Origin of the sequence: Streptomyces sp. NPDC048191 (assembly GCF_040652655.1) — a bacterium.
In the GTDB taxonomy this organism is placed as follows: Bacteria; Actinomycetota; Actinomycetes; order Streptomycetales; family Streptomycetaceae; genus Streptomyces.
This window is the reverse complement of record NZ_JBEZMO010000050.1, coordinates 1-40,832: the sequence shown is the minus strand read 5'-3', so window position 1 is coordinate 40,832 and position 40,832 is coordinate 1. Positions and strand designations below refer to the sequence as shown.

At 67.8% G+C, this 40,832-nt stretch carries 24 protein-coding genes and 6 pseudogenes; 15 read left to right on the top strand and 15 right to left on the bottom strand.

Annotation, left to right across the window (positions count from 1 at the left end; genetic code table 11):
- The 6 genes and pseudogenes from AB0D93_RS39835 to AB0D93_RS39810 all read left to right on the top strand — a co-directional run.
- Nucleotides 1-84: pseudogene (locus AB0D93_RS39835) on the top strand (IS5/IS1182 family transposase); the annotation flags it as partial.
- Complete coding sequence (locus AB0D93_RS39830) at nt 81-662, top strand: DUF692 family multinuclear iron-containing protein (protein ID WP_362131099.1); 582 nt, start codon at nt 81-83, stop codon at nt 660-662. The pseudogene AB0D93_RS39835 and the gene AB0D93_RS39830, both read left to right, overlap by 4 nt.
- The gene (locus AB0D93_RS39825; RefSeq protein WP_362131087.1) at nt 662-1,516 is read left to right on the top strand and encodes a hypothetical protein; all 855 of its coding nucleotides are present in this window, start codon (nt 662-664) and stop codon (nt 1,514-1,516) included. The genes AB0D93_RS39830 and AB0D93_RS39825 overlap by 1 nt, the downstream gene beginning before the upstream one ends.
- Nucleotides 1,517-1,684: 168 nt before the next feature.
- Nucleotides 1,685-1,954 carry a hypothetical protein gene (locus AB0D93_RS39820; protein WP_362131084.1) on the top strand — a complete coding sequence of 90 codons (270 nt, stop codon included), beginning with the start codon at nt 1,685-1,687 and terminating at the stop codon, nt 1,952-1,954.
- A 9-nt stretch (nt 1,955-1,963) separates the two neighbouring features.
- Nucleotides 1,964-2,224, top strand: a pseudogene (locus tag AB0D93_RS39815) (hypothetical protein); the annotation flags it as partial.
- Nucleotides 2,190-3,377 carry an aminotransferase class III-fold pyridoxal phosphate-dependent enzyme gene (locus tag AB0D93_RS39810; protein ID WP_362131081.1) on the top strand — a complete coding sequence of 396 codons (1,188 nt, stop codon included), beginning with the start codon at nt 2,190-2,192 and terminating at the stop codon, nt 3,375-3,377. The pseudogene AB0D93_RS39815 and the gene AB0D93_RS39810, both read left to right, overlap by 35 nt.
- A 61-nt stretch (nt 3,378-3,438) precedes the next feature.
- Here AB0D93_RS39810 and AB0D93_RS39805 read toward each other — a convergent pair whose 3' ends face one another.
- The 12 genes and pseudogenes from AB0D93_RS39805 to AB0D93_RS39750 all read right to left on the bottom strand — a co-directional run bounded on the left by AB0D93_RS39805 (nt 3,439) and on the right by AB0D93_RS39750 (nt 30,052).
- Nucleotides 3,439-3,705: a hypothetical protein gene (locus tag AB0D93_RS39805; RefSeq protein WP_362131078.1), complete on the bottom strand. Its 267-nt coding sequence runs from the start codon at nt 3,703-3,705 to the stop codon at nt 3,439-3,441.
- A gap of 78 nt (nt 3,706-3,783) precedes the next feature.
- Entirely contained in the window at nt 3,784-4,122 is a 339-nt protein-coding gene (locus AB0D93_RS39800) for a helix-turn-helix domain-containing protein (RefSeq protein ID WP_362131096.1), read from the bottom strand.
- A pseudogene (locus tag AB0D93_RS39795) lies at nt 4,111-4,479 on the bottom strand (transposase); the annotation flags it as partial. The pseudogene AB0D93_RS39795 and the gene AB0D93_RS39800, both read right to left, overlap by 12 nt.
- A gap of 188 nt (nt 4,480-4,667) precedes the next feature.
- A complete protein-coding gene (locus AB0D93_RS39790) occupies nt 4,668-5,906 on the bottom strand; it encodes a beta-ketoacyl-[acyl-carrier-protein] synthase family protein (protein ID WP_362131075.1) in 1,239 nt (412 codons plus the stop codon).
- Nucleotides 5,903-6,166: an acyl carrier protein gene (locus AB0D93_RS39785; RefSeq protein WP_362131072.1), complete on the bottom strand. Its 264-nt coding sequence runs from the start codon at nt 6,164-6,166 to the stop codon at nt 5,903-5,905. Before AB0D93_RS39785 ends, AB0D93_RS39790 begins: the two co-directional genes overlap by 4 nt.
- A 62-nt stretch (nt 6,167-6,228) precedes the next feature.
- Nucleotides 6,229-7,239, bottom strand: coding sequence for a beta-ketoacyl-ACP synthase III (locus AB0D93_RS39780; protein WP_362131069.1), 1,011 nt, complete (start codon nt 7,237-7,239; stop codon nt 6,229-6,231).
- 183 nt (nt 7,240-7,422) lie between these two features.
- Entirely contained in the window at nt 7,423-9,147 is a 1,725-nt protein-coding gene (locus AB0D93_RS39775) for a fatty acyl-AMP ligase (protein WP_362131093.1), read from the bottom strand.
- 283 nt (nt 9,148-9,430) lie between these two features.
- Nucleotides 9,431-10,567: an alpha/beta fold hydrolase gene (locus AB0D93_RS39770; protein ID WP_362131066.1), complete on the bottom strand. Its 1,137-nt coding sequence runs from the start codon at nt 10,565-10,567 to the stop codon at nt 9,431-9,433.
- Nucleotides 10,564-12,972, bottom strand: coding sequence for a thioester reductase domain-containing protein (locus tag AB0D93_RS39765; RefSeq protein ID WP_362131063.1), 2,409 nt, complete (start codon nt 12,970-12,972; stop codon nt 10,564-10,566). The genes AB0D93_RS39770 and AB0D93_RS39765 overlap by 4 nt, the downstream gene beginning before the upstream one ends.
- Nucleotides 12,973-13,044: 72 nt before the next feature.
- Nucleotides 13,045-27,048, bottom strand: a complete 14,004-nt coding sequence (locus AB0D93_RS39760) for an SDR family NAD(P)-dependent oxidoreductase (protein WP_362131060.1) — start codon at nt 27,046-27,048, stop codon at nt 13,045-13,047.
- A gap of 452 nt (nt 27,049-27,500) precedes the next feature.
- Nucleotides 27,501-28,709, bottom strand: a complete 1,209-nt coding sequence (locus AB0D93_RS39755; RefSeq protein ID WP_362131056.1) for a cytochrome P450 — start codon at nt 28,707-28,709, stop codon at nt 27,501-27,503.
- 1,154 nt (nt 28,710-29,863) lie between these two features.
- Entirely contained in the window at nt 29,864-30,052 is a 189-nt protein-coding gene (locus tag AB0D93_RS39750; protein ID WP_362131053.1) for a hypothetical protein, read from the bottom strand.
- A 256-nt stretch (nt 30,053-30,308) separates the two neighbouring features.
- Between AB0D93_RS39750 and AB0D93_RS39745 the strand changes: the two genes are divergently transcribed.
- From AB0D93_RS39745 to AB0D93_RS39715, 7 genes and pseudogenes are all read left to right on the top strand, one after another.
- The gene (locus AB0D93_RS39745) at nt 30,309-31,505 is read left to right on the top strand and encodes an IS110 family transposase (RefSeq protein WP_362131090.1); all 1,197 of its coding nucleotides are present in this window, start codon (nt 30,309-30,311) and stop codon (nt 31,503-31,505) included.
- 82 nt (nt 31,506-31,587) lie between these two features.
- The gene (locus tag AB0D93_RS39740; RefSeq protein ID WP_362131050.1) at nt 31,588-32,127 is read left to right on the top strand and encodes a winged helix-turn-helix domain-containing protein; all 540 of its coding nucleotides are present in this window, start codon (nt 31,588-31,590) and stop codon (nt 32,125-32,127) included.
- Nucleotides 32,124-32,606: pseudogene (locus tag AB0D93_RS39735) on the top strand (transposase); the annotation flags it as partial. The gene AB0D93_RS39740 and the pseudogene AB0D93_RS39735, both read left to right, overlap by 4 nt.
- 76 nt (nt 32,607-32,682) lie before the next feature.
- Entirely contained in the window at nt 32,683-33,306 is a 624-nt protein-coding gene (locus AB0D93_RS39730) for a transposase (RefSeq protein WP_362131047.1), read from the top strand.
- 214 nt (nt 33,307-33,520) lie between these two features.
- The gene (locus tag AB0D93_RS39725; protein ID WP_362131044.1) at nt 33,521-33,898 is read left to right on the top strand and encodes a helix-turn-helix domain-containing protein; all 378 of its coding nucleotides are present in this window, start codon (nt 33,521-33,523) and stop codon (nt 33,896-33,898) included.
- A gap of 273 nt (nt 33,899-34,171) precedes the next feature.
- Nucleotides 34,172-34,342 carry a hypothetical protein gene (locus AB0D93_RS39720; protein WP_362131041.1) on the top strand — a complete coding sequence of 57 codons (171 nt, stop codon included), beginning with the start codon at nt 34,172-34,174 and terminating at the stop codon, nt 34,340-34,342.
- Between the two features lie 218 nt (nt 34,343-34,560).
- Nucleotides 34,561-35,955 (top strand): cytochrome P450, encoded by a 1,395-nt coding sequence (locus tag AB0D93_RS39715; RefSeq protein WP_362131038.1) that lies wholly within the window; start codon nt 34,561-34,563, stop codon nt 35,953-35,955.
- A gap of 310 nt (nt 35,956-36,265) precedes the next feature.
- On the opposite strand, the gene AB0D93_RS39710 is transcribed toward AB0D93_RS39715, so the two are convergent.
- The gene (locus tag AB0D93_RS39710) at nt 36,266-36,601 is read right to left on the bottom strand and encodes a hypothetical protein (protein WP_362131035.1); all 336 of its coding nucleotides are present in this window, start codon (nt 36,599-36,601) and stop codon (nt 36,266-36,268) included.
- Nucleotides 36,598-36,966: a hypothetical protein gene (locus tag AB0D93_RS39705; protein ID WP_362131101.1), complete on the bottom strand. Its 369-nt coding sequence runs from the start codon at nt 36,964-36,966 to the stop codon at nt 36,598-36,600. The genes AB0D93_RS39710 and AB0D93_RS39705 overlap by 4 nt, the downstream gene beginning before the upstream one ends.
- Here AB0D93_RS39705 and AB0D93_RS39700 point away from each other — a divergent pair.
- Both AB0D93_RS39700 and AB0D93_RS39695 read left to right on the top strand, forming a co-directional pair.
- Nucleotides 36,884-37,209: pseudogene (locus AB0D93_RS39700) on the top strand (integrase core domain-containing protein); the annotation flags it as partial. The gene AB0D93_RS39705 and the pseudogene AB0D93_RS39700 sit on opposite strands and share 83 nt — an antisense overlap.
- A gap of 144 nt (nt 37,210-37,353) precedes the next feature.
- Nucleotides 37,354-37,641, top strand: a pseudogene (locus tag AB0D93_RS39695) (hypothetical protein); the annotation flags it as partial.
- A gap of 304 nt (nt 37,642-37,945) precedes the next feature.
- On the opposite strand, the gene AB0D93_RS39690 reads toward AB0D93_RS39695, so the two are convergent.
- Nucleotides 37,946-39,277 carry a PAS domain-containing protein gene (locus AB0D93_RS39690; RefSeq protein WP_362131032.1) on the bottom strand — a complete coding sequence of 444 codons (1,332 nt, stop codon included), beginning with the start codon at nt 39,275-39,277 and terminating at the stop codon, nt 37,946-37,948.
- Nucleotides 39,278-40,832 lie beyond the last annotated feature (1,555 nt).

Below are 40,832 nucleotides of genomic sequence, written 5' to 3'. Positions count from 1 at the left end.
CGCGTCTTCCGCAGAGCCCGCTGCAGCCCTAACCGCATGACGGTCATCGCCGCTGCCGTCCTCACCCTGGAGCGTCAACGCTGAAAAGGCTCAGTGACCACTTGTCCTTCACCCGCGCCGGTGACGTGGCCCTCGGAACACTCGTTCCTCTGCCACGCGCGCGGGAGGTGGCCCGTGAGGTGGGCCGCCGTGCTCAGAGTACGCAAGCAGCAGTCGGTGTCCCGCTCCTGCTGGAGAACATCACCTATTACATGGACCTGCCCGCTCCCTTGACGGAAGCGCAGTTCATCACAGAGGTGATGGAACATTGCGAGTGCGGCCTGCTGCTCGACTTGACCAATTTGGACATCAACGCACGCAATCACCGCTACAGCCCCGAGGAGTTCCTGGATTCCATCCCGCTGGAACGCGTGGTCCAGATTCATCTGGCCGGCGGACAGGACGGCGTAGGAGACGCAATGGCGCTGGACACCCATGCGGCATCCGTGCCTGAGCGAGTGTGGACGTTGCTGCGTGAGCTGGTGGGGCGGGCTCCTGTTCGCACGACGCTGCTGGAGCGGGACGCTCTCTACCCCGAGGACTTCACCGAACTGCAGGCCGACCTCGACCGCGCCCGCGCAACGTTGCTCGAGGCCCCCACCCCCGGCAAGGAGATGGTGTGATGGGTGTCCGGGAAGCCCTCGCCGAGATTCTGACCACGCCGGCCATCGTGCTGGCCCAATGGCGAGAGCATCCGCAATCGCTGCGGGACCGTCACCAACTCTCCCAGGCGGAAGCTGACATGCTGCTCACTGCCGCCACCCACGCCGGATGCCAGGTGACCGCCGATCAGGTACGTTTCAAGCTGCGCACTGCGCTGGAGTGTGCCCTGCCGCGCACCGTCGCAGAAGCAGACGCCCGCCATGGCCCCGTTGTCGAGGAGTTCGTGCGCAACACCGTGCGCCGGCCGTTCCTCGACAAGGAGACTGCGTTGTTCGCACTGGGCGACACATTCCTGGCCTGGATCGCCGGACAGGTGCCGGACGGACTCATTGATTTCGGGCAGTTCGAACTCGTGCGTAACCGGCTGGTCCATGACCCGGTAGCCGCCGAGGCTGCGAGAACATGGGCGCACACCGATCACGGGACGAGCCCGGCAGCCGGCCGAGAACAGGTCGCCCGCAGCCGGCTCACCCTGTCGGCAACGGTACGCCTGGCCGCGTACGACCACGACGTCACCGCTGTGCAGGCACCACGAAACCTGCCCCGACAGCCCGTCCACGTGATGCTCCACCGCAGATGGAAACAGCCCCCGCGCATCTACCGGGCCGGCATGGGAACGACACTCCTGCTGAGCTTGTGCGACGGGACCAGAACCGGCTCTGACATAGCAGGCATCTCCGGCATCGAAGCCGGTGCCGCGATGGACACACTGCAACGGCTTGCCAAGGCCGGCGTGGTGACCCCGAACCTTCCCATACCCAACCCAGCGTCGCCCGGAGCCACCAGTACCGGCGGAAACACACATCCCGGATGACGCCACCAACCCTCCACCGCAACATCCCCAGCCCACCCGCCCCCCAATTTCGTGTCTCGTGTACGGGCATCACCATCCAACACACGGACACGACACCCAGCCCGAAAACGAGCCGGCCCCTCGTGACACCGCACCAGCGGCATCACCATCCCCAAAAAGGAGAACACCATGCCCACCGCAACCCTCACCCGGACGACAGCTCCGGAGGAACTCCTCCAGTTCGAGACCGTCCCCCACCTCTCCGACGACAATGGCATCCAACAGCGCGCCGAAATCTGCGATGTTGTCACCTGCGGTATTGTCATGTGCGGTATTGGCAATTGGCAGGCGCACGGGTTCGAAACCGTCCCCGACCTCTCCGCAGACGACGGCATCCAACGGCGCGCCGAGGTTTGCAGGTGCAGTTGCCACCGTTGTGGGACTTCCTCGCGCACATAGGCGCTGAACATGGGGTCGGCCGCCGGTTGCATGCGTACGGCGGCCGGCCTACGCCCGGCATCGCACCCTTCCATGAGCCCTCACACCCGCCGCCACGCTCACTCCGGTGCACCGGCTGGCCCCCACAGCGTCGCCCGTGACACCTCATCGCTGCTGCTGCCGAACACCGTGGTCGGCGGCCCCAACAGCCCTCGGTGCATCGTCGGCGGACGGGGCGCACTGCTGTGGGACAGCGGTGGCCGTCACTACATCGACACCACTGCCGGGCTCAGCGCGTGCGCCGTCGGATACGGCCACCCACAGCTGGTCCAGGCCGCCACCCTCCAGATGCAGCGCCCGCCTCGCCTCCTTTCCCCTCCTCGCTGGATGCGTCAACGAACCGGCCATAAGCCTTGCCGACCGTCTGAGGTCCATCGCGCCAGCCGGACTGTCGAAGGCTTTCTACACCAGCGGCGGAAGCGAAGGGGTGGAAATGGCGCTCAGATTCGCCCACCTCGCTCACTTCAACACCGGCGAGTCCGAGCGCACGCTGATCCTCACCCTCAAGGGGGCCTACCACGGGGCAACTGCCGGGGCACTGGGTGTCACGGAAATCGACGCCCTTCACCACGGGCTGAAGGACTCACGGCCGCTGAGCATCCCGCTGTCTCTCCCTCACGCCAGGCCGCTGGGCCCCGACGCCACGGACATTCTGATCAACGAACTGGAGCAGACAATCGCGGTAGTTGGCGGTGAGCGCATCGCCGCGTTCACCGGCGAGCCCGTTCTCGGCATGGCCGGCATGATCCCTGCACCCCACGGCTACTGGCCGCGCCTGCAGCAGATTCTCAAGCAGCACCGGATCCTACTGATCGCTGACGAAGTCGCTACCGGCTACGGCCGCACGGGAGATTGGTTCGCCTGCCCACATCAGGGAATCGAGCCCGACATCACGGTGACTGCCAAAGCACTAACGAGCGGCTACATCCCCATGGGCGCCGTCCTGGTCAGCGATCACGTCATCGACATGCTCCACGGAACCCAGCTGACCCACGGTTTCACCTTCGGCGGCCACGCCGCCGCAGCCGCAGTAGCGCTCGCCAACCTGAACATCATCGAACAAGAGCACCTCACCGCCCGCGCCGCCAAACTGGGTACACAAATACTCCAGCAGCTCAAGCCACTGGAAGAACTCCCATGGGTCGAAGAGGTACGCGGCACCGGACTGATGCTGGCCGTCGAACTCACGCCCCGCGCAACCGCCGCCGCTCGCGATCTCCCCGCCCGCGCAGCCGCAGCAGGCGTCCTCCTGCGCAACTCCCCCCGCCAGATCTGTCTGACACCCCCCCTAGTTATCACCGACGGACAGGCACAACACATCATTGACGTCATCACTACAGAAATCCGCGCTCTGGGAGCAAGCACGCTCCACCCGGCGGACTGAACCGTTCCGGGTTGATCGAGACTCCGGGAGGTGTCAGCGACTTTGTATAAATCCTTGGGGTTCACATGGCGTTGAGCCTGTCCTCGAAGAAGAGTGAGAACTGGCCGTGGCTGACATGGATGTTCAGGCCCAGACCGAGCTCCGCGTGGGCCCGGCGGGTGCCGTAGGTGCCGCGGGAGGCGGTGTGGATGCCCACGATGGCCTCGGTCAGCCAGGCGTGCTTGACCAGGCGGTTCGACGGCGGCCGGTCACGCCAGGCGTAGTATCCGGGCTCTGCGACATGCAGCACCCGGCAGGCAAGCTGCATCGGCAGTTGCTCACGGGCCATCACGCGGATGGCTTCGAACCGCCTTTTGGGGACGTCACCTCGCCCAACAGTTCGGCAGCCCGCCGGTGGATGGCCAACTCAGCCTCCAGCTCGGCGATACGCTTGCGGACCGCAGTGAGCTCGGACTGGTCGCTGCTGGTCGTACTGGGGCAACTGCCCCGTATCGATGAGGTGCTGGCGACGCCAGACATAGATCGTCTGGTCACTGATGCCGAGAAGTCGGGCGACCTCGGCTACCTTCCTGCCGGATGCGACAAGATCGAGAACCTGACGGCGCGCGCGAGTCTGCCGGGGGAAAACGCCGCCTGGCCGGTGACCTGGCGGCGCACGACGCGTAGTGAGCGGGTGAAGGAGATCCGGTTGGGGTCCTGATCGGCTTGTCGTGCGACCTGGTGCATCACCGGCGAAGACGCCGATCTGGCAGTTCTCGGTGCGGCCGGCAGTTCCGGAGTACTGACGTTGAACCCCCGTGGAGGTGATGCCCTTCTTGATGAACCCGGTGTCGTCGATGATGAGAACGCCGTCGCTCTCGCCGAGCTTGTCGGCGACGTATTGCTGCAGGTCGTCGCGGATGTCGTCGGGATTCCACTTCGCTCCGGCGAGCAGGTGCTGCAGGCCGTCAGGGGTGGAGTGACCTGCCTGCTCGGCCAGTTGCCAGCTGTACTTTCGGGCCACCGGGGCGAGCAAGCCGCGTACGTAGTCGCGCATGCGGCGGCGTAGTTCCACCCGGCCGAAGCGATGGCCGGTGGTCACGAAGAGATCGTCCAGTTCCAGGTCCCACTGCTCGGCAACACGCTCGGTGATCACGTGACGAGACTGCCCAGCACCCTGTCACTACCTGCGGCGCTGTCGCACGATCGAGGGGCGGCCTGCCGAAGGCCACCCCTGACCACTCCGCGGCCCACCACACTCCAGCCGCCCAGCGAAAACCGCAGGTCAGACAGCGAAATCCTGCTGGAGCACTAGGCAGGCAGGTCGGAGGTGAACGCCAGAACGACGTTGTGGCCTCCGAACCCGAACGAGTTGCTGATCGCTGCAGCCACCCGTTGCGGCCGGGCTTTGTCCGTGACGTGGTTGAGGGTGCCTTCCGCTGCCGCCCCGTCGAGGTTCGCGGTTGGGGGGACCAGCTGGTGCTCGATGGTGAGGACTGTGAGAGCGGCCTCGATGGCTCCTGCTGCACCCAGTGCGTGCCCCAGGACGCCTTTTGGCGCCGTCACCGTCGGTCCATGGGGCAAGGCCCGACTGATCATGGCGGCCTCCGCCGCGTCGCCCAAGGGCGTCGATGTGGCATGGGCGTTGACATGATCGATGTCGGCAGGGGCGAGCCCGGCGTCGCGGAGCGCCTGGCACAAGGCGATCTCCGATCCTGCTCCCTGTGGGTGCGGCGAGGTGGGATGGTAGGCATCCGTGCTGGCTCCGCAGCCCGCAAGGTAGGCGCGGGGGCGTCGCCCGCGGGCGGCTGCGTCCCGGGTTCGCTCCAGCACGAGGATTGCGGCCCCTTCGGACATGACGAACCCGTCTCGCTCAGGTGAGAAGGGACGGGAGGCACCGGATATGTCATGACTGCGGGTGGACAGTGCTCCCATGCGATGGAATGCGGCCATTGTCAGCGGGTCGACAGCCATCTCGGCTCCGCCTGCCAGTACGATGTCGCACAGTCCCGACGTCAGTAACCCGCGGGCCGTCATCAGGGCGCTTGCTCCCGATGCGCAGGCCGTCGCGGTCGCCAGACTGGGCCCGTGGATCCCCAGGCTCAAGGCTACTTCTCCGGCAGGCATATTCGGCAGCGCCATCGGCATCGTCAACGGAGACACACTGATGGGGCCTTTGTCGACGAGCCTCAGTGCCTGGATGCGCCACTGAGTAAGATCTCCGATGCCGCAGCCGACGACCACTCCGACCCGAGTGGCGTCCCACGAGGCCGTATCCAGTCCCGCGTCCACGACGGCATCATGGCTTGCCGACACCGCCGCCTTCACGACCGGGCTCATCCGCCACGACGAACGTGCTGGCGCCCCGCGCCCGAGTGCAGTCGCTTCCTGCAGGCTGCAGGAGAAGTCCACGGGAAGCCCGCTCAGCCGTGGATCGGCGGCCGCGGCCGGTCTGCCCCGACACACCTCTTCCCAGGTAGGGCGGGTGCCGTCACCAGCCGGGGTGATCAATCCGAGGCCCGTGACGGCAACCGCAGGAGCCCCCGTCATCCGGCGTGCCGTTCCGCGTTGGCCGCGACCGTGACGAGTTCGGCGAATTCCGCCAGGCTATTCGCGGAAGTTACGCCGTCCTCGGTCACAGTGACACCCAGTTCCTCGCTGAGAACAACGGCCAGCTCAGCCAGAGCGAGAGAGTCCAGCTCGAGGTCACCGATCGTCCTGCCCGGCTCGATGTCGTCGGCTGGGACGGCGAACTTGCTGATGAGCGCGCGGCGAAGAGCACTGTAAACGACGTCGCTTGTTGGGGACATGCGGAGATTCCTTAGGTTGTGGATGGGTGGTGCTTCTGTCACGGTCGGCCGGCGAGGTCCACTCACGGGTGGGGCGCCGGGCTCTGAGGTAGATCCGGCCAGATCAACGCGGCGGAGCCCCAGGTCAGCCCACCTCCGAAACCGGCAAGCACAATCCGTTCGCCCGCTTGGAGGACGCCGTCCCTGTCGGCGTGGGCCAGTGCCAGTGGAATGGAGGCTGCCCCTGTGTTGCCGACGACAGCGAGGTTGCCGACGTTCTTATGCTTCGGGAGTGCAATCCGTTCGCAGACGGACGACAGGATTCGGGCGTTCGCCTGGTGACCGACGAATCGGTCAATGTCCTGTACCTGCCATCCGAGGCGGTCGAGTAGGGCGTTCACCGAGTCGCTCATACGTACCACGGCGTGCTTGTAGACCTCGGGCCCGCGCATCCGGAAGTAGTGGTCTCCGCCCGCCGCCGGCTGCCCGGTGGACCGGTGCCGGGACCCGCCCGCGGGCACGGTGATGAGGTCCGCCTGCGTGCCGTCGGTTCCGAGATCGAAACCGAGCAGAGCGCCGTGCTCGCCGGCCACGCCTCGGTGCAGGAGCACGGCGCCTGCACCGTCGCCGAACACGACGCCTGCTGATCGGTCCTCAGGGTCCAAAAGCGTGGAGTACACATCAGCGGCTACCAGAAGGAGCCGTTCGGACACTCCGGCCGCGACGAGTCCCGCTGCAGTAGCGAGCGCATAGATGAACCCGCTGCAAACCGCCGCGACGTCGAAGGCCGCAACCGGCCCGAGTCCGAGGCGGGCCGCCAGGGCCGGCGCGGTGGCGGGCAACGGGTGATCGGGGGTCGAGGTCGCCAGGATCAGCGTATCGACGCGTCGGTCTCCGGCAAGAACGCGTCTGGCTGCCTCGAAGGCAAGGTCCGAGGTGGCGGTCCCCGGGCCCGCACGGTGCCGGCTGGAGACTCCGGTGCGTGAACGGATCCAGGAATCAGTCGTCAGCCAGGCCTTTGGCAGTTCGTCGTTCGTCACCCTCCGCTCCGGCACCCAGCCGGCCACGCCTTTCAGTACGCATGCTGCTGTCATGGCGACACCCCCGGGGTGACGTTCCGGTCAGCCCTGAGCCCCAACGGCAGGCGGAGCCGGCTCCGAGACGCCCAGGCGGAGGCCGCTTCGATCTTTTGCAAGGGATGTCGGCGGTGCACCGGAGGCGTCTGTGACATCCCCGCGAGCTGTCCGACCAGCTTCGCTGTGGTGAAGACGATCCCCCTACCAGGCATGCAGTCCGCCCTCCTGCAAGAGACGCTTCGTCTGCTTCCGCTGCACCTTTCCGCTGGTGGTACGGGGCAGGGACCCCGGCTTTAGGAACACCACCTTGGCGACACCCACCTGGTGCGAGTCGGAGACCGCGCTCCGCACGGCCCGCGTGATCTCTTCCCTGGACACTTCACCGCGTTCGGGTCGGGTCCCGGCGTCAGTCACGATCCGGTGCGGCCGCGTCGTCTCGGCCACGACGCAGACCTTGGTCTCAGTACCGTCTCCCCACTCGAACACGGCCACGCGGTTGCGGGCCACGGCCGCATGGCTCTCCTCGACGCTCAATTCGATGTCCTGGGGATGGACATTGCGACCGTCGACGATGATCAGATCATCCGTTCTCCCGGTCACGAACAGCTGGCCGTCGTCGAGGAAGCCGAGATCATGCGTCCGCAGGTAGGGTCCCTCGTCCGAATCCGCTAGCCGACCACCGAAAGTCGCGGCAGTCGCATCGGGATTGCCCCAGTAGCCCCGGGCCACGTTGGCACCCGCCAGCCAGATCTCACCAACATGCCCTGCCGCACACGGGCGCCGGGTCTCGGGGTCGACGATCCGTGCCCGAAGGTTGGCGGGAAGCCTGCCAACGCCCACCAGCGGTCGGCTCGGTTCATCGTCTCCGGCGGAAAGCACGCGCCCCTTGCTCTCCAGGGCACACGTCCGCGCGTGGATCACTCTTGCGTCACCGGGCCGACGGCTGCCGCTCACGTAGACGTTGGCTTCGGCGAGCCCGTAGCTGGGCATGAAGGCCGACATCCGAAATCCGCTGTTGCTGAAATTGGCTGCGAAGCGGTCCAAGGTCACGGCCCGCACGGGCTCGGCTCCACTTAGCGCATACTTCCACCCGTGTAGATCGATGCTGTCGCGTTGCTCTGGTGTGATCCGTTCGGTGCACAGGTCGTAGGCGAAGTTCGGGGCGGCTGAGAACTGGGCCCCATAGCGGTCGATCGACTGCAGCCAGACCGACGGGTCCATGAGAAAGGTCATCGGGGTCATGACGACCGCGCGGCCGCCCAGGAAGGGGGGCAGCAACAGCGTGGCCAGCCCCATGTCGTGGAAGGGCGGGAGCCAGGTGACGCCGGTGAAGTCCGTGCTCTTGCCGGCCTCCTGTCCGATGCCGCCGGCGATCGCCGCGAGGTTCTCCGTGACGTTCCCCTGGGTCAGGATGACCCCCTTGGGCGCACTGGTGGAACCGGATGTGTACTGAAGCAGAGCCACACTGTCACTGCTGGATGTCGGATCCTCCAAGCCTGCGGCGAGTGCGACATCAACGTCGCGCGGCGCCAGCCGAGGGATGCGGGCGTCTCCCATGGGGGAGGCGGGTCCGCACCCGACGAGTTCCGGAGTGGTCAGCACGACACCGGGCGTGCAGTCGTCGACGATCCCCCGCAGCCGGTCCGTGTGACGCTGCACCCCGAAGGCACCGTTGGGGCTGGGTACCGGAACGGCAATGACTTCGGCGTAGGAGCAGGCGAAGAAGGCCGTGAGGAAGTCCAGTCCGGGCGGCAGTACGAGCAGGGCACGGGCTCCGGAGTCGACAAGGTCGCGCATAGCCGCGGCAACCGCCCGAGCCCTCGTGTCGAGCTCGCCGTAGGCGAGGGTCTCCTTCTCCGCCCCGTCCGAACCCAGAGTGATGCAGGCTGTCCTGTCCGGATACCTGTGTGCCGCCCAACGCAGCACGTCGGTCAAGGTGCTGCCCCCCGGATGCCGGCGCACGGGGACGTGCTGGCGTTCTCGTGCGTCCATGGAGCTGAGCCGGGGTGTTGCAGGCGCTTTTGCAGTCGCTTCGCGTGTAGTGGAGCGCGTGGACATGCGCTATGTACCTCTCGTTCGTTCATGACTTGTGCGGTCGGTCGAGAAGGCTCGTAGATCTATGAGCACGGTCGGCAGGTCCGGCTCGTGCCGCTGCGTAGAGCGGGTACGCCTCCGGCGCGGCTGGCCTCCTGTGCGCAGGAAGAGCACCTCATTGGTGCCCTTCGAAGAACTCGATGAGGTGCCCGAACACGTCCAGGGCGGCTCCCCGCCCCAGGAACGTGTCCAGGTGCCCGTAGCCGGGGATCTCGGTGTAGGTCACGTCCAACTGCGGCTGACGTCGCGCGAGTACCTGGTGGCAGAGTTTCTGGGAGTCCTGCCACAGGGCGTTCTCGCTCCCTGAAAGCAGCAGGACCGGCGCGTCGATGCGGTGGGCTGCGTCCAGGGCATTGGGCGGGAGTGCCTGGTAACGGTGGTCGGTGTCGTGCCAGCGCACGACGCTACGGGCCAGTGCAATGCGCTGCAGGTGGGGCAGTATCCACAGCGGGGCCGGGCCGAGCAGCTCGGCGAGCCGGTCATGCGTGACATCGGCTAGGTTGTGGTGGACGAATAGAGAGGCGCCGGTGCCCCATGCCGAATTGTGCAGGATCTGGCAGGTCGGGTCCGGACAGTCCGCCTTCCGGGAAGCCAGTGCGAACAGCGGGGTGTACTTCGATCGCAGGCCGACCGTGCGGAAGTCCACCGGGATGTGGTCGACCCGATTCTTGAGCAGCTCTCCCGCCAGAGCCATGCGCAACGACGTCCGGCCGGCCATCTTGGGCGTGAGGAAGACACCCTGCGAGACCACGCCGGCCAGGCCGGGGACCAGTCCGGCCGAGATGCTGAGGGAAAGGGCCAGCGAGCCGATGCAGTGGGCGACCACAAACAGCGGGCGCTCTCCGATTTGCTGACGGATGCGTGCCACCGCGTGCGGGATGTCGTAGAGCGCAACGTCGTCGTACGTATAGCGTGCGCCGTCACGGTTGTACGGAAGCCGGCAGCTGCCCCGCCAGTCCAGTAGCCAGGGCTCGTAGCCGTTGTCGAGGAGGACATCGACGAGGTTGCGGGTCTCCGGCAGCAGGAACATGTCAGCGGAGGCGGTGTGCCCGTGCAGCAACAGCACGGCCGGCCGCTCGGTCTCTCCGCCGGCTATCCGGGTGAGTCCGAGGAGAACGCCGTCGTCGGTGCGGAGCGCAACTTCCTCGACCTGCTCGGTGGGGAGACGGTGACGCAGGGGGCGCAGTACTACGCCCGCACGGCTCCGGCGCAGGGAAGTACGTGCGGTGGGGGAAGGCGTGCCGAAGATCATCGCTTGTCGTCCTTGAGGTTCGAGGTGCGGCGCAGGTCGAGCAGGTCGGTGACCGCCCGCGCGAACGGGCCGACCAGGCCACGCCCCATCTCCAGAGCGAACCAGGCGAGCCACGTCAGTTTGGCGGCCCGCTTCTCTTGGCTGGTCAGGCGCGGGTCCACCTTGATGCCGTCTATCTGGTCACGGACGTAGGAGTCGCCGGGCACGATGACCTCTCCCTGGAAACTCGCGGCCTCACCCTCGCGGCCGAGGCGCACTGTGAGCGCTCGCGTCTGGTGCCACAGGTCTCGGCGTGCCCGCGCGTACTTGAGGCCCTCCAGCCACCATCGGCTGCCTTCCGCGTCCCGCAGCGTCAGCTCGTAGCGCAGGAGTTGGTGGGTGAGGCCGTGCTGCTCCGGGATGCCTTGCTCGGGTCGTACCCAAACGTCGCCGCGTTCCACCTTCAACGGCGCGGGATGGACGGCCGGGCAGGCCAGTTGGCCTCTGACGTCGATCCGTCGTTCCCTCACGAGCTGGTACATGCCGGCGATCGACAGGGTCAATTCCATCGCACAGGGTGATTCGCCGCCTCCGCCGACCGGGCTCATGGTGCCTTTGGTGGTCTCGGCGAACCAGAGGTAGGGGGCATCGTCCTTGTGCGGCAGGCGTGCCAGGCCGTCGGCGGCAAGCTTTTCCACCGTCCTCAGCTGAGACTGAGCGTCGTAACGGCTGGCGAGCGGGAGCCCCAGGGCCGTGACCAACCCCTCGGTTCGGTGCGCGGTCGCCGCGGGTCCCTTCAGCGTGGCTTCGCACAGCTTGAGCGCTGATGGGGTCCTCAGCACCCTTGTCAAGAAGGCGAGTTCGGGCACCGGTTCGGCTTCCAGACGGGCCAAGGTGTCGATGCGCCACGCGTCCCAGTCCTGGACCCGTACGTGCATGCCTGCGAGAGCCATGTCCCGGACGACGTCGTCCAAGGTGTTGGGTACCCCGGTCAGGTTGTAGTCGCCTCCCCAGGCTGCTGGCTCGCAGACGGCTGCGACCGCGACCCGGCTGACCCAGTCGACCGGGGCGGCGTTCAGGTAGCGAAATGCCGGCACGGTCCGGAAGCGGCCGAAGGCGGAGATCAGGCCGCTGCTGAGATCCTGCGCGTTGTAGGCGCCGGTCTTGGTGTGTCCGCCGATACCGCCCGGGCGCAGCGCGGTGACGACGAGGCCGCGGTCGCGGGCGCGGCGCAGGGCCACCTCCGCGGCCCACTTCGACTGGTCGTATCCGGAGACGAGACGTTCGATGTGGGCGAGGGGGTCATCCTCGCCCATCGAGGTGATCCCGACCTGGTTGAACACCGCGATGGACGATACGTGGTGCAGCGGCTTGGGACGGCCCGCCGCCGCCAGTTCGGCGAGGGCGAGCGCGCCGAGGACGTTGCTCCGCCGCAGTGAGGGGTAGCCGCGCAGGAAGTCCACCGCGGCTGCCACGCCGACCACGCTGTCGAGTCGGCCTGCGAGGGTGTGCCACTGCTCGTCCGGGAGACCGAGTCGCGGACGTCGGATGTCACCGGGCAGTACGGTGACGCGGCGGCGTATCTCCGACGACCAGGGCAGCTCGTAGTGCCGCAGCCGGTTGCCGAGGCGTGCGGTTGCGCTTTCCTCGTCGTCTGCCCGGATCAGGCAGTACACGTGTGCATCGCTGTGCCGAAGCAGGTCAAGCAGCATGTGGCTGCCCAGGAACCCGGTTGCGCCGGTCAGCAAAATGTGTCGGGGAGGCGTCGGCTCGGGCGGGTCGACCAACGGCAGCCCGTCGGCGAGGGCCAGGTCGGAGAAGATCTGATCCAGATCTTCTCGACGGGCTCGGGAGTGCGCGTCGATCTCAGGCACCCGGCACACGGGGGGTGGTGCGTGCGGAGTCGGGGCGGGCGGCACGGCGTGAAACCGGATGGGTGTCAAAGGCACGGGGGCGACGGCCGGCGTCGTTACCACCGCGGCGGGGGCTGACTCTTGCGACGCGGCAAGTGTGGGTGTGTGCGGCTGGGCTGTCGTGGTGCTCGCGACAAGCGGCATCCACCGCCGGGCCAGGCTGGCTGGACGGGCATCCTGGAAGACCTCGTCGAGGCCGACCTCGATGCCGAGCTGCCGCTCCAGTTCGGCGACGAGCTCCACGGCTTGGACGGACGTGCCTCCCGCATCGAAGAAGTCGGCATCGGGAGCCAGACTGCCCGAGGGCAGGTGACGCCCGGCCGCGCCGGCGATGACGGTTGCCAGGCCCTCCACGGTAGGAATGGACAGGGCTGCCGGGTCGGGGCCCGCTCCGGCCCCTCGGACCCTGGCGAGGACGTCGGCGACGCTCAGCCCACCACTGCCCCGCTCGATCGATTCGGCGGTGTCCTTCTGCCTGCTGGTGTGCTTCGAGTCAAGGTTCATGTCACGCATCAGGACCCTTCACGTGTTGCGTCGTTCCAATTCGTGCTGACCGCGGTCCCGGGAGCCACGGGCTGCGCCGGATCACGGCTGCTTCCAGGACCGGAAGGTCCGCAGTTCTTCCGGGGTGACCTGGACGTCGAGCCGTTCGTCGTCAGGGTCGCCGCCGCCGAGCGCGGCGATCAGGCGGCGGGCGGGGGCATTGCGCGGTGTCCGCTCGGCGGTGAACCGGACTTTGGTGCAGCCGAATTCTTCGGCCCGGTCGGCTAGCCAGCCCAACAGTTGCTCTTCGATGCCCCGGCCAAGGGCACGGCAGCTCATCGTCCATGCCACGACATCGAGCAGGCCGCCCTTGCTGTGGAACGCAAGCAGGGCGATCTGACCGTAATCGCCGAAACGGTCGCGGGCCGTCGCAGTCCACACCTCGCCCTGTTCCTGCCACCGGGCCAGGTCGTCATCCGAGCGCATGCGCAGGACGAACTGGTTGGTGCGGCGAATGAGCTGCTCGCTCCGTTGGATGTGCGCTGGGGCCAGGCTGCGGATGTCGACGTTGAGTTCGAGGTCGGACAGGAACTCTTCGAAGCCGGAGTTCGCTCGGGCTGTGTCCCGTTCGTATTCCTGTTCGTAGAACCGCGCGCGCAGGGAGTCCTCGTCGGTGGTGGCGGCCGGCACGAGGGGCCACAAGCGGTGCAGGAACGGATCGAGCTCGGGGCCCTGGGGGCAGGTCACGGAGAGCACCTGGGGATGCTGGGAGCGCATCTTCGCGATCTCTGCAGGATTGTCGTCCAGGAACAGGAAGCTGTCGAGCCCGAGGTTGAGGGTGCGGGCGGCCTGGGCGAGACGGACCGGCTTGGGGCCCCAGGATGCGGAGAGCACGCTGAAGTGCTCGACACGGAGCCGGCTGTCCGGGCGGTCGAGGACGGCGCGGACGGTCTCTTCGTCGTTGTTGCTGAGCAGGACCAGCAACGTTCCCGCGTCCCGCCACTGCAACAGCCGGCTGGCGAGCAGGGCACGGGAGCCGGCGAGATCCACCGCCTCGGGGCCGATCTCGCCTGCCACTCCGCCCCACAGTGTCTCGTCACCGTCGACGGCGATCACCTTCGGTGCGGGTCGCCGCGCGGCGCGGACCACCTCGGCGAGTCGCAGCGCGATGGCCGCCTGGAAGTCTGGAGTGAACGGCAGGTGCGCCAGCTTGTCGGTGACGTCGTCGAAACAGTCCGCACCGGTGTGATCCCAGGCCCACCGGTCGGGTCCGAGGACCGCGATGCCCGGAGCTCCTGCGAGGTCTGCGGCGAGGGTGCGCTCCCAGGCCTGGAGGCGTTCCGGAGACCCGCAGGTGGGGAGGATGCCGACGATCAGGGGTGTGCGGGCGGCGTATTCCCTGAGCGCGGCAGAGTAGGTGATGGTGAGCTCGGCGAGCAGGGCATCGTCCATCGGGCCGAAGCGTTCCAGGTCCGCGGCCCGCAGTAGGACGACGGACATGGCGGTGGCCGGGTCGGCGAAGACTCCCGAAGGGTTCTGCAGTGCGGCGAGGACCTGGTGATACGGCGCCTCGGCGACCGCAGCCCGCTCCGTTTCCAGCGCGGCCTCGCACATTGCGGGCAGGTCCCCGAGGGCAAAGGTGGCGGCGAGGGCAAGACGCGGACCCTCAGCGCACTCCTCGAGCCGGTTGGTCCCGTGCGCTTCGCGTACGGGGTCCATGGTGTTCCCGGTGGTGTGTTCGAGCAACCGCAGGAAGTCCTCTCCCAGTGCGGTCACGGTGTCCGTGTCCAGCACGTCTGTGTTGTGGTCGAGGCAGACGGTCCCAGTGTCCGGCGTCATGGTGATCATCAGATCCAGGTCGGTGTGGCCGGCTCCGGTCGGCAGCACCTCGAGGTTCGCCAAGCGGCCAGCGAAGCGCACGTAGTTGAAGTAGACCTCGACGAGCGGTGCGTTCGATCGGTACAGGCCCTGACGAGCGAGCGTGGAAAGCACGTCGGTGAACATGGCTCCCTTAGAAAGGATCCTCCGCAGTCTGCTGTCGGTGCGGAGCAGCACGTCTGCAACGGATTCGGATGCCACGGCCATCGCAGGGAAGGGCACCGGTACACCGAAGAAGCCGACCGCGCCGTCGGCATCGACGTGGATGCGGGTATCCACCGGCACGGCGAGCACGAACTGCTCACATTCCTGCCTCCGGGCCAACAGCACGGTGAGCGTGCCGAGGCAGAAGGCGGCAGGCGTGATACCGAGGCTGCCCGCCGTGGCGGAAACGCGCTCCATCAGACCGCCGGGGATGGCAACGGTCACGCTGTCGGACCGGTAGCTGCGGATCTCCGGGCGCGGCCGGGCAAGCGTCAGATCGAGCCGCTTGCTGCCGTGGAAGGCCGTGCGCCAGTCGTTGCCGAAACTCTCCTCACCGCTCTGCTGCGCGCTGACCAGCAGGTCGATGTCACGGTTGGTCGGGGTGCCGTCGAGCACTGTTCCGGACAGTTCGGCGTCGATTTCCGCGGCAACGACAAGGAGTGACTGGAGGTCGCTGACCGCATGGTGAGCTCCGAAAACCAGAAACTGGCCCTCTGGACCGCCGTCGATGAGTTCGAATCGCCACAGCGGCCCCTGGGCAAGGCAGTAGGGGCGCTCCAGCAGGAGACGCAGCCGCTCGGCGGCGTTCGGGCCGGTGACTTCCGTCCACAGCAGCAAGGGCATGGCCGGTTCGCGGTCCACCCGCAGCAGACGTCCGCCTTCGGGGCCGTTCACGATTGCCGTGCGCAGCGCCGCGTGCCTGGCAGCCAGCCGGTCGAGGATCCCGCCGAGCGACTTGGGGCTTGTAGGCGTGGCCAGCCGCAAGGCGAGACCGATCGAGTGAGCCGCGTCGGGCATGCCTGGCCGCGCGCTGCGCAGGAGCCGTACGACGTCCCGAGTCGCGGGACGCAGCTCGGTCGGCGGTACGGCCCGGTCGGGCCCCACGGACGTTCCCCTGCCCTGCGAGCCGTCTTCGGGCAGCGATACAGCCAGAAGGCGTACGAGACCGCGGATGTCTTTGGCCGCGAAGATGTCGGTGACGGCGAGGTCGGTGCCGAGGTCCCGAGCGAAGGAGTTGCGCAGTCGTACCAGCATGAGCGAGTCCAAGCCGAGATCCTGAAGCGCCGTGGTGCCGGACACGTCCACGGGAGCGCCCGAGACCGCAGCGACGCGGGTGCGTACGTACCTCTCGAGCGCTTCGGAACGCTCCTCCTCGCCGGTGGCTGCGAAGACCCTGTGCACCGTGCCGTCGTCGTCCGTGCCCTCGGCCCGGGGAACCAGCAGCTCGGCGAGAAGAGGCCGGCTGCGTACGGCGTCCCGGTCCAGGGCCAGGCGGTTCCAGTCGAAGGCAACCGGCGCGAGCTGGCGGCGACTCGAGGTCAGCACCCGGTCGAACAATTCGCCGCCGTCCTGCGGAGAAAGGGCGGCGAGGCCGGAGCGGTTGGTCTGGGCGGCGCGGCCGGATTCGGCTGCCATACCGGCGTCGGCCCATGCTCCCCAGTCCAGGCTGAGCGCTCGGCGGCCGGCGTGCACCAGATGGTGGCCCCACGCGTCGAGGAAGGCGTTGGCAGCCGAGTAGGCGCTCTGGCCCGCCGAGCCCACCAGGCCGGCCACCGATGCGAACAGCACCAGGTCGTCCGCCTCGGGCACGAGTTCCGTGAGCAGGACGGTACCGAGCACCTTGGGTGCGAGGACACGCCGGATGCTCTCCTCGGTCAGGTTGGCCAGGGTGGCGTCCTCCAGGACGCCAGCGGCGTGAACGATCCTGGTGACGGGGCCCACCTCGCGGCGCACGGCCTCCAGCGCGGCTGACAGTCCTGCGCGGTCGGCGACATCGGTGCGGGCCACGTGCACGGTGACACCGCGCTGCTCGAGCCCTGAGATCCAGGCCGCGGCAGTCTCGTCGGGGGTGCTGCGACCCATCAGCGCGAGCCGTCGGACTCCCCGGCGCACGAGCCGTTCGGCGATGACACGGCCGATGCCGCCCAGGCCGCCGGTGATCAGGTGTACGCCGTCCGCCCGGTCAATCTCGCTGCCGGTGTCGGGTCTGGTGCGGGCCAGGCGCGGGACGAAGCGGCTGGCGTCGCGTAGAGCGATCATTCGCTCGTCGTCCGCGTGCCATAGCTGCGTCCACAGCATGTCCGCTCCTGCGTCGGCGGGCAGGTCGACCAGGGTGAGAGCAACTTCCGGGTGTTCTTGGGCAACGGCGAGCCCGAGGCCCCAGGCGAGCGCCTGCTGGGGATGCGCCACCGCGCTGCTGTCGCCGGCGGCCTGGCTGCCGCGTACCACGACAAACAGGCGAGGCGCCCGGCCCTGCGCCCGGCTGGTGATGGCCCGAACCAGGTGGACGGTCGTCAAACAGCTCAGGTGTGTCGCCGCCTCGGCCGTGCGGGCGTCGATGATCGCCGGTGCGTCGAGCGCGGAAAGCTGGACCACCCGCACGGGGAGCGCATCGGCGAACGCCTCGTCAAGGAGCCGACCGAGCTGTGCGGGGTCGGCAGTGTCGAGGACGTACCGGTTTGGGCCTTCGGCTGCGTAGGTCTCGCCACGGCGGGCAAGGACGTACGGGGCGAGGCCGTCGAGCCTGTCGCTCAGATCCCGGGCGATTCCTGTTTCGTCAGCGACAATCAGCCAGCTGCCTTCGGGGGCCGGCTCCTGGGCCATTGGGCGCGGGTGCCAGCGGGTCTCGAAGAGAGCGTCGTTCAGCGGGGATAGCGCGGCCAGCCGGAGGTCCTTGGCTTCAAGGACCACTCGACCGCTGTCGTCCCACAGCCGCAGATCCAGTGTCGCGCAGTCACCGTCCACGGACAGCAGATCGCAGCTTGCCCAGGCCGGTGCGGTGTGGAGTCCCCTGTGCCGCACCCGGCCCACTTCGGCCGGTACGAACGCCCGCTGCCCGGGCGCTTGCGCCGGCATGGCCGCCGAGTGGAAGGCGGCGTCCAGGGTGGCCGGGTGCATCAGGTGGCCGGCGGAAGGCCGGGCAGTGAGGCGCACGACCGCGGAGCAGGCGCTCTGGTGCCCTTCGGCCAGCCCGCGGAAGGCGGTGCCGTAGTCAAGGCCCAAAGCGGCGAAGCCGGCGTAGAGCGCGGACAGGTCGACGGGTTCGGAACATCGCTCGCGCAGCTCTGAGAGCCCTACTCCGTGTTCGGTAAGGGTCTCCGGCGCAACGGCGATGCGCCCCGTGACGTGCTGCTGCCAGGTGGGGGAACGTTCGCCGGTGGCAGCTGAGGCGATTGTGAAGTCGCGGAAGCTGTCTTCGGTGGGCCTTAGGACGAGCTGGAGTCGTACGGGATGGTCGGGATCGAGATGCAGTGGCTGCAGGAAACGCACGTCGGCCAGTTCGGCCGGGCCGTCGCCGAGAACACTGGCTGCTGCCTCCAGGGCCATCTCCAGGAACGCCGCCCCCGGCATCCAGACCTGACCGGCCACCTTGTGGTCCATCAGGTAGCTGTGGTGGCTGGCGCTGAGGTCGATCTCGGACTCGAAGATGTTCCGACCCGGCTCGTCGCTGGGCTGGATGTGGGTGCCCAGGAGCGGGGAGCCGGCCGTGCTGGCGGTGTGCATGGGCGCCAGCCAGTGCCGTTCGCGGACGAAGGGGTAGGTGGGCAGGTCCAGACGGCGGCCCTGTGGGAAGAGCGCGGGCCAAGTGGGCGTGTGCCCCGCCGTGTACAGCTCGCCCACCCGCTCGAGGAGCGCGTCCGGGCAGGCTTGGCCTCGGCGTAGCGATCCGACGCCGACAGCGTCGATCCCGGCGTCCGCGGCGACTGCCTCGATCGACGAGAGGAGCGAAGGGTGCGGGCTGAGTTCGACGAAGTAGCGGTAGCCGTCGTCGAGCATTCGACGGATGGTGTCGGCGAATCGCACCGGTTGGCGGAGGTTGGCGAACCAGTACTCAGCGTCGAGGTGGTCGCCGGGGATCGTCTCGGCCCGCAGCGACGAGTAGACGGTGGTCGGTGTGCGGCTGCTGCGGACGTCGGAGAGACGGTCGAGGAACTGCGTGCGCAGCGGGTCCATCAGCGGGGTGTGCGAGGCGAACGGAGTCGACAGGATGCGTGCGGTGACACCTCGCTCCGTAAGCTGTGCGTGGAATTCGGCGAGGGCGTCCGCCCTGCCGGAGACGGCTGTGTCAGCGGAGCTGTTGACCGCCCCGATGAAGAGTCGGTCGGTGTAGGAGGTGAGCAGTTCCTCGAGGTCCGCCAGTGGCAGGTGCACGGCAAGCATCCCGCCGCACCCAACGAGCGGCGCCACTGCCTCGGCGCGGCTGGTCACGACGGTCACCGCCTCGTCCAGGGTGAGTGCCCCGGCGCTGTAAGCTGCGGCGATTTCGCCGAGGCTGTGGCCGACGACCGCATCAGCGGCGACGCCGAGTTCCCGCCAAGCTGCGGCGACAGACGCGTTGAGTGCGAACAGCACCGGCTGGAGGCGCTCGGTGCGAGCAAGCCATGAGGACTCGTCAGGGGCGCGTAGTGTGTCCAGGACGGACCAGCCGGCCCACCGTCGTACTGCCTGGTCGATCCGTGTCATCTCGGTCCGGAAGGCCTCGGACTGCGAGAGCATGTCACGTTCCATGCCGGGCCAGTGGCCGCCGTGTCCGGGAAAGACGAACGCCACCTTGCCGGACTGCTCTTCACGAGGCTTGTTCACGGGCCTGCGTCCGCTGCTCAATGCCTCGAGGGAGGAGAGCAGCTCGTTCTGATCATTCGTGACCAGTGCCGTGCGCCATTCGAAGTGGCTGCGGTGGCGAGCGAGGGTGTGGGCAAGGTCGGGCAGTGAGACGCCAGCGACGGCGCGCCGCGCGAGCCTGCCCGCCTGCGCGCGCAGTGCTGCCTCGCTGCGGGCGGAAAGGACGAAGAGCTGCCGTCCGTCGGGCGCCGGCCCACCGTCTGCGACAGCCTGCTGGGGTGCTTCCTCCACGATGACGTGGGCATTGGTACCGCTGATGCCGAAGGCACTCACCCCTGCTCGACGTGTCCGCTCTTTCGTGACCGGCCAGGCGACCGCCTCCTGGAGCAGCCGCAGTCCGCTGCCCTCCCAGTCGACGTGGCGGCTGGGTGTGCCTGCATGCAGGGTGCGCGGCAGGCTCTGATTGCGCAGGGACAGTACGACCTTGATCAGTCCGCACACGCCGGAAGCGGCCTGCGTATGACCGATGTTGGATTTGAGCGAGCCCAGGTGCAGGGGCCGCCCGTGTGGGCGGGAGTTCCCGAAGACCCGCCCCAGGGCACCTGCCTCGATCGGATCGCCGAGCGTCGTGCCGGTGCCGTGTGCCTCCACGTAATCGATCTCCGAGGGCGTGATACCGGACTGCTTCAGTGCCCGCCTAATGACCTGTTCCTGGGCGGGGCCGTTCGGAGCGGACAGGCCCTGGCTGTGCCCGTCCTGGTTGACGGCCGTGCCGCGCAGCACCGCCAGTACCTTGTCCCCGTCGCGCTGGGCGTCGCTCAGCCTCTTGAGTACAAGCATGCCTGCGCCCTCGGCCCAGACGGCGCCGTCGGCATCGTCGGAGAAGGAGCGGCACCGGCCGGTCGGTGAGAGCCCGCGCAGTCGGCTGAACTCGACGAAGGTCTGCGGAGTCACCATCAGGGTGACTCCACCGGCCAGCGCCAGATCGCACTCACCGGCGCGCAGCGCTTGTGCCGCAAGATGCGTGGCGACCAGTGACGATGAGCAGGCCGTATCCACGGTGAGGGCCGGGCCGTGCAGACCAAGGGCGTAGGCGAGTCGGCCCGAGGCTACGCTGAGCGCGGAGCCGGTACCCACGTAGCCGTCGAGCTGATCGAGTGCTGGGCCCGCCAGATAGCCGCTTCCGAACATTCCCACATACACGCCCGTGCTGCTGCCCGCGAGCTGCGCGGGGACGATTCCGGCGCGCTCCAGGGCCTCCCACGATGTCTCCAGCAGCAGGCGCTGCTGCGGGTCCATGGCCGCTGCCTCTCGGGGGGTGATGCCGAAGAAGGATGGGTCGAAGGACTCGATGTCATCGAGGAAACCGCCCTCGCGCGTGTACGACTTGCCGAGGGCGTCCGGGTCCGGGTCGTAGAGCGACTCCACGTCCCAGCGTGCGTCGGGGAAAGGACCGATGGCATCTCTGCCCTCGGCCACCAGCCGCCACAGGTCGTCCGGTTCGGACACACCGCCGGGCAGTCGACATGCCATGGCCACAATGGCGATCGGTTCGTCCGAGCGGGAGGCATCGACGGGACCGGAGCGGATCACGCCGGCCGACGGGTCCGGAGTCCGGCCCAGCACGGTGGACAGCAGATGGCTGCTCAGCTTGGCGGTTGTGGGGTAGTCGAACAAGAGGGTTGCCGGCAGCTTGGCGCCCAGGCGAGCCCCGATGCGGTTGCGCAGTTCAACGGCGGTGACCGAGTCCATGCCCAGATCGCGCAGGGGCTGATCGGTCCGCACGTGATCGGTGGAACGCAGCCCCAGGGCACGGGAGACCTCCTCGCGGACCAGGGCCGTCAAACGCTCTGCGCGCTGTGCCGCGGGCAGGCGTGCCAAGCGGTCCGCAAGGCTGACCTCGTGCTTCGCAGAGTCCGACACGGGCATGAGCGAACGCCACAGGGCCGAGCCTGCTGCGTCACCGGTGCGAAGGCGTTGCAGGTCGAGAGCCCAAGCCACGAGATGGGGAGCATCCTGTCGCAAGACCATGGCGACGAGATCGCCGCCCTCGCGAGGGGTGAGGGCCCGGTAGCCGCGCCGTGCCATGCGGTCCAGGTCCGCCGACGCGGCGAGGCCTGCGCCCTCCCATGCGCCGAACGAGACGGAGGTGCCGGCCAGACCGCGTGCATGCCGGTGGTGAGCCAGCTGATCAAGAAAGGCATTGGCAGCCGCATAGTTGCCCTGGCCCGCGTTCCCCACGACTCCGGCTGCCGAGGAGACGAGCAGGAACAGGTCGAGTTGGGCGCGCGCAGTCAGCCGGTGCAAATGCACGGCGCCGTCGACTTTGGGACGCAGGACCCTAGCCAGCCGTTCCTGCGTCAGCTCTGCGATCACACCGTCGTCCAGGATCCCGGCGCAATGGACCACACCGCGCAGCGGATGCTCCCCGTCGACGTGGGCGAGCGCGATGGCCACGGAAGCGGGATCGGTGACGTCGCACGCCACGACCGTGGCGTCCGCGCCGAGTGCACGAAGTTCGGTGACGGCGCCGGCCGCGCGGGCATCCTCGGGGCCTTTGCGCGCCGTCAGGACCATCCGCCGCACCCCGTTGTCGGCCAGGACAGTCGCGATGTGTCGGCCGATGGCACCGAGACCACCCGTTATCAATACTGTTCCGTCAGTGGGCACCGAGGTGGGCGCACCGATGAGATCGAGCACGATGGGGCGGCTGGTGACTGCGGCGCGGCGCAGTGCGGTACGTGTGGCACTCACGGGGAAGACGCGGGCTGCCGGTTCGTGCGCTTCCGTGTCGGTGAGTTCGGCCACGGCAGTCGTGCAGGGCATCGTGTCCGGCAGCGGAACGACATCCGCGGCAGCGACCACAACCTGCGAGCAGGAGGCGTGGTCGGCAACCGCCAGTACCCGTTGGCCGTACGCGACGTCGACCACGTCCGGCGCCACCTCGCAGACGACACCGGCGCACGCGAGATGGTTGTCCGGCGCGGAGAGCGCCAGGGCCTCGACTTGGATGCGCACCTGCCCGCCTGCCAGCTGCAAGGGAGCCAAGGGAATCGGGTGAGGCCGGTCGGGCAGCCCGGTCAGCTCGTATGCGGCTTCGTGAGGTATGTGCACGGTGTCCCCGACACGGGCCCGCACCAGGCGTGGGGCAAACATTTCCCCTTCCCTCACCGCGAGTTCCGGTTCGTCCGAGAGCTGGACCGCGGTGGTGAGCGCGGACACTGGGTCGGAGTCGTCGAGATCAAGCAGGGTTAGTCCGAGATTGGGGTGCTCTGCGCGGGCGCTGCGCGCCAGCCCCCAGAGCACCGACTGTGCGTAGCCGTCAACACAATCCCCCGCGGCCGCCGCTACCGCTCCGCGGGTCACCCAGATGGTCCGGGCCGAAACCTGCTCGGCGGCACGGGCGATCAGAGCCTGCAGTTCCGCAAGTGCTTCGGAAGCCTGCTCGTGGGCCGTGGCGGCCGGGTCGGCATCCGGCTGCGCGCGCGGCCACAACCGCACGACTACGTCGGCACCCATCTCGCGCTGCACCGGGCGGTCGAGTGCGTCGGCGATCTGAGGGTCGGCCGCATCGCCGGTGACCGCCCAGGCGATGTCCGGCGCCTGTCTGCCCGACGGAGCGACAGGCGTCCATGACACCTCGTACATGTGCCGTGCGCTCTCCAAGCCACCGTCCAGGTCCGCCGGGCTGGCGGCGCGTAGCCGTACGTCCACGAGGCGTCCGGCAGGAAACCCGTCAGCATCCCAGAGGGTGACCTCCAGGGTGAGCTCCGAGGCCGAGCCGCTGGTCTTCCGCACTCGTGCCGTCACGTCACCGGCCGGACAGGCAGCCGTCGTGCAGCGCCCGACCGCGACCGGAAGGAGCACGCGTCCGTCCGTGAGGTTGAAGGCAGCGGCCACCTGCAGGGCGGCGTCCAGCAGCGACGGGTGCAGCGGGTAGGCGTCGGATACGTCACTGATGATGGAGGGCAGGGACAGACGGGCGAGGAGTTCACCCTCGCCGGTCGATACCACCGAGCGAACGCCCTGGAACGCCGGCCCGTAGCTCAGCCCGAGGGCGGTGAGCCGTTCGTATGTCTGCGCCGTCCAGACCTCTTCGGCGTCCTCGGGCCACACCGGAGGCTCGTCCTCGGCAAGCAGGGTGGAGTCGGCAGCCGAGGCGGTCGCGTGCAGGGTCCAACAGGCGTCTTCCCGGCTGCGACGGCGACTGTGCACGGTGATCTCGGGCGCACTGCCCGCCGTGCTGACCTCGACGGAGACCTCGACGCTGCCTGATTCCGGCAGTACGAGCGAGCTGAGCAGGAGCAGATCGGTCACGTCCAGTGGTGCGTCCGGACGGGCAACGGCAATCGCTGCGCGACAGAGCTCCAACAGAGTCGTGCCTGACACCACCGTGCGCCTGAAGACGCGGTGATCGGCCAGCCAGTCGGCCGTGTCCGCGAACCATTCCCCGCGGAAGGTCCATCGGGTTTCGTCGGCCGATTGCAGTTGCACGCCGAGGAGGGGGTGGGCAGCGCGGTCGAACAGGGCCGGCAGGCTGGAGGAGCGCGCGGGTTCGACCCAGTACGACTGCTCATCCCAGGCGTAGGTCGGAAGGTCGACCGTGCCGCAGTCGGTGATCAGCGCGTGCCAGTCGATCCGGCCTCCACGGGCGTGGAGTTCGGCCAAGGCCATCGTCAGGCAGGCGGGTCCGTCCTCGTCGCGCCGCAGCGACTCGATGGCGATCAAGTCGTGATCGGACTCCTCACCGATGGTTCGCAGAGCGGTGAGGAGGGAGGGATGCGGGCTGAGCTCGACGAAATGACGATATCCGTCGGCCAGCATGCGCTCGGCCGTCGCAGCGAAACGGACGGGCTCCCGCAGGTTGGTGTACCAGTAGTCGGCGGTGAGTTCGCCGGTTACCGGTGCGGATGTGACGGTCGAGTACCAGGCGATGTCTGCCGGGGAGGTGACGACACCGTCGAGACCGCCGACGATCTCCTCTCGTACGGGCTCGACCTGAGCGCTGTGCGAGGCGTAGTCCACCTCGAGGCCGCGGACGAACACCTGACGTGCTTCCAGCCGGGCGAGGAGGGACTGCACCGATTCCGCGGTCCCCGCGACCACCGTGGCCCTACCACTGTTGACGGCGGCGACGGACACGTTCCCGTCGAGCAGGGCCGACACGTCGGTGTGGGGCAGTGCAATCACCGCCATGGTGCCTGTGCCGGCCAGTCCTGTCAGGGCGCGGCTGCGTACGGCGACCACGGCGGCTGCATCGTCGAGGCTGAGCGCCCCGGCGACACAGGCAGCCGCGACCTCGCCCTGGCTGTGCCCGATGACGGCATCGGGCTCTACGCCCCGGGCCCGCCACACGGCCGCGAGGGACACCATGACGGCGAACAGCACCGGTTGGACGACGTCCACCCGGTCCATCGAGGGGCTGCCTTCGTCGCCCCGAAGCACGGCGGCGACGGACCACTGCGTGAAGCGACGAAGTGTGGCGTCGCAGCGGTCCAGTTCGGCTGCGAACACGGGGTCGCGGTCGAGTAGGTCGCGGGCCATGCCGGTCCACTGGGCGCCCTGTCCCGGGAAGACGAAGGCGACCTTGCCCGTAGGCCTCGTCTCATGGGGGCCGGTGGTCTGCTCGGGGTCCGGCCGACCGTCGGCGAGGTCCTTGAGGGCGGCGAGCAGTCCGGGGCGGTCGATCGGCCGGAGGACGGCCCGGTGGCCGAAGTGGCTGCGATGGTGGGCAAGGGTCGAAGCGACGGCCGACAGGGGCAGATCCGGGTTCGCTTCGAGGGCGTCGCGCAGCCGGGCAGCTTGCCTTTTAAGGCTAGGACGGCTTCGGCCCGACAGCGGGAACAGCTTGGGGACCTGATCGCCTGTGGTCGTGGGTCGGGCCGGCGGTTCGGGTGCCTCCTCCAGGATGACGTGGGCGTTGGTTCCGCTGATCCCGAAGGCGCTGACACCGGCTCGCCGTACCCGGGCTGCGTCGCGGGGCCACGTCTTCGCATCCGTCCGCACCTGCAGGCCACTGCTGCCCCAGTCGATGTGGTCGGTCGGATCGTCCGCGTGCAGGGATGCAGGTACGCGCTCGTGCACGAGAGCGAGGACGGTCTTGATGACACCGCCGACACCGGCCGCCGCCTGGGTATGGCCGATGTTCGACTTCAACGACCCGACACCCAGCGGTCGGTCTGTCGAGCGCCCCGGCCCGAAGACCTTGGCCAGGGCGCGTAGTTCGATGGGATCTCCCAGCGGAGTTCCGGTCCCGTGCGCTTCGACATGGTCCAGGTCCTGCGCAGTGAGCCCGGCCGCCTCCAGGGCTGCGCGCAGGAGCCGCTCCTGAGCCTTTCCGCTGGGGGCGCTCAGGCCCTGGCTGCGACCGTCCTGATTGACGGCCGATCCCTTGATGACGGCCAGGATCCGGTCGCCGTCGCGGCGCGCATCGTCGAGTCGCTTCAGCAGGACGAGTCCACAGCCCTCGGCCCACACCACTCCGTCCGCCGAAGCTGAAAAGGGGCGGCAACGGCCGGAGGGGGACAGGCCGCGCAGCCGGCTGAACTCCACGTGGCCGCGCGGGGTGACTAGCAGCGTCGCCCCGCCTGCCAGGGCGAGGTCGCATTCCCTGCCCGCCAGTGCGCGTGCCGCCAGGTGCAGGGCGACCAATGAAGAGGAGCAGGCAGTGTCGATGGTGACGGCGGGCCCCCGCAGGCCGAACCAGTAGGCGATGCGTCCTGAGGCGACACTGCCTGCTGAGCCCGTGCCGACGTGCCCGTCCAGCTGGTCGAGCGAAGCCGAAGCGAGGTAGCCGCTGTCGTACAGGCCGAGATACACGCCAGTACGACTCCCGTTGAGGGTCTCCGGGAGGACTCCGGCACGTTCGAAGGCCTCCCAGGCGGTCTGGAGCAGGATCCGCTGCTGGGGGTCCATCGCGGCGGCCTCACGCGGGGAGATGCCGAAGAAGGCAGCGTCGAACCGGTCGATGCCGCCGTCGAGGAACCCTCCGCGCAAGCTGTACGCCTTGCCCGTGGTCTTCGGATCAGGGTCGTGGAGGCCACGCGTGTCCCACCGGCCGGGGGGGACCTCGCGAATGACATCCGTGCCTGCGTCCAGCACTTGCCACAGGGCGTCGGGGGCGTCTGCGCCGCCCGGGTAGCGGCAGGCCATGGATACGATCGCCACTTCGTTCCTGGAGGCAGCGCCGCATGCTGCCGGGGCCGTTGACGGTTCGGGGCTCGGTGACGGGGGGAACAGGGCCCGGGCAATGGCGTCGATCGTGGGGTGTTCGAAGAGCAGGGCCGGCTCGAGGCGGACACCCGCGTGCGCGGTCAGTCCCGCGGCCAAGGCGACCAACTGGCGTGAACCGAGGCCGAATTCGGCCAATGGCCGGTCCTGATCGACGGAAGTGCGATCGATGCCGGCCGCCTCGGCCACGGCCGAGACCAGCCAGGACCGCACGCCAGCGGTGGTCGTCAAGGGGTGGGGGCTCCGCTGCGGAAGGTCGCTTTCGGGCAAGGTGTTTCCTCGTGAACTCGACTCGGGCTGGACTCGTACCGGGGTTCGGCCAGACGATATGGATCAGTGCGGGGCGCCCGCGCGGTGTCCAGGCATGGGGCGCTCTACGTCGGCAGCTCGACACGACGCGAAATTGGGTGCATCAGGGTGTTGGGGTGGTGCCGGGGAAGCGCAGATCTGCCTGCGATGGAGTTGCGTCGGGACGTTTGGCAGGCTGGTCGATCGGTGCAGTCTGCCGCCGCTCGTCCGACGTCGATGAGGAGCTCACCGACAGGCGCCGACGTTGGTCCGAGGTGCAGCGCCGGCCTGCGTGGGTGTCCGTGCGCTTTGCAGACGGGACATTCGCTGCAATAGGGGCGAGCAAGCCGCGACTCTGTGCCGCCGCGGAGCGAGGGGTACGTACCGGCGTCACCTCACCAGGTGACTGGCAAGGTCTTGGGGCTGCGGGTGAGCAGGCCCCGGCGCCAGTCGATGTCCCGTACGGGGACGGCCAGCCGCATTTCCGGCAACTGCTGGGGTAGCCGGTGCAGTGCCAACTCCAGTTCCATTCTGGCCAGCCAGGCGCCCAAGCAGTAGTGCGGGCCGGCTCCGAACGCAAGGTGCGCTGCACTGGGCGCACCGTCAGAGTCAACGCGCCAGTCCTCACGGTAGGTCTCAGGATCCAGGTTGGCAGTCACCGTGTCCGCGGCGACCACGCTCCCCGCCGGGATCAGCACCCCGCCGATCTCCACGTCCTCGACTGCCCGACGCATGAATCCGGGAAGCACGTCCCTGTCACTGATCGAAATGCCGCGCAGGAGGCGGTCTGTGGCCTGCGGTGCCAGCCCCTCGTCGGCGCCGAGCGCACGCCAGGTCCCCCGACCGTCAGTGAGTAGGTACACCAGGGTATTGCCGAGGACGGTCGTCGTGACCTCGTGCCCGGCCACCACCAGAAGGATCACGAGCGAAACGATCTGCTGCTCCGTCAGCCCGCCGTCCTCGTCGGCAGCCTGGACCAGGGAGCTAACGAGGTCCTCACCCGGCGCGGCACGCCGCTGGGCGACGAGCTCGGCGCCGAAGGCAGCGAAGTCCATCATCGCCTCCTGGACCTGCTGCGAGGGGAAGGCCGTGGTGGCGAAGGCGTGGTCGCTCCAGTAGGCGAGGCGCTTGCTGTTGAGCCCGTCAAGCCCCATCAACCGGCCGAAAACGGCTACGGGCAGCGCACGGACGAACTGGGCGATGAGGTCGACGGGCTGTTCTGCTGCCGCGAGTCGGGCGGTCAGGTCGTCGACCACGGAGGTGACCCAGGGACGCCACCGCTCGATGGTCCGTGGAGTGAAGGCCCTGCCCACAGTGCGGCGCAGTCGTCGGTGCTCGGAGCCGTCCAGGTTGATCAGGATGTCGGGGTTGTCCAACAGGTTCGGGTAAGGAGTGAGTGCAGGTGCGTCAGGAGAGAACAGATGCGCTCGGTTCAACCGTGGATCGGTGAGCACTTGACGCACGTCCGCATGACGCTGCACCACCCAGACCGACGTTCCGGTGGACAGCTCGACCAAGAAGGGAGGGCCGAGCGGTCCCGTGTTGCGCGGGCAGTGCATCGGGACCAGTGAATCACGAGCCGCATTTTCCTTCTCGAAGGGCAAGTTATCTCCCCATGGGCACGAGTATGACTCCTTCAAATATTGAAGGAGAAACCAAATCGGATGTTGTCGACGTAGGCCAACAGATTTGGATCAGGGACGACTGTGCGCCGGGGATGAGCACCTTCGAAATCCCCAACCTGTAAATCCTTCCTGCTGCGAGATAGACACCTTGTCCGCTTTCCAGAAAACGTGAACAACGCTCTACCTGGCGGGTTTTGGTCAATAAATCTGCCCATGTGCTGTGAAATTCGGTAAGCAATGCCCGGACGGAGCGCAGGTTAGCTCCTGCGTGTTGTCACCTCGTCGTGAGGCCCGCGAGCTTCGCTCGCTCTTCCTCGGCGGCGCGCCCGCCTTCAGCCAGGGAAGAATCGCGAGGACGATGCCGGTCGGGCGGGCTTCTCGCTTACAACCTCGGGGAAATGTCGGCTAGGTTGGACGGCCGTGACATGAGATGGGCCGTGCGGGTGGGGGTGCGTTCGGGTGCCGACTGGGACCCGGCCGAGGGTGTCGAGCCGCAGCTCGACGGTGCCCGGACCCAGATACGGTGCCCGCAGGCGTCACGTCCCCGACGCCGGGCCTCGTGTCCGGCACACGCAAGCAGGAACCGCATCGCGTCGATCACGTTCAGCCACGGACCGGGGCGGATGCTGCCGGCCGGGGTGGTCCACGCGGCCATATGCATGACCCAACCGCAGTGGCGGGACGAAGGCATCGCCGAGCAGTTCCGCCTCGGCCGGGGGTGAAGACCAAGGTCAACACGGGCTAAGCCGAACTGGCCAGGGATTTTTTTCCGACTAGGTCACCGTACCCAAGGACAAAGCGTGCGACGGTGAGAAGCGGGCCTGGCGCCAGAAATGCCGATGCCGGTCTTCCGCCTGGTTACGCGTCGAGCACACCAACGCCGGGCTACGGCAGCGACACCAACGCGCAGCTTCGCCGGACGTCGCGAGGACAACGCCGAAGCCCCCGGCGATCGCAGGACTGATCTTCGACCGCGTCGCCCGACGGCCTACCCGCCGCGAGAGGAGCACCGAGGAGAGGTTCACGCTCCGTCCAACGACTCAAAGGCCCTCGGGCGACACGAATCAGATCACGAGACACCCGTGGCCTGCTTACACGCAAGCCGCAAAAAACATTTTTCTTTACAGTCCTGCTCATCGCTGAAACGAATTCCTTGACTGCCCGACGGTCTTCATGCGCGGCAGATGGTCGAAGGTCTGGAAGGAGGTGATGTAGCGGTCGAGGAGGTCGGCGTCGGTCGGCGGGCAGAGAAGTCCCGCGTCGTGCAGGGACTGCTCGGTGTTCCGGCGGCCAACACTGGGAAAGACGCCATCGAAGTACATCTCCTTGACGCTGATGTCAGCCTAGAGGTTGTCCTACCTTTCAAGACGTGGGCCTGATCTGATCACTCGTACGATCGGAGGGCCCGGGGGCTCCGGGTATGGCTGCTAAGGGTGAGCCGCTGGATGGCTTACGGGACTTGGCCGCCCGGAGCTCCGCGACGACTCGACCGCCAATTGGGAGACGCGACTCGATCGCTGCTGTAGGACAACGCCGGCGAGGTCGTCTGCGGGATTGATGCACGACGAGCTGGCGGAGGTGGCTGTGCCCGAGATCTGGGCCGGAGTGGACATCGGCAAGACACATCACCACGCCGTGGTGATCAACGCGCAGAGCGAGAGACTGCTGTCCCGCCGGATCCTGAACGATGAGACCGAGCTCCTGGCGCTGATCCGCGACGTCCTGGCGTTATCCGACGATGTGCTGTGGGCCGTCGACCTCAATCACGGTGGTGCCGCCCTGCTGATCGGCCTGCTCGCAGTCCACGGCCAGCCCGTTGCCTATCTCACCGGGCTGGCAGTCCACCGGGCTTCGGCCACCTACCGGGGCGAGGCAAAAACTGATGCGAAGGACGCCTTCGTCATCGCCGACCAAGCCCGCATCCGCCGGGATCTGGGCGTGCTCAGGCCCGGCGACGAGATTGCCACTGACCTTCGCACTCTGACGACCCGACGCCTGGATGTCGTCTTCGACCGCACTCGGCAGATCAATCGTCTCCGGGCCCAATTACTGGAGATCTTCCCTGCGTTGGAGCGGACACTGGACCTGACCAACAAGGGCCCGATCACGCTTCTGACGGGCTACCAGACTCCGGCAGCGATCCGTCGCACAGGCGTGAAACGGATCGAGACCTGGCTGAAGAACCGCAAGGTCAAAGGCGCCGCTGCACTGGCTCGAGCCGCCGTGGAGGCCGCGCAGGCCCAGCACACCGCTCTGCCCGGCGAGGAACTGGCGGCCGCCATGGTGGTCCGCCTTGCGAAGGGAGTGATGGCCCTCGAAGAGGAGATCGCGGAACTTGATGTCCTCATCGAGGCGAAGTTTCGCGAGCATCCGCACGCCGAGGTGATCCGCAGTCTGCCCGGCATGGGCGCGCGGCTCGGTGCCGAGTTCATCGCCGCAACGGGCGGAGACCTGACCGCCTTCGGCAGCGCGGACCGGCTGGCCGGCTTCGCCGGCCTGGCTCCACAGCCGCGTGATTCCGGTCGTGTCAGTGGCAACCTGCGCAGACCCCGCCGCTACCACCGCGGCTTGCTCAGGACCATGTACTTGTCGGCAATGGCGAGCCTCAAGTCCTGCCCCGCTTCCAAGGCGTACTACCAGCGGAAGCGGAACGAGGGGAAGGGACACAAACAAGCCCTCCTCGCCCTCGCCCGCCGACGCGTCAACGTCTTGTGGGCGATGATCCGTGACAGCGAGTGCTATCACGCCTCACTCCCCGCCGCAGCGTCGGCTTGACATCAGCATTGGGAAGTCCTACTGACCTTTCCGTTCAGTTGTCGGGGCTGACATTGCTAGATCCCTGCGGTACGCCGTGGCCATGAGATATGCGCAGGGCGGTGGTCTCACTCCGCAGGGCCAGGCCGCGCGGGAGCGGGTGCGCATGCTGGCCGTCGATGGCTTCGCGCGAGGTGAGAAGAACACGGTGATCGCGAAAGATCTGAGGGTCAGCGTCCGGTCGGTGGAACGGTGGCGCCGGTCCTGGCGCGAGGGAGGGCGACAGGCCCTGCGCCCTTCGGGGCCGGCCAAGCGGCCGAAGGTCAGCGACAGTGACTTCGCCGTGCTCGAGCCACTGTTACTGGACGGCGCGATGGCTCAGGGCTGGGCGGATGAGCGGTGGACGCTCTCGCGGGTGCAGCTGATGATTGCAGACCACCTGGGGGTGTCGTTGTCGATCCGCGGAGTGTGGGAGTTGCTGCGGCGGCACGGCTGGTCGTGTCAGCAGCCTGCACGGCGGGCGGTCGAACGGGACGATGCGGCGGTGGCCGGCTGGGTGAAGGAGACCTGCCCCCGGGCAAAGCCACCGCGGCGGCGCTCGGGGCATGGCTGGTCTTCGAGGACGAAGCCGCTGTCTCGATGACGTCGCACCGCGCACGCACCTGGGCACCCAGAGGGAGCACGCCCGCGGTTCGGTTCAACGGCGCTTCCCGCGGCCGCATCTCAATGGCCGCACTGGTGTGCTTCAAGACCGGCGAACGCAGCCGTCTGATCTACCGTCCTCGCATCCAGGGCCATCACCGAGGTGCCCACCGTGGCTTCACCTGGCAGGACTACCGTGATCTTCTCGTGCGGGCTCACCTTCAGCTCGGCGGTCCCGTCGTGGTGATCTGGGACAATCTCAATGTTCATCGCTGCAGTCGATTACGTGAGTACGCGGCAGAGCATGACTGGCTCACCATCGTCCAGCTGCCCAGCTATGCGCCCGGCCTCAATCCGGTCGAGGGCATCTGGTCGTTGCTCCGGCGCAGCACTACCGCCAATGTCGTCTTCCGCGACCGCGACCACCTTGTCCAAGCCGTCCGCAGCGGCCTGCGCCGCATCCAACGACGCACCGACCTCAGACGCCTGCGCACACAGCCGCGGTACCGGCGACAAGACCAGCGACGGACCGGTGGAAGCCATCCGGACGTTCAAGATGACCAAAGGTTCCGCGATCAGGTCACGCTCGCAGGCGATCAACCAGCTCAAGGCCGTCCTGGTGTCCGCGGATCCTGCTCTGCGCGAGTCACTGACCGGGCTGAGCAACCCCAAGCTCATCCGCCGGTGCTCCGAGCTGGAGGCCGTAGGTGGGATCAGCCCGGCAGCGGCGGCCCGCCACGCACTCCGGCTGCTGGCTCGACGGATCCAGCATCTCACCGAAGAGATCAACGACCTCACCGCGCGGATCACCGCCCGTGCACCGAGAATCCTGGAGCACTACGGCGTTGGCCCGGACACCGCTGCCGCGTTGCTCATAGCGGCCGGTGACAACCCACAACGGATGGGCAGCGAAGCGTCCTTCGCCAGACTCTGCGGCGTCAGCCCGGTGGAGGCGTCCTCCGGCAGGACCCAACGCCGCAGGCTCAACCGCGACGGCGACCGCCAGGCCAACTCCGCGCTGTACACCGTCGTCCTGGCCCCTCTGCGCTGGGACACCCGCACACGCGACTACGTGGAGCGACGCATCAACGAGGGCAAGACCCGCCGAGAAGCCATCCGCTGCCTGAAACGGTACATCGCACGAGTGATGTACCAGACGATCACCCGCGAACCGCGGTGACACCAGCACCAGCCGCTTGACATCCATAGGGGCATCAGCCAGGCCACCAGCCTGCCCACCTGCAGAAATGACCGCCCCCGAATGAGCCGAAAGGGCCCGTCAGCAAGCTGACGGACCCTCACGCAAGGTCGAGGTTAGTGCTGGATTCCTCTTCCGGTGGGTATAGCTGCTGGTGGCGGGGCACTTGCGGGTACTCGGGGGCGGGTGCTGGGTCATGGTGCGGAGGGCACGACGGGGCCGTGACGAGGGCGAGCAACCGGTGGTTCACCGCTTGGCGTCGGCCAGAAAGGCGCCGAGGGATGTGGTGGAGCGGTGCCGGATGGTGGAGCTGAGCTGGGACGGGTGGCTGGTCCCGGAGATCGCCGACGAGCTGAGGTGTGGTCAGAAGACGGTGCACCGCTGGCTGCACCGGTTCAACCACTGTGGGCTGGAGGGACTGGAGGATCCGGGCGGGCAGGGACGCAATCGAAGGATCACCGAGGCCGAACGATCGAGGATCGTCGGCCTCGTCAAGAAGACCCCGCCCGGCCGACTCGAGGTGGAGCCGTCGAACGAGATGTGGGCCGTGGACGAGTCAGGGCCCTCGGAGTGAACCTTGGACACGCTGGCCGCCGCGGCCCGGGACCTGGGCATCGAGGTCAGCCGCTCCCAGGTGCGCCGAATCCTGCTCGCGGAGGGTGTCCGCTGGCGGCGCACGCGATCCTGGACGCGCTCGAAGGAACCGGACTTCGAGGGAAAAGGACGCGGATCGTCGAGCTCTACACCAGCCCGCCCGCCGGCGCGACGGTGGTCTGCGCCGACGAACTCGGCCCGGTGATCCCCCGCGCTCTCCCACCGGCACCGGCCTGCCCTACACCGTCGCAGCGTGCTCGCCGATGACCGCTTCCGCCGGGCTGTCAACGAACGCGGCAGAGTCGTCGACGTCGACAGGATCAAGGCCGGTCCGAGCTTGCTGGAGAAGCTCCGCCGCGAACTCGCCAGCGACGCCGTCCCGCAGGCGCGAGCGGCACCGTGTGGCCGTGCGGATCCTGCCTGACTGACGCATCGGCGGCCGCCGGCACGTCGGCGTCCAGTCGTCAGCAGCGTCCCATCACGTCACGTGAACGACCGGCTGTAGTACGCGGAGGGGTGACGGACGGCCGGGTCGGGCAGGTATTGAACATCATCCGTTCGGGATTGGCGGAGCCAGACAACGACAGCGGCTGGTCGCGCGCTGTGATGGGCTGCGAATGCATGGACAGAAGGGCCACTTGTATGTTCAAGCGTGCTGTTCTCATACGGAAGGCGCTCCGTGGGGGTGGCAGCCCGGTCGCGGGACAGTCCGATCCAGGTCCGTCCGGGCTGCCGCTGCTGGGTAACCTCCCGGAGTTCGCCCGCGACCCTCTCGCCTTCTTCTCTCGGCTGCGCGACGAGCACGGCGACTGGGTGCCGTGGTCACTGGGTCCCAAGCCTTGTCTCTTGATCTCGCGGCCCGCAGACGTCAACGAGCTGCTGGCAGGCATCGAGACTAGCTTCAGCCAGGCCGAGTTGGGGTGGGCTGTACACCACTTGCTGGGCGATGGTGTGGTAACCAGCACTGGCGAGGACTGGCGCCGTAAGCGGTCACTCGTACAGGCCGGCGTCCGTCCGCGCCAGGTCCGCTCCTACGCCAAGACGATGGTCGATTGCGCCGACGATGTCGCCGCGACGTGGCGGGATGGCCAATGCGTTGAGGTGCATCGGGAGATGACCCGGCTTACGCAGCGAATTGCGGTGCGCACGCTGTTCGGTGTGGAGACCGCAGGACGCGAGGAGGCCATCGCGCGGGCCATGGCCGTGGCCCAACAGGAGCTCGGCGCGGAGCTGCGGGGTGTCACGGCCTTCTTTCCCCCTTGGATCTTGACGCCGGGGCGACGCCGCCTTCGGACGGCCGTCGTCGGGTTGGACGCAGAGATTCATCGCATTATTGCCGAGCATCGCGCCGCTACGGCCGCCGGAGAGGAGCGCGAAGACTTACTCAGTCGGCTACTTGACGCCCGGGACGTGGACGGCACGCCGCTTTCTGACCGGGAGGTGCGCGACGAAGCCGTCACTCTCTATGTCGGGAGTCACGAGACATCGGCCACCACGCTGACTTGGACCTGGCATCTGTTGTCCGGTTCTCCTCAGGCGCGCACCCGCCTGGACGCGGAGCTCGCCGAGGTCCTTGAGGGGCGGCTGCCAACCTTCGACGACTACGCGCGGCTGCCCTTCACTCAGGCTCTGATCAAGGAGTCGCTGCGGCTCTACCCGCCCTTTTGGGCTCTCGGTGCGGTGGCGCGCGAGGGTGCCACCATCAGCGGCCGCCACGTGCCGGCCAGCACCACCGTCTGGGCGAGCCAGTGGTCTATCCACCGTGACTCCCGTTTGTTCCCCGAGCCGGACGCTTTCCGGCCGCAGCGTTGGGACTCCGGTGCCCCGAACCCCGTCCCCGAACATGCTTGGTTCCCCTTCGGCGGCGGGCCCAGGACCTGCCTGGGTACACGCTTCGCCCTGGTCGAGTTGGCACTCACTCTCGCGACGCTGGCGCAGAGGTGGCGGCTCGACACCGGTCCCGGCGAGGTGAGGCCCGTGGCTGGCCTCAACCTGCAGCCATCGCGGCCCATCAGTGCGACCGTCCGTTCGGCATGACGTGCGCTTCTACCGAAGATAGCTCTGCCTAACCTCGGGCTTTCACGCGGCGGGGCGTCCCGTGGGTGATCAGAAACGCGGAGAGTGCTCCTGACCTGCAACGATGGGACTTGTCTAGGGTCCAGGTCGTCGCGTGAAAGAAGCACTCTCCAGGTGAAGAAGCGTATCGGGTTCTACCTGCGTGTCCGTACCGAGGGCGGTGTTCGCGGGGTGGTCTGCCAGGCCGGTGGAGTACTGGTGGTGGAGACGACCCGCTGACGGTGTGGTATCGCGAGATCTTGGACAGTTTGGTCCCAGGAGATGCTGGACGTCACCGGTAGATGCTGGACAGCCTTACTCCCTCGCGCGCGACTGCCTTGAACTGCCTGATCGGCTTGTCGCTGGTGCGGGCATGGGTGGACAGTTCAACGTCGCCGTCGAGGACACGGAAGATGGTGTCCTCGATGAGGATGGTCACGGCTTTCCCAGCGTGAGCCCAGCCGATCCGCAGGCGCTGGCCGCCGACCATCACCACGCCGTCCGCGGGCACTTTGCGCTGAGCCCGCAGGGCCTGCGCCGAAGGAGGGATGATCGCGGTGCGCGGGCTGCGGACCCCGCTGATCTGCGCTCGTTGATCGGGTGGGATGGGCGCGGGCAGCGTCTTCACCACCCGGCCGTCGGCGATGGATGCATCAACTGGCCGTCGAACCGCAGGGCGACCTGCTGTCCGGCGAGCTGGGCCGTGAGCTTGACACGCTGCCCGTCGAGCCCGACGTCGCCGTCCCGGCCACCCAGCCGGTCGGCCTCGACCACGAGCGGGGCCTGCGGCCCGTCGGGCAGGGCGGGCGTCGCTGGTTCGGGGCCGGCGATCCGCCCGCCGCGCTGCACCAGCGTCTTCAGGTCGGCCGCGGTGAACTGGGAGGTGCGGGCGCGGGCGAGTTCGCGCCGCGTCGATGGAGTGATCTTCCATGCGGACAGGGGCTCGCAATACACCTCAGCGGCGTTCGCCCAGGTCAGCGACCGTTTCGACATCCGCAGGAGTCTGGGCCGTGTCGGGTCGAGCTATGACAACGCGCTGGCCGAGAGCTTCTGGCAGGGGCTGAAGAGAGAAGCCGTGCGCGGGGTGTTTACGACGGTGCGGCAGGCCGGCCGGAGATCTTCCAGTGGCTGACGTACTACAACGCCCGCAGGCACCACAGCAGCCTCGGCTACCTCTCACCCGTCGAGTTCGAACAGCAGCATCGGGCAGACCATAGACTCACCCTCGCGGCATGAACCCCCGTGTCCACACTCCGGGGAACGTCTCAGCACAGTGTGATGCAGCCGCCTTCCCAACTCCGGCAAGCTGGCCGGAGTCTGGCTCGTGCCGCCCCAACCCAAGGTTGACGTGCGCTCTGACAAGCCCCGAATCGATATCCACTTCTGGAGCGGTTCATCGAGGTGGGGGCCGAGGCCGAACGCTCCGCCTTCAGTCGGCCTTCCGAGTGGGAGGACACCGAAGCCTGGTTCCTCACGACCCGGGACGTCATGAACAGGCTGTGGGTCGCGGAGCGGCTCATCCGCATCCAGTTCCCCCTGGCCGTGCACGACGCGGCACGCGCGTACTTCCTCGACCTCAACCGCTTACCCGACGGCGAGAGCGTGTGCGACTACTTGGAGGAGAACCGGCTGACGTTTCTGGACGCGGCCCGCGCGGTCATGGGGTAGCACACCGCCGACCTCGAAGATCGTTTTCACAGCCGTAGCAGGACGACCAAGGAACCGAACCGGCTTGCCAGGTGCTCGCCCACGCCGCCGCGCTGAAGTCTGCGCCGTCGAGATCGCCGCGATCCACGCTACGTCGCCGGGGCCGCCTGCGGTCCTGCGGGCGGGCCGGCCCACGCCACCCCGGCACTCCTCGGGCCGGCCAAAGGCCCTCCACCCGGCGCATGCCTTCGCAACGTCCCCAGCGGGCCTCGTGCGGCGTGACCTCAGGGCCACACGGGCAGCAGGCCGGCCGGCCCCCGGGCGCTCAACCGGACACACCCCCACTCCGGCCAGGCCTGCCGGTCAGGGCGGGCGGCCACTGCGAGGCATCCAGCAGACCCAGCGCATATCCACGGGCGACGACGGCAGACCGTGACGGCGCATCCAGCAACATGCGCAGCCGCTGCAGATGGTAGTCCAGGGCCTGGCGCGTCACCCCCAGTTCACGGCTGATCGCCGCGTTGGACTCCCCGCGAGCCAGGCCCACCAGCACCCGCTTGTGGACCGGGGCCAAATCCGGCACCACCGAGTGCTGCGCACTCACCGCAACCATCAGCGTCAGCAACCGGACCCGCCGACCCGGCACCCGTGCCACCGCAACGTCCACGCGCAGCAGCCGCAGCGCTCCGCTGGCGGTGCGGCACCGCAGCCACAGCCGCTTACTCGTCGCCCGCCCCCGGGCCAACGCCCGCCACGCCGCCAGCAACCGCTCCCCTTCCGCACGCGGCAAAGGCGCCAAGAAATCACGTACATCACCCGCTTCCAGATCGGTGACGCTCATGCCGAACAGCTCAGCCGCACCCACACTCGCCCGTTCGATCCTGCCGTTCACACACAACGTCATCGACGCAGCACCGGAACGGTCCCGCAGCGCACGCAAATCCTCCTCGAACAGCGCCTTGTGCTCGAGTGCCTGGAAATGGTCGGTGACATCCACATACACACCCCCCACACACGGCCCGAGCGAACTCTGCAAGGGAAAGCGATGACCGACGGCCTGCCCCACCACACCGTCCGGCCGCAAGAAGGAAACCCGGTGCCGCATCGGCTGAGACCGCGCGATGACCTCCCGGTCCAGCGAGCGGAACCGCACAACATCATCGCCCGCCACCACCTCCTCCAGCGTCCGGCCGACCATCTCCGAAGGACGCCTGGCATACAAATGGGCATAGGCATCGTTCACCCACACATACCGCTCACCAGCATCCCGAACAAACGCCGCCGCAGGCAAATACGCGGCAAAAGCCGCATACCGCTCACACTCCTGAGCCCCGTCGGTGACATCAACAGCCACCCCGCACACCCCATCGATCCGGCCCGCAGCATCCCGACGCGGCCCGGCCACCACATCAAAAGACCGCCCACCCACCCTTGCTCGCCAACGCACCGTCCGCCCCTCCAGCGCATACGCCTGCATCACCACATCCCCAGCCGGCGCTTGCCCACGGTCCTGCAAGAACTGCATCGCCTCCGGCGCCGCCACCCCGAGGTCGTCAACACCAAGGGCATCCAGTGCGGTCCTGCCACCATGAGCCGTCACCCGCAGATCAGGGTCAGCCTCCCACCAGGCCAACGGCAGCCGCTCGAACAACAACATCCACGAATCGCCCCACGCGCGCATGACACCCTCACGAAATGTGCGTAACCAAAGGGAGGGCGGGCCCGTCGGGCCCGTCACACAGCCATCACGTTCGCGTCGGCATCACCACACGCCCGGGCCCGTCGCAACCACAGACCCCGCGATCACGCACGGTCTCAAACACAGCACGACCGACCCGGCATCACACGACGACAGCACAACACGCCAACACCGGCACACCCGCCGGAAGAACAGTCCCGTTGACCCCCGCCCGACGACACACTCCACGCACAACCGCGAAGCGCACCACCGATGTCCCTCATCGGACACGACAGCCACACGCGACCCGTTGACGCCCCACCATGGCCCCTCCCCCACCAGCCTTACACCGCACTCAACCACCAAACGACACACTGCACGGCCCCAAATTGACACCAGTGCCAAAGTCCCGACGCACCATCACCACCCACGTAACGGCCGACATTGACCGCCCGCCGCTCAAAACCCCGGCCTGCAGCTTGGACTGCACCGTCGGCGCAGCCCGGAATGACTGCGGCGCTGCCCCTTCTCCGAGGACAAGGCCGGGTACCCGATGACACCACCGCACCCTTCAGCTGGGGCCGCCGTGCAAGCACGAGAGGGCGGCTCGGGCAACGACCGAAGATCCCGGACCCTGCGACCCGCGAGAGGCGCCTTCTTCTACCCGGGCCGGACGGGCTGCCAGCGGCACTATCCGCCACACGGCTTCCCGGCCCGGTCGGCGGTGTCCTCTTACGTAGGCCAGTGGCGCGAGGACAGGCCCGACCAGCCGATCCAAAAATATCCACTGCCAGGTGCAGTAGCGAGCCCGGCAACGGGAGGAGCCGTCCCTGACGATCACCGACACCCAGTCCGTACGCACGGCCGCGGATGTCTCGAAGTCCACGACGAGACTGGACGCCAACAAAAAGATGTCAATCGCAAGCAGGGACCCGCCGTCGACGTACTGGGACTGATCCCCGGCGACGTGGCGACGACCGCCTCCACTCATGACAACTTCACTGGCACCGCCCTGCTCGACCAGACGCCCAAGCGATGCGGAACCCATCCGAAGAAGGCCCCGACGGACCACCGCCGCAAAAACGAGGTCCTCAACCACGCCGCCCTGCTGGACATCAACCTCGAGGGCGTCCGCCCCAACCCCGCAAACCAGGGCCAAAAACTTCGTCCCCCAACCGAAAGGCTGGATCACGGAACAGGCCAATGGCACGTTGTTACTGCACCACCACAGCCGCGAATACCACCGCCGCCCCAACTCCTCAACCCCACACCTCTACTGGGCCTCCACCGCCCACATCGCCCGCCGCCTCACCACACCCGCCCCCACTTGACGCAGCCCCTTGACCAGGCCGCACGAACATCAACCAACTCCAGGCAAACCTCAAGAACCAACACCACGAAACCACGACCCGAGTTCGAAATACGGCTGCGGCCGGCCTCCCGCAGGGAGGCCGGCCCCACCCGGAATCAGCGCGGCCGTTGCAGCCACCCCTGCGTGCGTTATGAGAACACGTGATGAGGTGAAGCCACACCC

What these genes read in the sequence shown, in the direction of transcription:
- AB0D93_RS39825 (WP_362131087.1), top strand. Translation starts at nt 662, where the DNA reads ATGGGTGTCCGGGAAGCCCTCGCCGAGATTCTGACCACGCCGGCCATC.
- AB0D93_RS39820 (WP_362131084.1), top strand. Translation starts at nt 1,685, where the DNA reads ATGCCCACCGCAACCCTCACCCGGACGACAGCTCCGGAGGAACTCCTC.
- AB0D93_RS39805 (WP_362131078.1), bottom strand. Translation starts at nt 3,705, where the DNA reads ATGGCCCGTGAGCAACTGCCGATGCAGCTTGCCTGCCGGGTGCTGCAT.
- AB0D93_RS39790 (WP_362131075.1), bottom strand. Translation starts at nt 5,906, where the DNA reads ATGACGGGGGCTCCTGCGGTTGCCGTCACGGGCCTCGGATTGATCACC.
- AB0D93_RS39785 (WP_362131072.1), bottom strand. Translation starts at nt 6,166, where the DNA reads ATGTCCCCAACAAGCGACGTCGTTTACAGTGCTCTTCGCCGCGCGCTC.
- AB0D93_RS39780 (WP_362131069.1), bottom strand. Translation starts at nt 7,239, where the DNA reads ATGACAGCAGCATGCGTACTGAAAGGCGTGGCCGGCTGGGTGCCGGAG.
- AB0D93_RS39770 (WP_362131066.1), bottom strand. Translation starts at nt 10,567, where the DNA reads ATGATCTTCGGCACGCCTTCCCCCACCGCACGTACTTCCCTGCGCCGG.
- AB0D93_RS39765 (WP_362131063.1), bottom strand. Translation starts at nt 12,972, where the DNA reads ATGCGTGACATGAACCTTGACTCGAAGCACACCAGCAGGCAGAAGGAC.
- AB0D93_RS39750 (WP_362131053.1), bottom strand. Translation starts at nt 30,052, where the DNA reads ATGTACTTCGATGGCGTCTTTCCCAGTGTTGGCCGCCGGAACACCGAG.
- AB0D93_RS39740 (WP_362131050.1), top strand. Translation starts at nt 31,588, where the DNA reads ATGAGATATGCGCAGGGCGGTGGTCTCACTCCGCAGGGCCAGGCCGCG.
- AB0D93_RS39730 (WP_362131047.1), top strand. Translation starts at nt 32,683, where the DNA reads ATGACCAAAGGTTCCGCGATCAGGTCACGCTCGCAGGCGATCAACCAG.
- AB0D93_RS39725 (WP_362131044.1), top strand. Translation starts at nt 33,521, where the DNA reads ATGGTGCGGAGGGCACGACGGGGCCGTGACGAGGGCGAGCAACCGGTG.
- AB0D93_RS39715 (WP_362131038.1), top strand. Translation starts at nt 34,561, where the DNA reads ATGTTCAAGCGTGCTGTTCTCATACGGAAGGCGCTCCGTGGGGGTGGC.
- AB0D93_RS39705 (WP_362131101.1), bottom strand. Translation starts at nt 36,966, where the DNA reads ATGTCGAAACGGTCGCTGACCTGGGCGAACGCCGCTGAGGTGTATTGC.
- AB0D93_RS39690 (WP_362131032.1), bottom strand. Translation starts at nt 39,277, where the DNA reads ATGTTGTTGTTCGAGCGGCTGCCGTTGGCCTGGTGGGAGGCTGACCCT.